We start from the raw sequence: 57,671 nt of genomic DNA, 5'->3' as shown, positions 1-57,671 counted from the left end.
CACTATCTTCTACTAAATCTGTCATTAATACTGCAACTTTTTTAGTCATAAAATAATTGCCTCCTAAATCGTTGTAGTACATATATAACCGAATTTACATACACTTAAACATTAAAACCATAAAAGATAAACCGTCGTGACTGTAATAATCATCGTAATAATCGATAGCGGAACTCCGACTTTAATATAATCGGTAAACTTATATCCCCCTGGCCCGTAGACGATTAAGTTTGTCTGGTAACCAATCGGTGTGATAAAACTACTGCTCGCAGCGATCGTAATCGCAATTACAAATCCAAGATAATGCGTGTTCATCATTTCCGCGACTTCAACAGCAATCGGGAACATAATTACAGCAGCAGCACTATTCGTAATCAGCTCTGTAAATATATTTGTAATCAGATAAAGTGCAGCGAGTAGCGCGAGTACTCCAATTGGTTTAGCGAACATTACGATATGCTCTGCGACAAACGTTGCGAGTCCACTATTCGTAATTGCTTTACCGACTCCAAATGCACTTCCTATTAACAGTATGACGTCAAACTGAATCGACGTCATCGCATCTCTTGGAGATATAATTTTAAACACGAATAGTATAACGACCATAACAAGCATTGCCTTTAACATCGATAAAATACCAGCAACGACTAATCCAATCATAATACCGAGTAATAATAGAACACCAAATCCTTGACGTTTATTTTGCATAAACTTATCTGGGGGTGTTAAGTTACTCACGATATAAAAGTCATCGCTATACTTATTAACATCTAAAAACGATTCGTCCGCAAGTAATAGTAACGTATCCCCTGCTTTTAAGACGATATCTCCAACTTTTGAGTTGATACGTTTATTGTTACGGTGAATCGCGATAACCCCAGCTTGATAACGCGTTTTAAATCGCGATGTTTTTAGTGTCTTATTTAGAAGAATCGAACGGTGTGAAACTACCGCTTCAATCAGTACGGCCCCTTCAGTTTGAAGGTCTTCAAGCGTGAGTTCACTACCTGTTCTTAACTTTAATCCTTTGACGTCCTTTATATCTCCAATCGCGTCTAGCGTCGCACTAAATATAATACGGTCTCCAGCTTGAATATACGAATGGGCGTTCACTTCAGGGAGTGGTCTTTTATCCCTAATAATTTCAATGATATAAATCCCTTTTATCGCATGTTTTGTCACGTCAATAATCGAATGATTACAATACTCAAAGTCTTCACTTATCTCAGCTTCTGCTAAAAATTCTTTTGCCTCACTTTGAATTTTTTCAGTCGCAGTTAAATGCTCTGGCAGTAACTTGTAACCAACTGTCACGATATAAATAAGTCCGAAAATTAAAATCACAATACCGACCGGTGCAAGCTGAAAGAAACTATACCCGTCTTTACCACTAGAGATTAACAACCCGTGGATAATTAAGTTCGTCGACGTACCAATTAACGTGAGCGTACCACCGATAATCGTAATATAAGAGAGCGGGATTAAAAACTTCGACGGACTAAAGCCACGTTTTAACGCCCAGTCTTTAACAATCGGCGTGAGTGCTAATACGATCGGTGTATTATTTAAAAATCCTGACGACACACCGACTGGCGGTAAAAGCTTTAATAATGCGCCTCTTGGCGTCGTTTTATCGCCGAGTAATTTGTAGACGACTCCTTCTATAATGCCGTGCTTTTCAATCGCACTCGCGACGACAAATAATAGTAATATCGTCATTAAACCTTCGTTACTAAAACCGCTAAGTGCGTCTTCAGTCGAAATGACATTCGTCATTAAAAATATTACTAAAAATAAAAATACGACAAAGTCAGCTCGGCTTACTTCAAACAGTAATAACGTAAGCATAACAACGACCATGCCGAGTACAAACAGCATTTCTAATGTCATAGGCATCTTCCTTAAAAAGATTGATTACTTATATGATGCCGTATTTTATAAAAAAATAAACCACTTGATAAGTTTACCAAGTGGTTTAATAACACATATGTTAATTTTTAACGAATTTGTGTTTAATATTCATCAGCACTTCATATACAATCGGTACGACGATTAACGTCAGTAACGTAGACGAAACGAGTCCACCGATTACTGTAATTCCAAGTGCTCTTGAAATTAATATCGATGAATCTCCACCGAAAATAAGTGGAATTAACGCACCAATCGTTGCGAGTGCTGTCATTAGAATTGGACGGACACGTGTAGATGCTGCTTCAAGTAATGCATCTCGCGTTGAAAGTCCTCTTTCTTCCATATGAATGACTCGGTCGATTAATACGATTGCGTTTGTAACTACAATTCCGATCAGCATGAGTAATCCAATGAGTGCTGGTACGGATAACGTCTCACCTGAAATGAGTAATGCGATAATTACCCCAGTAATTGTAAATGGTAGACTAAATAATATTGAGAACGGTGCAATTCCACCGTGGAATGTTAACACGAGAACGACATATACGATAAGAATCGCGGCTAACATCGCAAGTCCAAGTTGCTGAAAGCTTTCTTCAATATCATCGTTCGTTCCACCAACTTCAACTGTAACACCGTCTTCTACTTCTAGTTTATTCACTTCTTGAATGACTTCAGATGTAACAGTACCGACGTCATTTGATAATATTTTACCGCTCACTGTCGCGTACATATCTCCGTTTAAACGTTTAATTGTATCTTGAGTATCTCCAGTTTCAATCGTAGTAAACTCACTATACTTCACGTCTTTACCGAGTGGAGATTTAATCGTATTATTTTTTAAATCGTCTTCTGTCCAGTTCTCTTTTTTATCGTGCTTTAAGATGACTTCTTGTGTTTTACCTACTTCACCGACTTCAGTCACGACTTGTTTCGGTTCGTATTGGTTTAACTCCATCGCGATTTGACCTGCAGTTAACCCGAGTTTCGCTGCCTTTTCTTGGTCAACGACGATACGATACTCTGTATACGAATCACTGACATCGGATTTGACGTTAGATAATTCTTTGTGCTCACTTAAAACAGCTTCTACTTCTTCAGATGCTGCTTTAATTTTATCGAAGTCTGTACCTTTAATTGTTACTTTGACTTCGTTAGACGCACCACCTGTTGCGACATCGATACTCGACCACGTACCTTTATGGTCAAATTGTTCGAGTTTTTCTAACACTTTTGCAGATTCTTCTTCGAAGTTCTCTGTATCAGATTTATACTCGACCATCATCGCCATATCATTCGATGCGACTGGGTTAAATGGATTATCTCCTCCAGCAGAATATTGAATGTTCGTCACGTCACTATTTTTCTTAAGTTCTTGTTCAGCCTCCTCACCATGTTTCACGACTTCTTCGATCGTTTCACCTGGTGACGGTTTATATGTGAGTGCTAAGAACTTATCTTCACCTGTTGAAATAAAGCTCGTTCCAACAAATGGTGTTAACGCTAAACTTCCAACAAAAATGACAACAAGGACGATGCTCGAAATCACTTTGTGTGATAGTGTCCACTCTAAAATCTTTCTATAGCTATCTGCGATACGGTTTTTCTTATGATGTGGTTTGACTTTCACACCTTTTCTAAAGAAGAAATGCGCAAGCATCGGTACAATCGTGATTGCAATTAAAAGTGACGCAAGTAGTGCAAATACGACTGTTAACGCGAACGGTTTAAAGATCTGACCGACTTCACCCGTGATAAATGCAAGTGGTACGAATACGACAATCGTTACAATTGTCGACGACATAATCGGGATAAACATTTGTTTTGTCGCAGCTGTAATCAGTTCACGACCCTGCAACGTTTCATCCTCTTTCGTAAGTCTTCGGTATATGTTTTCTATAACGACGATCGAGTCATCGATGACACGCCCAATTGCGACAGTCATTGCACCGAGTGTCATGATGTTAATCGAAACGTCGAGTTGTTTTAAAATAACAAATGCCATTAAAATCGACATTGGAATCGACACGACAGAAATTAACGTCGACTTAAAGTCTCTTAAGAAGAGTAAAATAACGATTACTGCAAAAGCTGCTCCGAGGAGTGCTTTTTCGAACATCGTTTTAATTGAATCTTCAATCGGCTTTGCTTGGTCCATCATTAAAACTGCGTCGATATCTTTGTTATCTTTTAAAAACGTATCGACTGTTTCTTTAATTTCATTCGCAACTGCAACTGTGTTCGCATCGTTAGATTTTACAACTTGTATCGCAAGCGAGTCTTTACCATTCGTTTTAGAGATAGAATCTCTTTCTGATACCGTATTAATTTCTGCAACGTCTTTTAATTTAACTGTTTTCAGTCCTGCATCTAACGCTTTTTGTTCCATTTCTTTTTGGAATTCTTCACGCTCAGCGTCACTCATTGCAGCAAGTTTCATTTTCGTTTCATCGTCAATTTCAGGTGCTTCAGGTTCTCCAGCTGGTATGTTTAACTCTTTTAACTCCTCTACCGTATTAAAACGACCATCGATTAAAATAGAACGGAGTTCATCGTCAAACGTATATAATCCGAGCGGGAAGTTATCTGACGTTCCTGAAATAAACTGGAGGACATCTTCTTCTTTTAAATCATGCTTTTTTAATGCTGCTTCATCGAAAGAAAGCTCGACTCTTTCGATTTGTTGACCTGAAAATGACGCACTTGATACGCCTTCGACTCCTTCAATTTCAGGTATTAAATCTTCTTCTAAACGCTGTGTTAAATCTTTAAGATCATTGTCTTTTTCGGTAAATGAATAACTGATAATTGGGAATGTATACATCGAAATCGTATCGATACTAGATGACTCCACACCGTCTGGTAAATCTAATTCATCAATCATCGTTTCGACTTCGTCAGTCGCCTTATCCATATCCGTACCGTAATCATAAATCACAGTGATTGCAGACGCATTTTGCAGCGACTGACTTTGAATATCTTCGACACCTTCCATCGATTTTACACGTGACTCTATTTTTTCTGTCACGTCATTTAAAACAGTTTCAGGTGTCGCACCTGGATACGGCGTCGTGATCGTCAGCACTGGTGAGTCAATGTCTGGTAACATTTCCATCTTCATTTTTGAAGCAGAATACACACCACCAAGCGCGATGATAATCGTCATTAATACGATTGCGAGTTTGTTTTTAATCGAGAAATCTACAATTCTTTTTACCACATTTGCACCTCTTTATTTATTTCAATATGTATTTCTAATTGATAAAAAGCCAAGGGGCAACGTTACAATATCCCTTTGGCAAATGTTAGTCTTCATTCGTCGGTATCAATTCACCTTCAACGACTGCTTTAATTGTCGGCTCTAAAAATTCGATGACATCTCTAAACGGTATTTCTACATTAGGTGTTCCCATCGCACCACTTCCGATTTCGTTTTGATCATAGTGGAACTGTACGACGTCTCCTTTAAAGTCAACATTCGAAAACGTCTTTGAAATATCCATCGTTCGATCTTCTAATTTTTTCGCGTCATAATACGGTGCATACGCCGGATTATCACGAATCGCCTGATCTAATCGTTTAAATAACGCCTCTCGTGATGATTGACCGATGTTAAACAAGTTGTCGCTTATAACCGCTTCACCACTCGCGGTATTCACTACAAGTACACCGTGAATCGAGTATTCCGTATCTTTAGAAAGCTTAACAACTCTCGTAATGTTAAACATGTAAATATCGCCTCTAACATCATGTGCGTTAAAAACAATCTTTAACGATGAATCCATATGCTCATCATCTTTAACAATATCTATGAAATCTTCGAACTCCTTATTACGTGCACCTTCGATCTTTTTATCGATACGTTCCACACCAAAATGTGGGTAGTGAATTTCAACGTTATAATCATTCGCAACAAATTTCATATTATCAAAATCTTGATTATTGGAATGTTCTTTATATACAACACCATGCTTTAACTTAATCGGCTCATTCGTAGCCGAACATCCAACGAGAATAAAAGCAAAAATCATGAACAGTGAAAAGAGGCCAAAACGCTTCATATAAATGCCTCCAATGTTGTTTATATTATAATTGTAGCAAAGCCACGATGAAATTAAAAAGAATATCGACTCATGTTTTTAGTAATTGTTTGGTCATTTTTGAATTCACAAATAATATAGTGTAAAATTTTAGTAAATCATCGAAATAAATAAGTGGAAGGTGTTATTTATGATTTACGCTGGTATATTAGCTGGAGGAATTGGATCAAGAATGGGGAATGTTCCTCTCCCAAAACAATTTTTAGATTTAAATGATAAACCAATTATTATCCATACAGTGGAGAAGTTTATTTTAGAAAATGATTTTAATAAAATTATTATTGCAACTCCTGAAAAATGGATCGGACATACAAATGATATTCTCTCTAAACATAATATCAACTCAGATAAAGTAATCGTAATAAAAGGTGGAGAAGATCGTAATGAAACGATTATGAACATCTTAGACTACATCGATGAACATCACGGTACAAATGATGACGATATTATCGTAACTCATGATGCGGTAAGACCATTTTTAACACATCGCATTATTAAAGAAAATATTCAATTAGCAAAAGAATATGGTGCTGTAGACACGGTTATAAGTGCGATTGATACCATAGTGACTTCAACAGATGGTAAAACAATTTCAAGCATCCCTGTCAGAGATCATATGTATCAAGGTCAAACTCCACAATCTTTTAACATAAAGTTATTAAAAGAAAAATACAGTTCACTTTCAGAAGAACAGAAAAACATTTTAACTGATGCTTGTAAAATTATTGTCGAACAAGGTGGAGAAGTTCGCTTAGTAGACGGTGAATTATTTAACATTAAAGTCACAACACCATACGACTTAAAAGTTGCGAATTCAATTATTAAGGGTGGTATAGCAGATGATTAATCAAATTTATCAGTTAGTATCTCCTAGACAGTTTGAAGTAACTTATACAAATAAAGATATTAACTCAAATAAAGTGGTTGTAAGACCAACATATTTATCTATATGTGCTGCAGACCAACGTTATTACACAGGTACACGTGGCGAACAAGCAATGAGAGAAAAGCTACCAATGGCTTTAATTCATGAAGGTGTTGGAGAAGTTGTTTATGATAGTAAGGGGCAATTTAAAGTCGGCACAAAAGTATTAATGGTCCCTAACACTCCAACAGAAGTGGATGAAGTAATTGCAGAAAACTACTTAAAATCTAGCAAGTTCAGATCTAGTGGTTATGACGGTTTTATGCAAGACTATGTCTTTTTAGATCACGATCGTGCTATTGTTTTACCTGACGAAATGGACTTCAGTACTGTTTCTTATTCTGAATTAGTTTCAGTAAGCATACACGCAATCGATCGCTTTAAAAGAAAATCTATTTCAAATACATCAAGTTTCGGAATTTGGGGAGATGGCAACCTTGGTTATATAACTGCCATTTTACTCAGAAAAAAATATCCCGATGCTAAAATTTACGTGTTCGGGAAAACGGAGTATAAGTTAAGCTACTTTTCATTTGTCGACAAGACTTTTTATATAGATGAAATCCCTGAGGATTTAACTTTTGATCATGCATTTGAATGCGTCGGAGGACGTGGTAGTCAAAGCGCAATTGATCAAATCATTGATCATATAAATCCTGAAGGCTCAATAGCATTGTTAGGTGTTAGTGAGCATCCTGTCGAAATAAATACAAGAATGGTATTAGAACGTGGACTTACACTCATCGGTAGTAGTCGTAGTGGTGCAAAAGACTTTCAAGCAGTTGCTGATATTTATCGACAGCATCCAGATATTGTAGATAAACTATCATTATTAAAAGGAAAAGAATTTACAGTTCGCACAATTGATGACGTTACAGCTGCTTTTGAAGCAGATCTATCAACATCATGGGGTAAAACAGTCATGAAATGGGAAATCTAAATTAACGAGGTATAAACATGAAAGAACGCAAGGTTGTAATTGAAAATATTAGATGGGAACGCGTGCAATTCTTTATAGAAGGACGCTTCTTAGATGGAGATTTTTCATCTCCAGAATTCTATTTAAGAAATCTAGATGAATCGAAAGTAATGACTGCCAATGAGGTCAACATCGAGGGGGATAAGTTCTCTGCACGATTTTCTTTATCTAACATAAATAATGGTAATTACTTACCAGAAGATGATTATTTAATAGTCGTTGAAGATGAATATACGTACATTGCTCAAACTTCAGAGACACTTCTAGATGCTTCAAAACTTGAACTGACAAATGACGAACAAGAAACATTAAATGAGATTATAGAATTAGGCGATGAGAATACTATTCATAATTTTGTCTTATCATATTATGGAAAAGAGTTTAAACGAAGTGGAACTTCAAAAAGTACAGTTTATACTGTAACTCCAATGTTATCTACAGAAGTCAACGAGTTCTTACTTTCAATATCTTTTAAACAACCAAAAGAAAAATTGGATTTCTATGAAGCAACAATGAAAAGTATTCGTAGAAATTATAATAAAACATCATTCTCAATCAGGGATTTTATATTCCATCTCATCTTTAACTGGTCAAAATATAGAAACAAAAATAATACAAAAGATGTATTATTTACATCAGACTCAAGAGCAGAAATGTCTGGAAATTTCGAATATATTTTTAGAGAGATGATTCGACAAGATAAAGATAAGGAGTATAATATTCACCAACAATTTAAACGCCATATAACGGATCGAAGAAACTTTTTTGACAAGTTTAAATTCCCCTACCTACTGGGTAAATCTAAATACATCTTTGTGGATGACTTTCATCCAATGATATATAGAGTCAATTTTAGAAAAGATCAGGAAATCATCCAAGTATGGCATGCGGTCGGTACATTTAAAACATTTGGCTATAGTAGAGTTGGTAAATCAGGTGGTAATTTCTTTAATACGCGTTCTCATAGAAACTATACAAAAGTATATGTTTCCGCAGAGAATGATATTCCATATTATGCTGAAGCATTTGGTATTAAAGAATCTAATGTCATTCCAACTGGAGTTCCAAGAACGGACATATTCTTTAATGATAAATATGAGAAAAAAGTAACGAAGGAATTATATTCTATTTACCCACAAATTAAAGATAAACAAGTGATTCTTTTTGCACCTACTTTTAGAGGTAATGGTCATAATTCTGCTTATTATCCGTTCTTTAAAATAGATTTCGCAAAATTAGCGAAATACTGTGAAGAATCAAACTCAGTCGTACTGTTTAAAATGCATCCATTTGTAAGAAACAAACTAAAATTCCCTAAGAAATACAATAAGTATTTCATCGATATATCAAGCTACAGGGAAGTAAATAACATTTTATTTATTACAGACATTTTAATCAGTGATTATTCGTCATTAGTATATGAGTTCTCTTTATTCAAGAAGCCAATGCTGTTTTATGCATATGACTTAGAAGATTACGTTTCTAAAAGAGACTTTTACGAAACTTATACAGACTTCGTACCAGGAAAAATTGTACAAGATTTCGATGAGCTGATTACATCTCTATATAACAAAGATTTCGAGGAAGAAAAAATTACTAACTTTATAAATAAACACTTCAAATATACAGATGGTCGATCAAGTGAGCGTCTTGTTAATGACGTGTTTAATAAAGAAAAGTAATGACACCTCATACCCTAAAGCTATCAAGGAGATCTTATGAAAAAAGTTAGTTTCTGTATTCCTGTATACAATCGAGTAAATAAAATTGACAAATGCATTCTATCATTAATCAACCAGACTGAGCCTGAAGAAAATTATGAAATTATAGTTGTTGATGACTGTTCTACAGATGGAACATTCGAAAAAGTTAAAAGCATTTTTGAAGAAGAAGAATTCAAAAACTATAAGCTGTTAAAACTTGATGAGAACTCTGGTAATGCTAGTATTCCAAGAAACACAGCAGCTGAACACGCTGAAGGAGAATATTTGTTTTTTGTAGATTCTGATGACTTTGTTGCAAAAGAGCTAGTAACTCACCTATATGATTTTGCTAAAACAAACAATTCAGATATCATCTACCCTAAGTATGTGAAAGGCAATGAAGATAACATCAAAGGTAACGTACCGAGATCATTTGCCAAGCATGGATCATTAGGTAATGCAGATATTATCGAGAATAATATGCTAACTGCCTTATCCGTACTTAAAGCTTTTAAAAGATCAGAGTGGGATCGGTTAAATTTAAAATTTGACAAAGATGTCTTGATTGGCGAAGACATGCTCGTGACAGCACGATTTCTTTTTAACACAAAAGTTCATAGTATATTAGCTGATCAGCCTTATTATTATATCGTACATCATACAGATGACCGGTTAACCTCAAGTAAGCAGTCTAAAAACAGGACGTTTGAAAATTATAAAGAAATCTTAAATATAATTTATGATGGTGAACTTGGTGACCAAGAGTTTAAAGATCGTGCTGCTGCTGCTTTTGTAGATAGAATAATGAATTTTGGTATTGGAAACACACTTAATTATTTAATCCATATCCATAAGACAAAAGTCCACAATGACTGGCTAGAACTGTTTGCTGACTTGTTCAATAGCTCTTTCCCAGAAAGGGCCGAAGAATATGTAAACGATCGCTTTTATAACCGATTAAGGGCTTATCGTCAAAAAGATGGTAATGCTGTACTATTAGCGTATAAAGCTGAATTGCAACAATTAAAAATAGATGAATTAGAAAGAAAAATAAATGCATTAACAAAAAAAGATAATTCATTTATAAACCGAAACAAAAAGAGAGTAAAACGTAAATTAAAAAGCGTCGCAAAAAAAGTGTATTATAAAATAAAATAATAAATGCCCTTCTGTATATTTTTAAAAATACAGAAGGGCTCTTTTATTTTACTATGAATTTATTCACTTTCTTTTGTATATTTCGCATTCAACCAAACTTGTTCATTATCAATTATTGCTTTATACCATATATTACGACCGATGAACCACGTTTCAATGACACGTATCTCTGTATCAGTGAGTTTCTTTAAGTCTCCAAATGCAGAGTTTTTCTTACCGCCCCATGGCATGTAGAATGCACTACCTTCACCGTTCAATATGACATGCTTATTATCTTGGTCTATTAAAGAAAATGTATGTGATTGAATGTCTTTTTCTTTCATCCAACCAATGACTCCATCTTCTGCACTTCGTGAAGTCGATAATAAATAATACTTCTCAAATCTATAATTTGCTGATCGGGTAATATAATATACATGATGTTTAAAGTCATTAGATGATTTTACATTCTCTCTACTATTTGGTGCTTCATATACAGATGATTTACCACCTCTAATATGGCCTAATCTACTTTCCATGTGAAGTTCATAATCATCTTTTTCTGTAATGTACTCATCTGTTTGAGAATAGATTACCGTATTACCTATTTCTTGTTTATTATCTGTTGTGGCTGGAGACGATAATATATTATTACGGTATTCATCGCGTTCTTTCTTTGTCATCTTTTGCCATTTTCTTAAATATCTTTCATACATGCCGAGAACTTCATTCGTTTCACCATATGCTTTAACACGACCAAATTCTAACCAAAGTATTTTGTTACAAAATTGCTTCATTTGACCGAGCGAGTGCGAGACGAAAATCATCGTCTTTCCTTGCTCTTTAAACTCTTTCATCTTCTGTAAACTTTTCTCAGCAAATGCCTTATCACCAACTGACAGTGCCTCATCGATAATGAGTACATCAGGATCCACACTTACTGAAATTGCAAAACCAAGTCTAGACCTCATACCACTAGAGTATGACTTTACTGGCTGATCAATAAATTCCCCTAGCTCTGAAAATTCGATTATTTCTGGCTCTAATTCTTTAATTTCCTGTTTACTAAATCCGAGCATTAAACATTTTAACTCAATGTTCTCTCTGCCTGTTAAATTGTTATTGAGTCCTGCAGCAACTGCAATTAAAGCAACATCACCACGGGTATGTACCTCTCCTTTTGTTTCGGGTACAATTCCTGCGATAATATTAGATAATGTTGATTTACCAGATCCATTTGTTCCAATAAATCCAACAACATCACCTTCATATGCTGAAAAACTAACAGAATCTAGCGCATAAAAAGCTTTTCCATATTTTTCTTTATTAAACAAATTTAAAAACTTTTCTTTAGAGTCATTGAACAACGTATATTTTTTTGAAACATCTTTTACTTCTATAACTTTCTCCATATTATCCAACCTCTATAAGTAATCAATAAAATTTCTTCTAAATCTCATGTGAAGCGTTGCACCGATTAATAATAATATTAATATTACTGCCCAGAAGTATAATCCATACTTCCAATGTTCAATAATGTACCACCCTGAACCTAAAAATGCGTAGCGATATCCATCAATGACGTAGATAAGTGGGTTAAATTTTAATATATACATCACTTTCGGGAAATCACTTAACATCGTTAATGGCCACAATACTCCTGAAACATATAAACCCATTCTGAGTGTAGAGTTTAAAAACAGATGCACATCCCTGATAATTGTAGATAACGTCGACATAATTAAGCCAAATGCAAAAGTAAAGACGTATAAACAAAAGATGAAGTATACGATTTGTATTAAATAAATTGAAACATAATATCCATAAATTTGATGGACGATAAGTGCAATAACTAGCATTCCAAAATGTATATATATTTTAGACAAAATAGGAATATTCGGTATAACACTCATTGGGAAGTTCATTTTTGATAACATTCTAAGTCTAGTATATATAGATTTAGATGCTTCTATAGAAGCTTGGTAGAAAAAAATCCACACTAAAAACCCTACAATTAGCCATAGTATAAATGGTGTCTCATTGCCATTTACAATTACAGGTGCACGGTCTCTTAGTGTTCCAAATACGAACCAATAGATTAATATTTGTGTGAGTGGATTTAATAACTCCCAGAACATTCCAAGATAATTGTTTTTATTACTACTTTTTAATTCATATAATGACAATCGTCGTGCTAAGTAGAAATATTCTATTTGTTCTTGTATTAGTTTAATTAAAGATTTCATTTTATTCCCTTTCAATAATTACCGTAAAATACTTTTCATTACACGTTCAGACGCTTTTCCGTCTTCTAATGCGCAAAACTTTTCTCTAAACTCTTGTCGAACGACAGAATAATCTTGTGACTCAATATTCTGTATAGCGTTTATAACTTCATCAGTATTGTACAATAAAGGACCTGGTGCTTTTTGTTCAAAATCAAAATAAAATCCTCTAACTACATCACGGTAACTGTCAATGTCATACGTAAAGAACATCATCGGACGGTTTAAAATTGCATAATCAAAAAACACAGAAGAATAGTCGGTAATTAACATATCCGATACTAAGTATAGATCACGAATATCTTCATAACTTGAAAAATCTAACACGAACCCATTGTATTTTTCTACATCTATATTCTCAGCAATTAAGTAATGCATGCGTAGTAAAATTATATAATCATTGCCTAATTCTTTTTGCATTCGTTCTAAATCTAGTTGGATGTCAAATTTATAACGTCCACGCTCATGATATTCATTATCTCTCCACGTTGGTGCATAAAGAATTACTTTTTTGCCGCGTTTAATTCCAAGTTCGACTTTGAGTTTATGAATATAATCTGGATTATTAAAGTTGACTAAGTAATCATTTCTAGGATATCCCGTCTCTAACATATCTTTATTAAAGTTAAATGCGCGTTTAAATATTTCTGTTGAATATGGATTCGGAGATATTAAATAATCCCATTTACTAGATTCTTTAGTAAAGTTTTTCTTATATCTTTCTGTGTCTGTATCAGCCATAAGTACTTCATCCATATCTAATGCTAGACGCTTTAACGGCGTACCATGCCATGTTTGTAAATACTTTGTAGATCTTGGCTTAGGAATCCATAAAGGTAATCTACTATTTGAAACCCATATATGTGATGTATTCATTGCGATTAACCACTTTAACGAAAACCTCTTAAAATACGGCACACCACTTTCTTCGAATGTTTTTACGTGACGCTTATCTGCACTCCAAATAAGTTCGTATTCGCTATAATGCATTTTCATATATTCATATAATGCACGAGGATTATCACTGAATTGCCTTCCTAAAAAACTTTCGAACATAATTCTCTTTTTATTTTTAGGTAGAATTAGACCTGCAGTAAAAAAGATAAACTTGTATATATTTAACCAAAACGACTTTAAAAATTTCATTTAAATCTACTTTCTTTCTTCATTAATTATAATATATAGACTATATTATACCGAAGTTTTGTCAAAATGCGTAAAGTAATATACTATAACAATCGTATTTTGTACAGTTTTGGTATAGACTGAAAAGATAGAAATAAATATTAAGGTGAAATCCAATGAAAAAGATTATAACATATGGAACTTTTGACTTATTACATGTTGGACATATCAATATTTTAAAACGTGCGAAAGAGATGGGAGATTATCTAGTTGTCGGCTTATCTACAGATAGCTTCAATAGCTTAAAACATAAAGAAGCATATCACTCATATGAAGATCGTAAACTTATTTTAGAAGCGATTAAATATGTCGATGAGGTAATTCCAGAAAATAGTTGGGATCAAAAACGTGATGACGTAAAAAATCACAACATTGACACATTCGTAATGGGTCATGACTGGGAAGGTGAATTCGACTTTTTAAATGATTTATGTGAAGTTGTATACTTACCGAGAACCGAGGGTGTCTCAACAACTAAAATTAAGAAAGATCTGAATCAAAATGATTAAAGAACTTTTTATACGTGTGTACAATTTTTTTGTCTCACGTTTCTTTTTATTGATGCGCGTATTACCTGTTAAAAACTCTGTCGTTATTTTAACTTCTTTTGGCGATAATATCGATTATATTATTCGTCATCCGAAGATGCGTCTTTACGATGAAGTGATTATTTTTTCATCGCGTCAGTATGATTTTAAAACGTTTGATAACGTTAAAGTGTATACACATAGTAGTTTAAGCGTAAAAGAATTATATGAAATTGGTCGTGCAAAAAATATTATTGTCGATAATCATTTCCCTGTAATTGGTGGTATGTCTACATTAAAACCTTATGTTAAAGTATTTCAAACGTGGCATGCGGTTGGTGCTGTAAAGGCGTTTGGGTTAATGGATGAGTCATTTAAACACCGTCCAGACTGTGCAAAAACTCGGTTTAAAAAAACGTATCAAAATGTGGATTATTATGTCGCTGGATCTAAACGTATGGCAGATATTTTTAAACAGACGTTTTCTATTGATGATAAAAAAATCATAAAAGCAGCGATGCCACGTCTTGATTTTTATAGAGAACAGTCGAATATTCAATCGACTCGAGATAATGTTCGAAGTCGCTTAAATTTAGACGACGAAGTTATCGTTGTAACGTATGCGCCGACGTATCGAGAAAATCAGTTTAATATTTCTGATATACCACTCGACATCTCTAAAATGAGTCAACAGTTACCGAGCAATTATAGAATCGCGTTAAGACTACACCCTACTGTTCAGTTAGACACTGATATTAAAGGTGTGATCGATCTCACTGACGGATTTTCGTTAGAAGAAGTGTTAAGTGTGACTGATATTTTAATTACAGACTACTCTTCTGTCGGCTTTGAATTTGCGAACCTTATGCGTCCAGTTATCTATTATCCTTATGATTTAGATGAGTATACGAATACAAAAGGGTTAATAGATGATTATGAATCTCTCGTCACGACAAATATCGCATATAGCACAGATGAAATTCTTGAAATGATTAAAAATGATGACTTCTCTGCGGAAGAAATACGTCAATTTAAAGATCTTTGGAATGATTATAACAACCAAAATAATACAAATACTCTTTTATCAATGTTACAATAAAGGTTATTATATTATTTTGAAGTTCGGAGATTACTATGAAAAAATTCCTTAAAATTATTTTCGTCATACTTTTAGTACTCGGCATTGCTGGGGCCGCTTATGGTGGTTATATATACTATACAGTCAACAAAGGAGTAAACTCTTCATTTTCCGGATTAGAGGATAAGTCGAAACTTCGTGAAGATGGTGAAGAAGTAGATATCGAAGATAGTTTTACAGTACTAATATTAGGAATTGACGAAAACGAAAAACGTGCTAAAAAAGAACAATTAAAAAGAGATGAATTTAGAACGGATACGATGATATTAGCTACGTTTGACCGTGAAGGTAACGTCATTAAAATGATCAACATCCCTCGCGATACGCTAAGTCTAATTAGTGATGAACAAGCATTCGACAAAATCAACCACGCACATGCGCTCGGTGGAATTGAAGGAGCTGTCGATTCAGTGGAAAACTTATTAAACGTTCCTGTTGACTTTTACATTCGTGTAAACTTTGATTCCGTAGTTGATATTGTAAATACACTTGGTGGTGTTGAGTTCGATGTTCCATTTGATATGGAAGAACCAAACCAAGATGACTCAGGTAAAATAAAAGTAAAAAAAGGAAAACGAATGTTAACAGGTGAAGAGGCGCTTGCGGTAGTTAGAAGTCGCCGAGTGGACTCAGACTTTGGTCGTGGAGAACGACAAATGCAAATGATTCAGGCAATTATGAATCGCTCAAAGTCTACAGGAGCAATTACAAAAATAGATGACCTCGTCGACGTCGTTTCAAAAAACGTGACTCATAACTTTACAATGCAAGACATCACAAAACTAGCAAAATATTTTGCAAGTAACGATATTGATTTTGAACAGACAAGAGTTCTCGGTGAAGATTATATTGGATATACTGGTGCGTATTACTACAAACCAAGTGAAGAGCATTTATTTGTATTAAGTCGAACGTTACGAGAGATTCTTGATTTAAAAGCACCAGACGTAAATGACTTCGCAAATATTCGCCTGTCCTACTGGCTAAACCCAACAGTTTTAATCGGTGAGGATATTATTAACAATTATAAACTTGAAGGTGAAGACATACCGTTTTTTGCCGATCCAGCATATAAAAGTAAGTATGGTGACGGCTTTAACATTCCAAAAGAACAATTAGAAAACTATGAAGACAATGAAGGCGACACAGATGTTAGTCAACCTGACGGACAAGACTACACTGAACCAACAGAAGAAGAATATTTAGATGAGTCAAATGATGACGATTATTATTACAATCCAGGGACAAATCCTAGAGATGAATACTTCCCACCTGAGCGTGATGATAGAGAGAATTATGAATAGTGTTATATAATGACTAGGTACTGCCTAGTCATTATTTTTTTAGGAGTGTCTATTATGAATATATATATTACAGATGATAAGAAATACTACGATGATTGCGTGGATATTAGAAATAAAGTATTTGTAGAAGAACAAGGTGTTCCAGCTGATTTAGAATTAGATGAGTACGAAGAAGAAAGCGTTCATATCATTTTACTATTTAACGATGAACCAGCCGGTACAGTACGTTACCGAGTGCTTGATGATTCTACAATTAAAGTCGAAAGAATGGCTGTTTTAAAAGAATATAGAAAGCTCGGATTCGGACATAACTTAATGACGTTCGTTCATATTCATGCGAGACAACAAGGTTACGTATGGGCAAAACTTGGTGCACAAACTCACGCGATTAAATTTTATAACAAACTCGGCTATGAAAATTTTTCCGATGAATATTTAGACGCAAACATCCCACATATCGATATGATTAAACAGTTGTAATAAAAAAACTCTAACAAAAATGTTAGAGTTTTTTTCGTTCCACCGCTTCATATATACGTTCACAGTTATGTTGATCTTGATATTTAATAATGCCACTAATATCTTTTACTTTATTTTCATAGTTATGTTTAATCGAATCTTCGATATAGCTAATCAGAAGTTCTTCTGTTTCCGCGATATCTCCTAAAAATGTTTCATTTACAGGTCGTAATATCCCTCTATTAAAGAATCGATCTTCGTCGAAGTGATAGTATATTACTGGTTTTTTCATCATTGTAAAGTCAAAACTTACACTACTAAAATCTGTAATGAGTAACGCATGTTCAATGAGTAAATCTTGTACAGTACGTTCTCCTAGCGTAATAAATTCAATGTTATCTGTCGCTTCAATATGCTCTTTTGTAAAGAACTGCTGTGCACGATAATGCGGGTAGAAATTTAATTTGACGTTATATTTTTTTAGTACTTCATGAAGGCGTTCGTTTTCGATTAAATTTTTATAACGGTGATAATACTCACTGTTTAAAAATCGTTCGTCAGTGTTAATCCAGTCACGCCACGTCGGCATAAGTAATATGTCTTTCCCTTTTTTGCCAATCGGTAATTGGTCAAATCGTGCAAGACCTGTAACGATGACTTCATCTTCATCGTATCCCATCTCTTCAACGACGACGTCGTACTTCTCACTTGAACTCGATACGATAAATATATCAAACGGATCCTCATAGTATTTTTTATGATATTCAGCTGGTTTTCTACCGAGTACACCGTGCTGTAGAAACACTTTAAAAGTATCACCATAGTTAAAGAATTCTTTCGCTGGTTTGTACGGTAAAATATTTTCAAAATCGTGCGTACATAGTAATACCCCTGCTCTTAAACTAATATCATAGTGTGCTTCACTACCAAAAACGAGTACGTTTTCTTCGTCTTTTATCTTTTCATAATCTTTAGATTCTCCGTCTATCACGTAGTACGCTTCGACTTGTTTGTCTTGTAAATATTTAAACAATGCATATCCATTTTCTTGTGCAGTATCTGTACGTTCTCCGAGTAACCATATATTGTTGTCTCGCGTGACATTCGTGTTGACTGATTTTGGTACAACAAATGTTTCGATTTTTAAATTGTTAAATGGTGTTGTCGTCACGAGTAAATAAACTTCTCGGTCTTTTTCTTGGACAATTTTTAAATCGTAAAAATTATCTTTTTTATAATCTGAATGTTTGTATGGGATTTTTTCCCTTGCGATGATGTCGCCGTCTTCATTTCTCATACCGACGTAAATATCAATCACTGTCTTACCACGACTCATCAAATTGATGATATCTTCAGGTACTACTTTTATTTTAAATTTATCGTCTACTGGATATTCGACAGTTTTTTGACTGATACGATCTTCAAATATAATGACGTTCTCAGCATTAGAGAACGACTCTCTCCCCTTCATAAAACCTTTAAACGTAAAGTCTTTAATAGATGTCATACGTCTTCTTATACGTGGACGAGATACTTTAAAACCTAAGTAGTTGTCTTTTCTTCTATAAAAATGAGTATTGAGATACTCATTGTCATGAAGATGTTTACCGACCATATCATCGGTAATTTTTGCATATCGAATATCAAGTTGATACACGATACCATCATTTATAAAGTTGATTTTTTTATTTGTAAATCCGTCAATCAGCACTCCAATTGGTATATCACATCGTAATTGATCTGTTAAATCGATATCCACCGACGTATCAAGCCTCGGGTTAAAGATACTTAATTTCGGTTGATTGATTAATATATCTTTTTCTAATTGAATATTGACTGTGACGACGTTATCTTTTATTTCACTCACGTAAAATGATTCGAGCACGATCACATGCTCTTTAACTTCAAGCGTTAACTCCGGCTCTGTCTTAAGTGTGTACGAATAATATTCAGTAAAAAGTTCTTGTTCTTTTAATTTGCCTTTTAATAAATAAACATCTTCTTTTTGAGCGATATAAAATACCGCTTCACCGTTTGTAAGTTGTTCTAGCCCCGTTACTTTTAACGTATAATCATCAACTAACGTCGTCGGTATTTCTACGAACTTATGAATATAACTTAAAAAGAGTACAGAATCTTTGTCCACTTTCGTATTAAACGTTAACACTAAAGAATCTTTTAATACGTTCGCGTCATTTACAAGTTGTGTTTCATCAGTAAAGTTTAACGTCATATATCGTTTAGAAATATGTACATCTCTTTTTACTTTAATGTTATATAGTTTATTGTTCACAAAATATTGAGTACGTATTTTAAAATCCTTACTACGTTTAATACGCATCTTCTCGTTAAACGAATATAACTGAACGGATAGATTGTCTGGCTCATCATTAAAATACGCTTCAGACACACGTACTGTAATTAAATCGTCATTATACTCGCATGGAACTGCGTGTTCTATTTCATCGATTAAAACAGTCGCATTATAATTTGAAATCACACGTATATTAATAAACGGGAGGACTTTATAAGTAAATATAAAGTCGCCCCCTCTTCTATTAATACCGATGAGTTCAATTTCTTTTGTAAATCGTTCTCTCACATGTTTAGAGAAATAATTTGTAAATCGACTCATACATATTCACCTTTAACTTTCATCAAAATTATTGACGACACCTAAAATCTCTATGCCACTTTCTTCTAGTCTTGAAGCCAGTTCGTTTGACTGAACGATATGACGTTCCTTATTTTTTACAATCACCGCCGCATCGATTGCTTCTTTTGTTGCATCGACATTCGCCGCGTCATACATTCTCATGCCAGCATCAATAATACAATAATCAAATTTATTTCTTAACGTGCCAATGATATATTTAAATTTACTCGATAAAAAGACTTCGTTGCCAATCGACGTTTGTAGCCCAACATGAATCATAGAAAGTCCATATACTGGTGTGTCATACGTCACTGATAGTATGCTTTTGTCAGTCGCTATCGCATCTGTAATACCGCTTCTTAATTGAACGTGAAATGTGTCGTGAATTGTCGGGTCGTCTAAATTTGCATCTAGATATACGACATTCGCGCCCCTACGTGCTAAAGCGATCGCAACGTTAGTTGCGATTGTCGTAACCCCTTCTTTTTGATATTCAGATGCAAATAATAACACTCGTTGCTTGTTTTGTGTGTAATATTTAATACGGTCTGCGATATTAAAATATTTTAAAGCGACATCACTTTCTGGCTCATTCACTACGATATGTCTTCTATTATCTAACATATATTATCACTCACTTACACTAATATTTTGGTATCGAACCAAGTACCGTATAATCTGATTCCGCTGATTTACGTTTGCCGACACGTGGTTTTTGAAATGTGTCAATTAACGTACCAACAAAATATCCAATAATAAGCCCAACAATAACGTAGATTAATTTAACTTTATGTGACTTGTCTTCTACTACACCGTCATCTGGAGCTGTCACATACTCCACTGTACTCCCTTGTACAAATGTTTCTATTTCATCAGTCGCAATTTGTGCAAGCTGCTCTGTTACAAGTATTGAGTGACGTCTATTGTCTAAACTTACCGAAACTTTTAAAGTATCTGAATCTTCGTTATACGTGACAGTAATCTTCTCTTTTAATTTTTGAACAGGAAGCGTAATGTTCTCTTGTTCTTTTAGTTTTGTAACGACTTTATCAGATTTAATAATCGCCTCATAAATTCCTGGATCTACTGATTCTTCCGTATGCACGTTAAATTCAGCAGTCGCGTTGTACTGATTATCAATAAAAAACAACGTAAATAACGACGCAACTATTCCACCAATTAATATACTCGCTAATAATATAAAATCTTTACTTGATACATTACGTTTTGACATAGAATCTTCCTTAACGTTTAATCATTTTTTAGTAGTGTTTTTATCATAAAACTAAACACTTTAATATTTCTTTTAATGCGTTCTGGTTGTTTAATCATGCGGTACAACCATTCTAAGTTTAATTTAATCCAAATATCTGGCGCACGTTTCACTGCTTTCGCATGGACGTCTAAACTTCCACCAACACCGATGAATAGCCCTTTTTGTGCATTTTTAATATGACGATCGATGAATAATTCTTGCTTTGGTGCACCGAGCGCGACGAATACGATATCTGGTGACTGTTCATAAATCTCATCATGAATTTTTTCATCATCAATATCGATATATCCGTGATGTCTGCCGACAATATTTAAATTCGGATAAGTCGATTGAATTTGTCTTGCCGCCTCTTTATTGACAGACTCTTTTGCACCGAGTAAATACACACTTAAATTTTCGTCATCGGCATATTGCAGTAAATCGACCGTTAAATCAAACCCGGTAATTCGCTCTTTTAGCGGACGTCTTTTTAACTTTGAAAGTAATACAACTCCGATACCATCCGGCGTGACATAATCCGCACGTTTAACGACATGTTGAAATTCGTTATCTTCTTTTGTTTTCATTAAAATTCCTGGGTTTGCTGTTACGACGAACGTCTTTTCTTTTTGCTCAAGACGTCTCTTTAGTTCGTCTACAAACTGTTCATGTGTCGTATTTACAAACGGAATTTCAAGTAAATGTACTACCCTTTTAATCATGTCTTTCACTACTTTCAGTCTTATCTATATCATACATGATTTTTAAACTTTTTTCTTAATTATTCGGGCTCTTTTTTTGTTGTAAAATACGTTCGAGTTGTAGAATCGGAACGTAACCAATCGTAACTTTTCCATCTTGTTCTATATACGTTGGCAATTTATCGACCTCAGTAAATGGAACTTTTCCGCGTTCAAAACGCCCAATAATCGTGTATAACCTATGAATCAGTCGTGTAATATCGTCTAATATACTTTGTGATATTCTAGCGACTTCGATATGGATAAATGGATTTTCTTTTTCTTTTTTAGGATATCGATATTTTTTAATCCAATGAATGTCTTTTTGAGACATTTCATCTTTTGATTTATACTCAATCGCAAAAAATGGGAGTCTATCGTCTTCTTTAAACGCTTCGTCAAATTGTTGTCTAAAACTATAAAACTCTAAATGGTTTTCTTCTTTACGAATGACGTACTGCTCTCCATTTTGTTGGATATAAAAGATCGTACTGTTCGGTACACGGTATGTTTTTTTAATATCGATATATAAATCTGACATTTTAATAAACTGTGTATAGTCTAAATCTAAGTGTGCGATATTTTTATCTTTACTTTCTAAAATTGAGAGTTCTAGCGTTAAATCATCTGACGATAACTTCGCTTTATTTAAAGCATCGAACAACTTATTTAACTTCATTTCATACAATTCGCTATACGAATACTCACCATATGTTAGCTTAGATACTTCATGTGTTAAATATGGTAAATCGTCTGTTAACAACGCAATCAAATCTCTTACTTTTTGATCAAGTGATAATTTATATTTAAAAATTTGTAATTGATGCGTACTATCTTTAACTTTGACTTTAATTTCCATACAATCCCTCTTTTCGCATCATGTCATTAGTTTATATTATACATTGTTTTTTTAGTTTCTGCGCTTAAATATCTTCTTCTAAAATGTCTAAACTTCACGTACCTGTCATATATTTGCGTCGCTTTTACATACTGACTTTCACATTGGTTATATGAAATTTCGACATCTAACGTATCTCCACATATAAACTCAATCGTCGTACCACTTTCACGTTTTATACACCGATATACTTTAGCCAAATTAATAAAATACACGTTCTTATTTTTATTTGAATTTAACGGAAACATAATAAATTGATATTCGAGATCCACACAAATCGGTATCATACGATGGATGTTGAAATTCAATTGAACATGTTTACGTATTGCAGATAGATTCGTCGCATAAAAATATGTTAAATACTCATTTAACCAGTTTTCCGACGATTTCTTATATTGAACGATACCAGAATCTGATACTGCTTGACACATATAAGTTGGATCATAAATCGGTTCTATATATTTAACGTCTCTTGTAAAATATGGTAATCCTTTCATAGGAAGTCCTCTTTCATATAAATTATAGTATTAGAACGAATTATACATCATTTCATGTTTAAATACATTACATTGTTAACTATTATTATAGTTAAGGTTAACTTTTGTTAATTAAGACGCCTGTTTGAACGATTAAAAACCCGGTACATTACACATATCCGGAAATAATTTAAGAATCGATTCTTACAGGAGTCACAATGGAAAAGATTATATCGTATGAACCGATGATTGCTTCAATTATTAACAGGCTGAATATTTTATATGACCGAGATGAGTATATGCAAATTGGCCGATTAGCGGTTTACGAAGCGTTAAACAAGCACGACGAGTCCAAATGTAAAGAATCACAATTTGTCTACACGATGATTTATCAACGTTTAATCGATGAAATTCGAAAAAATGCACGTCGATTAGAGCGATATCAAGTGACAGAAGATGGAGTTCTACATACGATCCCTATCGATTCTATCGATGCGAATTTGTATTTAATCGGTGTAAAAGAAAAACTAACTGAGCGAGAATATGCATGGCTACTTATGACGATTGATGGATATGCACTCGTTGAGATCGCCAAACATTTAGGGGTGAGTTTATCAACAGCAAAAAACATAAGAAAACAAGCGAGAAAAACGTTGTATACACACTTCTATTGAGAAAAATAGTTGAAAATTGTATAATAGTATAATGATTATTTGGAGGGGTTACGATGAGTAAGAACAAAGACGAAGTAGAAATTGTACCAGCAGAAATCGGAGATATTGTTGAGTTCGATGGCATGCTTGGTAAAGTTGAAAAAATCAATGAAAATTCAGTCATCGTCGACATTACAATAAACGAGGACTGGAACGAAAACGAAGATTTTGAAAAGACAGTAGTAAACCATAAACGATATACAATCAAAAAATAATGATTAAGGGACTGGGACATAAGTCTATCCTAAATTAAAAAGCGCACAAGACTCCTTGGGGGAGTAGTGTGCGCTTTTTTATGTTGAATTCAACACATTATTAGTACAAAAAAATAAGACCCTCAGATACAATGTAAGTAACTACACAAACACGAAAAGAGGAATCTTATGTATAAGAATTATAACATGAATCAAATCACACTGCCAATGGATTTAGAAGTACTTATCCCCGAAAATGACATCTCAATAACGATACATAACTTGGTAGAAAGTATCCCAAATACTGTGTTTGAAAACTTTCGTACGAATCAAGGGGCTTCTTCTTATCATCCCAAAATGATGTTAAAAATCTTACTCTGTGCATATAGTCAGTCTATATTTTCTGGACGAAAAATCGAAGCCCTGCTCCACGATAGTATTCGAATGAAATGGTTAGCACAAGAGCACACACCTTCTTACCGAACAATCAATCGTTTTCGTGTACATCCTCAAATGGCTGCATTACTTCAATCTGCTTTTATTCAGTTTAGAGTTCAACTTGAGTCAAATGGTCTCATTGATTCAGACGCAATATTTATAGATGGAACAAAGATTGAAGCCAATGCAAACAAGTATACATTTGTGTTTAGAAAAAATATTGATTGTTATGAATCGCAACTCCTCGAAAAATCAAAAAAGAAATATCATGAACTCGTAGATACAAATATTATTCCTGAAATTGAACGAGAGTCAGACACTCCGCTTACTGCAGAAGAAATCGCAGTTATCCATGCCGAACTGACAGAAGTTGAAACATCCCATACGCAAGACATAAAACGAACAACGGATGTTGTAGCACGAAGAGAAATTCGAAAAAAACGTTCAGAAATTCGACGTTCTAAAAAAGCATTTAAAGATTATCTCGAACGACGATTAGTTTATCAGAAACAGCGCACATTGATCGGTGAACGGAATAGTTATTCGAAGACAGATACAGATGCGACGTTTATGCGTATGAAAGAGGATCACATGCAGAATGGACAACTCAAGGCAGGGTACAATTTACAGATCGCAACAAATCAGCAGTATGTCCTAGGTTACGATATTTTTTGGAACCCAACAGATACGCGAACACTTGATCCGTTTCTTTATACAATGGCACATACATTTGAACATTTACCCCAATACATTGTCGCAGATGCGGGATATGGGAGTGAATCAAACTATGAATGCATCGCTGATAAATATGAGAGACAGGCTTTGATTCCGTACAATACATATCACAGAGAACAAAAACGGAAGTTTAAATCAGATGAGATGCATCCAAATCATTGGCCATACGATGAACTTGATGATTATTATATATGTCCAAATAATCGTCGCTTATATTTAAATCATCATACAACTCAAACAGATAAATATGGTCACCAGAGAGTCTATAAAATTTATGAATCTGAATCATGTGAAGACTGTCCATTAATGACACTGTGTAAAAGTTCTACATCTTCTCGTCCAAAGCAGATTCGAAAAAATATGAACCTAGAGTATTTCAAAGCTCAGGCAAACAAGTTGCTTTCAAGTCCGGAAGGTCGTCGTCGATATGCGCAACGCAAAATCGATGTCGAGACAACTTTTGGAAACTTGAAGGCTAATTTAGGTTTCACACGGATGTCTGTCCGTGGCAAAGACGCTGTGAGAAATGAGTTAGGTATCGCCTTAATGGCGGTAAACTTAAGAAAGCTTACCTGTCAGTCGGCAAATTTTAAAATCAAAACTAAAAAAACAGCCTAGAAATCTTAAACATAAGATTTCTAGGCTGTTTTACCTAAGGAGTGGAATCATTTGTCCCAGCCCCTTTTTTCTTTTTATTCCTATTTCTAACCGACTGTTAAATGCTCTGTCGGATATTTGATTATCGTCTTTTTCTTGCTACCAAAACTTAATAAGAAACTCACAAAACCGACACGGCCAATAAACATCAGTGCGATCAATATAAGCTCACTGCTTGTCTGTAAGTCATTTGTTATCCCCATCGACATCCCGCACGTTCCGAACGCGCTCGATACTTCAAAGATGATAGACATTAAACTATGTTTGTCACCTTCAACAAACGTGATGACGGATATTCCTAAAAATAGTAAAACCATTGACATGACGAACACGACAAATGCGCGTTCAACATCTTGTTTTGCGATCGTCCGTTTAAATATCGTCGGGTATTCTTTACTTCTTGCAAATGCAATTACTGTCAGTAACAAAATCGCAAATGTCGTCGTACGAATCCCCCCACCCGCACTGGATGGTGATGATCCGATAAACATTAACATACTTAAAACAAGCTGTGTGGCTTCGTTTAGTAGCGACGGGTCTTCGATAACGATTCCTGCACTTCTTGACGATACACTCATAAACGAGGCGTTCATCATTTTAGTAATAAATGAATCTTGAAAACGCGGACCATTCCACTCGATGATTAAATAAAACACTGTACCAATTACATAAAGTAACGCATACATCGTCGTCGTCACTTTCGTAAACAAACTAAATCTAAAGTGAGGGTTTTTATGACTAAAGAACTCTTTCACTTCGATTAATACAGGATATCCAATCGCTCCGAGAACGATTTGGAACATTACTGGAACCGTAAGAAAGAAGTTTGTACTATGTCCGATCAACGATTGATGATATAAATCAAATCCAGCGTTTGTCGTCGCAGATACTGATAAAAACGTCCCTTGAAGGAGTGCATCTTTAAACGAACCGGTTAAATAATAAAACACTGACGTATAAATAATTGCACCAATCAGTTCGATTAAAAACAGTAAAGACACGATATTTAAAACGAGCTTTACCCCACCTGCAATTGCGGATTGGTTGTTGTCGACCATGATTGCTGCTCGGTTTCTTAATGTGATCTTTCTACCGAGTAAAATCCATATAAACGTCGACGTCGCCATAATACCAATACCGCCGAGGTTGAGTATGAACATTAAGAGAATAATCCCGTACGTATTAAACGTGTCGACAATATTTACCGTCGTAAGACCCGTAACAGAGATACCTGAAGCTGTGACGAATAACGTATCCATAAATGATATGTATGTACCTTCATTATAGAAAAATGGCAGTTGCATGAGTAACGTAGAAACAATTAACGCGCCTAAATAATATAAGAATATCGAGCGTTGTGGGCTCATACGGTCTAATAAATTAATGATTATTTTCACACAGTATCTCTCCTTTAGACATACTATACGCCTATTAAATCAATCTTTCAATTTAATTTACGATAAAAAAACGAGCATTACTGCTCGTTTAAAATCTTATTATAACTGGACGTCAGTCTCATACTGTCTACCGTCTAAATAATACGTTACAGTAATCGTGTCGCCTGATTTTTTGTTGCCATATAAATATTGTCTAAATTCCATCGCGTTATTGACTTCAGTGTCATCTAATTTCGTAACGACCGCTAATTCTTCTAATCCTGCATGTTCTGCTGGAGAACCTGGTTCAATACTCGATAGAACGACGCCTTGTTTAACATTGCTCGGTAATTTTAAATAGTTACGTTGATCGCTCGTACTAATTAAATATAAGTCGAGCAAGCCAACTCCGATAAAAGGACGATCCACTTCTCCACCAGTTTCTAACTCTGAAACAATTGCTTTAACATCGTTAGATGGAATCGCAAAACCAATACCTTCGACATTCTCTAAACCAATTTTCATCGAGTTAATACCGATTAATTCACCTTTACTATTTACGAGTGCACCACCAGAGTTACCTGGGTTAATAGCTGCATCTGTTTGTAGCACTGCCGCTTCCCAATCGTCTGTGCCGTTCCCGTCAATATCGACTGGTACCCGTCTATCGAGTGCCGATACAATTCCTCTAGATACAGATCCACTAAACATATCACCGAGTGGTGAACCAATTGCGATTGCCTCTTCACCGACGAGTAATTTATCGCTATCTCCAAATTCAATCACATCAGTAATGTTACCTTTTGGCATTCTTAAAACTGCTAAGTCTGTCCAAATATCTGTGCCGAGAATCTCTGCTTCAACACTGTCACCTTCAGAAGTGTTTACTTGAACTTCAGTTGCTTTATCAATGACGTGATTATTTGTAATAACGTAAGCATATTCGTCATCTGTTTTATAAATGACTCCAGACCCAGTTCCCGCTTCAGCGAGTGACGACTCATTACCAAATAAATTCGTTTGGCTTTGTAAGTTAATGACTGATACGACTGCAGGCTTTGCTTTTTCAACAGCGACAATTGTATCCGTAATTAATTTATCTTCGTGCTTACTTTCAATTTCTTGACGAACTTCTGCTGTGTCTTTTGTGTTGTTTACGACTTCATCTGCGTTGTTTGAATCGTTAGATAAAAAGTGATACAACGAAACGACTAAAATCGCACCGATAATACCTGCGAGTAGTCCTGGTAAAAATGATGATTTTTCACGCTTAGTTCTTGGTTTAGGCGCATCTTCTTTTTGTACTTCATGTTCTTCACGGAAATCATCGTGAGATGGTGCTTCTCTTTCATCAACATGCTCGTCTTTGACATCATCTTTTAAATCATCATCATCAATCTTTTCAAATTGAACTGTATCGTGTTCATCTAAAGCGTGCGTACGACGCCTATACTTTTCATCAAAGTTTTCTCTTCTATCATCATCATTACGCATTCATATCACCCTTTACATCTTTTTTCTTACCACCAGCAAACCATCCGATAAGGATAATGATAAGCATGACTGCCCAGAATGTTAATTTCCAAATTGGTGAATGTGGAAATTCCTCTGGTAAAATACCAACTGCTTCATGCGAGAGTGTTAACACTGCTAACTTAACACCAACCCAACCAACGATAGTAAATGCTGCGACTTCTAAACTTGGTCGTTCGGCAAGTAATTTTACGAACCAGTTCGCAAAGAAACGCATAATAATAACTCCAAGTAAACCACCGATTAACATCACTGTATATTGTCCTGCGTTTACTCCGAAGAAGTCTCCACCGACATGTGGTAACGCAAGGGCAATAGCTGCAGCTGCTAAAATCGAATCGATTGCGAACGCAATATCTGCGATTTCTACTTTAAGTACAGTCATCCAAAATCCTGAACCCTTTTTTTCGTTTTTTTCAATTAATGCGTCAATTTCTTCTTCTGATCGACCTCTATGCTTATATATATCTTTTAAATGACTAAACGAAACGTAGAATAAGTATAACGCACCAAGTGCTTGGACAAACCACCATTGTACGAGCCAAACGAGTAATAGTATCGCAATCAATCTAAATATAAATGCACCGAGCAATCCGTAAAATAATGCTTTCTTACAATCTTTTGGCGATAAATGTCTCACCATAACCGCAAGTACAACCGCATTGTCTGCTGCAAGTAAACCTTCTAATACGACAAGTACAATAAGTACCCATGCGTATTCTAATAATATAGCATAATCCATTTCTTCACTCCTTAAATATAAAAAAGACCACAGCAAATAGACACTGTCTAATTACTATGGTCTCACAGAACAATAAATATTGCTTAACACACCGGGCGTTTTGCCGTAATGACGATGTGTTACTAGTAAACTAGTCGTTACTCCCCATATATTATTCATTGACATTATTATACGCGTTTTATTTGATTAAAGTAAACTATATAATTTGATTTCAGGATATTTATCACTAAACCATCTCAGTGCAAAATCATTTTCAAATAGAAATACTTTGTTGTCGTAACGGTCATACACAAGTGTTGAGCGCTGTGTATCCATTTGATCTCTGATATCTTCTTCATTTTCGATCCAACGTGCTTGTTTATTACCGATTGGTTCCATCACGACATCTGTATTATATTCGTTTTTCATACGGTGCTCAAATACTTCGAATTGAAGTTGACCGACTGCGCCGATAATCGGTTGATTCGTATGAATCGTCTTATAATACTGTATTGCACCTTCTTGAACGAGTTGCTCGATACCTTTGTAGAAGTGCTTTTGTTTCATCACGTTTTTAGCAGAGACTTTCATAAATAACTCTGGCGTAAACTGTGGTAACTCTTTAAATTCGATATGCTTGTCAGATGTTAGCGTATCACCGATTTGGTAGTTTCCTGTATCGTATAACCCGATAATATCTCCAGCATACGCAACGTCTACAGTTTCTGTGTCATCCGCCATAAACATCGTCGCACGCGTGACCTTTTGTTTTTTACCTGTACGTTGTAACTTCACTTCCATGCCGCGGTTAAATTGACCGGATACGATACGTAAAAATGCGAGTCTATCTCTATGTTTTGGATCCATGTTCGCTTGAATTTTAAAGATAAATCCTGAAAATTCTTCTTCTGTCGGATCGATTACTTCACCTGATTTTGTTTCAAGTGGTTCTGGGCTCGGTGCAAAGTCAACAAACGTGTCTAAAAATTCTTCAACCCCAAAGTTAGATAATGCTGAACCGAAAAATACAGGTGTTAAATCTCCTGTTGCGATTTTTTCTTCATCGAATGCGTCCCCTGCTTCTTCGACGAGCATAAACTCTTCAATCGACTCTTGGAAGGCAGAGTCTTTTTCGATGTCGTGAGACTTTTCTAATTCGTAATCGTCGTTTAACTTCAACATCGTCTCTTCACGGTACGGATTAATTTCTTTCGTACGTCGGTTTATAATCCCGAAGAAACTTGGTCCCATACCAATTGGCCACGTCATCGGATACGTTTCAATATCTAACGTTTCTTCGATTTCTTCTAAAAGCTCAAACGGATCTTTCCCGACTCGGTCAAGTTTATTGATAAATGTAAACACTGGAATCCCACGCATTTTTGCTACTTTAAAGAGTTTTAACGTCTGAGGTTCGATCCCTTCTGCTGCGTCGATGACCATAACAGCACTGTCAACGGCCATTAGTGTACGATACGTGTCTTCTGAGAAGTCTTCGTGTCCAGGTGTATCTAAAATATTTACTTTATATCCGTCAAAATCAAACTGCATGACAGAACTCGTTACTGAGATTCCACGCTCTTGTTCGACTTTCATCCAGTCTGATGTTGCGAATTTACCTGTCTTTCTACCTTTAACGACACCCGCTTCACGAATCGCACCACCGAATAGTAATAGCTTCTCAGTTAGCGTCGTTTTCCCGGCATCCGGGTGCGAAATAATCGCAAATGTTTTTCTTTTATTGATTTCTTCTTTAAGTCCCATACAATCTCCTTAATTCAATTCTATCTATTATTAGTTTTCATATCCTGGAAAGTTATATTTTTTATACGCAAAATTTAATGCAATCAAATCATCGCGATGCGGTTCTTTAATATGATTTTCCATAATTTGATACGGCTCGCGCCCTTTTCCTGCAAGGAACACAGTATCTCCAGGTTCAGCATAATCTATAGCGATTTTTATCGCTTGTTCACGGTCGATTTCTGTCGTGTAATTATCGTGTGTCATCCCTTTTTCGACGATATCAATTAACATGTTTTTATCGTCATTACCCGGATTATCAACAGTGATTACGACATAATCTGACAGACTCGCAATACGACCCATCTCTTCGGCTTTTGAATAATCTCTTTCACCAGTCATTCCATACACTGTAATCAATTTACCATCGTTAAACGGACGAATTGTTTGAATGACTTTTTCTAACGCATCTGGCGTATGTGCAAAGTCGATGATTAAATGAATCGGTAATTCATTGTCTAACACTTCTAAACGACCAGATACAGCTTTCATCTGTTTAATTGCTTCAATCACATCATTTAAATCGTACCCTTGTAACCATTCACTTATAATCGCACATATTAAATTTTCAATATTGTAATCTCCAACAAATGGTGATTCTACATAAAACTCACCGTCTGGCGTGTGTAACGTAAACGTCGTACCTTCTAGACTTCCTTTAATATTTGTCGGATAAAAATCTGCACTTTCATCTAATCCATATGAAATCACTTCATAAGGTGTCATCGTAGCATATTCTTTTGACCACGGATCAGAATTGTTTAATATGACGTATTTTGTCTTTTTTAAATCTTGACCGAGTTGAGAAAAGAGTAGCCCTTTAGTGAACCCGTAGTTTTCCATCGTTTCATGAAAATCCAAATGATCTTGTGTTAAATTCGTAAATATCACAATATCAAAATCCACACCAAACGTACGCCCAAGCTTTAGTGCGTGACTCGACACTTCCATCGTAAATACTTCAGTTTCTTTTTTTACCGCTTCATTAAAATTTTTATGCAAACGAGTCGTCTCAGGTGTCGTATTTAACGATGGATACGTATCTTCATTAATCATAAATCCATTCGTTCCTAAATATGCACTTTTTTTATTCATACTCATACTTAAGTTATGAATCATCGTTGAAACAGTCGTCTTACCATTCGTCCCAGTGACACCGACCATCGTCATACTTTCATGCGGGAAGTCATATAAGTATTCTGCAAAAAGCGCAGACACTTTTACTGGGTCTTTCACTTTTAATAACCCAACGCCTTCAGGTAATTCCCTATTTCGGTCTGATAATATCATCTTACTGCCTTTTTCAATCGCTTGATCGATATAATCAAAACCGTCTGTCGTTGCACCTTTTAACGCGACAAATATCGTTCCTTCAGATACTTCTCTAGAGTCGATTGTAATATCGAATACATCTTCCGGTAACGTCCCATATATTTCTTTTATTTTTAGTAATGAAATTAGTTGTTCAGTTTTCATGTTCTCACCTCTAACGGTTTGATTTAATTATACATTAATGAAAATAAAATACGCCCCTAGAGGCGTATTTATTCTGCACGTTTTTGTTGTCGTCTTTCACGTCTTCTTATAAGTACGATACTAATCTCATACAACACAATCATTGGCGTTAAAGTTATTAAATGTGTAAATACGTCTGGAGGCATAATAATCGCCGTTAAAACTAATAGTCCAAAATAGACGTATTTTCTTATAGCGACCATCATTTCTGCATTTAATAATCCAATATAATTTAAAAATAGTATGACAACAGGCAGTTGGAATATTAACCCAAACGGAATGGTCGTCATCAGTAAAAATCTCATATATTCATCTGCAGTAACAATTACTTCAAAGTTCTTTTCTCCGAGTGAAATTAAAAAGAAATAACTGACCGGGTGAACGACAAAGTATCCAAATAGTAAACCTGCTATAAATAAAATTAACATTCCTGGTAACGAACTTTTAATAAACATCGTCTCTTTTTCGACGAGTCCTGGTTTCATAAAGCCCCATAAGAACCAACAAATAAACGGTATTGATAACCCAATACTAATCGCACCAGCTGTCTGTAAGTAAAAACGAATAACCTCAAAAGGTCCTAATACGACAATATTCGCACCCTTTGACACGTATGGAAACCACCAACCGACCGTCGCAAAAATCACAATAAAGCATAAAACGACAGTGATTGCTGATTTAATAACGACCGATCTTAAATCGAGAATATGGTCCATTAAAGGCGCCATATTATCTTCTTGAGTTAGCTTTTTACGCTTTCGTCTCACTTGTACTTCTTTATATTCATCATTGTTAGACATAAATATGTACCACCTAATCCAATCAACGAATTTTTAAAAATAACGCATTAAATCATCTATCTATTATAGTACACATTGTGTTGATATAAAAGATTATAAACGTGGTTGTAGCTGATTGAAGCGGTTTTATTTTCTAACCTGCGTATAGTTGATCCAAAACAGCGTAATCGTTAAATAGATGAATTACCTTTTTACGCAAAAACGATTTGTGTTAAACGGACCTCTGTTTATTTCACGCAAACGGCGTAATTGTCAAATAGATGAACTACTCTTTTACGCAAAAGCGATTTGCGTTAAATTAAACGTGCTAACGGCACCTCTGATACATTTCCGACCTGTCTTTCAGATGAAAAAACTCGTAAATTTTGATTTGCGTAAAATTAATTGCATAGTCGTTTACGCAATTGCGTGTTGCGTTAAATTGTATCTCTATTCGTTGACGATAAAGAAAAAAGACTGTAGAAAACATCTACAGTCTCATATAAATTAATTTACTTCTCTAAACGTTTTTTATCTTTATGATACTTAATAACACCTTCTGCACAGCGGTATGCTAATGCACCGACTGTTCCTGTTGGGTTGTAACCAGAGTTATGTGCAAAGTTTCCTGCTCCAACTACGAATAGGTTATCTCTGTCCCAGTGTTGTAACCAGTTGTTAACAACTGAAGTCTCAGGGTCGTCTCCCATCGTAGTACCACCCGTGTTGTGTGTTGTTTGATAAGGTACGATATCGTAATCTCCTAGGTCTGGGTCCATGTCGATATGTTTAGCACCCATTTTCTCTAAGATTTCAACACTACGCTCTGCTAGGTATTTGTTACGATTACGGTCCATATCTGTAAAGTTATAAGTTAACTTAACGAGCGGCACACCGAATACATCTTTATAATTCTCATCAAGATCTAAGTAGTTATCTTTATGTGGGCTAGTTGCGCATTGACCACCAACATAGAATGAACGTGTGAATTGTTTAATTGACTCGTCTTTAAATTCTGCACCCCATGAAGGCGTACCACTTTTAGTAGGGTTCGTTAAAATAGGACGGACACCTGACTGAATTACCGTAATACTTCCGCCATGTAAGAAATCTACATCTTCATGGTCAAAGTTATCACCGTTATAGTCATCCATTGACATACCTAACGCTCCTGCGCCCATGAATGTGTTGAACTGTTCATCAAAGAATCCAGTTGCTCCACCTGAAGTTTGGTAACAATAGTTACGTCCTAACGTACCTTTTTCAGTTTTCGGATCGTACTGTTCACCGATGTCAGATACCGCAAGTAATTTGTAGTTGTTAAATATATAACTTGTTAATACGACGATATCCGCAGGTTGAATGAATTCTTCTTTCGTAAGTGTGTCAACGTATTTAACACCCGTAACTTTTGATTTATCTTTGTCATCTGTTAAAACTTCTACAACGTTACAATGTGTACGTAATTCAAAGTTATCGTGACGACGTGCTGTTTTTAACACAGTTACTTCTGGTGTTGCTTTCGCGTCGTATTCACACGCGAAGCGTTCACAGAACGCACAATATTGACATGGATTCATTTTTTCACCATCTGGGTTTTCATACGCTGCTGACATATTTGCAGATGGTAAAAAGTGAGGATGATAACCCATATCCTTCGTCGCGTCTTCAAAAATTTTCATGATTTTAGTTTTAATCATTGGACCGTTCGGATAGTCTTTACTTCTTTTACCTTCGAAGTGGTTCACTGTTCCACCGATACCAGCTGTTTGTTCAAATTGTGTAAAGTATGGTTCTAACTCGTCATACGTAATACCCCAGTCCCTAAAACGGTATCCGTCTTTTTCTTGAAGTCTGTCTTCACCGTATCTCTCTTTCGTTTTAGATGCGATCTCAAAGTCATATGGTAAAAATCTGTATACCCAACCATTCCAGTGTGTTCCTGCACCACCGACGTTGTCACCGAGTAAGAATGATCCTTGTTGACGCATTGGTAATGCTTTTTGATCTGGACTGTTTCTAAATGTAACAGTTTCTTTAGAAGTGTCTTGCATTAATTCATAACGAATCGCATATTTTAATTCGTCGTGTACGTGTTGATAATCTGCTGTACCTCTTTCTTTACCTCTTTCAAGGCTGAGTACTTTTAATCCTGCTTTTGCTGCCTCTGCTGCAACAATGCCCCCTGTCCAGCCGGCTCCGACTGTGAGTACATCTACTTTTTCTAGTTCTTTCGCCATTTAATAATTCTCCTTTTAACCAAAGTTTGGTAATGGTTCAATGTCCATAAATTCATCTGATTCAATTACGTCTAAGTATGAGTGCTGGTGGCCTGGGAATTGTTTCATTTTCCAGCCTTCCATGTTTCTGTTACCGTGGTAAATTGGATCACAGTATGCACCTTCTAGAGTTGCTGAACGTAGCATCGTAAAGAAGTAACTTGAAGTTGCTGTTGATTTTGGTACACCAAAGTCAACTTTACCTTCTTGGAAGTCTTTTAGAATTTCATCTTGTTTCTTTTCATCGAGTTGAGAAAAGCTTTCGTCGTGACGACTTTTTGCTTCTTCTTGAAGTTTTTTAACACCGAGTCTGAAGTATTCTGCACGGTTTAAGTGTGACTGATACCCTTGAGTTGGAAGTCCTTCGTGGAAAGGTCCTTGCATATATTCTTTTGAGTTAAAGCCGTATGCTCCAGCGAGTTGTCCGTCTAAGAAGTAAGCTGCACCGAGCCCTTTAGCTCCTGGTCCAACGTCAGTTTCTGGGAAGATTCTTTCCATTGCTGCTTCAATCGTTGCAAAGTCTGCATCGTTTTCAAAGAAAACACGACCTTTGTCTGGTACGTTGAACATACCTCCGTCACCATTACCATCGTGACCACCGTGGCTATCTCCACCGCCTTGATCACTAGAATCTTTTGAACTGTCACTTGATTTACCATCGAGGTTAAATCCGATTAAACCTCCAAGTAAACTACCACCGATAATACCACCAGTAGCTACTCCCGTTGTTTTTAGGAAATCACGTCTTGAGAATTGTTTCTCATCCGCCATAATCCTCACTCCTTAATAATTTTCATCTGCAAAAACAGAATAGATAACTATAATTGTACACCTTTTAAAGAAGATATAAATAGGTTTTGACAATTTTATGTCAAAATTGTGAAATAATTTTTGAATTGTCTTTATAAATTGTGAAAAATTGTCTATAATTAAAGTATTAAAAGGATATTGAAAGGGAGACACCACACAATGAAGTTTTTTGAAGCATTAAGATGGCCAAATGATCACATGGATCTGCGTTATGAGACAGATAAGTATACGAACTTACCAGTCGTTACTCGCGTTTACGATACTGATAGAGCAAACGATGCTGACGTAGGTTTTGTTACACGTGAGTTTGCGTCAAGAATTAAACAAGCACAAGATCAAATCGAGTCAAATCGTATTATGATGCTCGTGTTATACATTGCTGCAGTATTGCTTCCTGCACTTGTATTAACTGTCGTCAAAGGGACGATTTTACCAGCTGGATTTGCTATTGTATATGCATTCGTTGTAATTTTCGTTGTTGAAATGTTCAACCAAGTAACGATTAACAGAATGTTAAAAGAAGTTGATGATGGGGCTGGAAAAAGCGGTCGTCGTAAATAATTAAAAGGCTTCAAATCTTAACGATTTGAAGCCTTTTTTATTTAAAATGACCATAAATATTTTGTTGAGTACCAGATGACACATATCCAATATTTAACTTTAACCAATAGTGTCCGTCTTTATAAGTTACTGAGTTAAATGCTAAGTTATCTTTTGGCTTAGCTGATGAGATAATTTTTCCATTTAAACTTGGTGTGCCCCTAATATTCATATTGTATTTCGGGATAAATATCCCGTTAAAATATCGATCTTTTCTTAAATCAATATCGTATGCACTAATACCATTGCATACAAAATCTTTTTCTTTTAAATACCCATATCGCTGAAACTGAATGTGAAGATGGCTTGCCATCGGTACGTTTAAATTGTTTGTATCTCCTTGATATCCAATTGTTTCACCGTACTTCACATGTTGACCGATTGTCACGATTAAATTTCTCTTTAAATGGCCGTATATTACTTGGTAACCAAGTGCTTTGTTTGCAATTACGACTGTTCCACCAAAATTTCCGTAATTACTCGTCCCTTGTACGACGACCCCGCTCATCACTGCAGGAATCGCTGCACCGTCATGTTTTGCAAAATCATACGCTCTGTGAAACCCTCCACAATACGCGTCATAATTAAATCTATTCACTGTGTAATTTCTAAACCCAAACGGTGTCATCGTATGCGGATTACTCGTCATTTTAAAGTTGTTCTTAATCAAAATATCTATTGGATTCAAAAAAATCCCCTCCTTACTCTATATATCGAGTACAGGAGAGGATTTAGCTATTTAATATTTTTGTTTTGGTACTTTAACGTCACTAATTAACGTTTGACTTAAATCACGTCTATAACGCCAAATGTTTTGAACAATCGACTTAATAACAGCGTATGTCGGAATCGCAATTAAAATTCCTAAGAATCCTGCGATATTTCCTGCTGCAAGTACAATTGTAATAACTGTTAAAGGATGTAACGCAAGTTGCTGACCCATAACGTTTGGCGTAATGATATTCGACTCGATTTGCTGCGCTGCAAGTGTGATGAGTGATACCCAAATGAACATAATTGGATCTTGAATGAGCGCTAAAATCGCTGCTGGTAAAAATGCGACCCATGGTCCAACGAACGGTACGACGTTCATAAATAGCGCAAACACCGCGAGTAATAGTGCGTAATCTAAACCGATAATCTGATAACCGATAAATAAAATAATACATAATATAAACGACACGAGCATTTGTCCTTGTATAAATGCACGGAGTGTTTTATCGATATCTTTAATCGTATCGAGTAAAAATAATTTAAAACGACCTGTAAATGGACGTGTAATTGTCGGTACAAATTTTTCGTGATCTTTTAACATAAAGATAAAGAAAAATGGTACTAAAATAAGTGAAATCACAATCGATACTGTACTCATTATAATTTTAAATGCATTCGCTACGACGCTACTAAACATCGTAGACCCTGTTTCAAATACTTGATTCGTTATTTCATCTAAATTTACTTCAAACGGTAAACGGTCCCTTTGAGTAATTACTGTGTTCATGAAGCTTTGAATTTCACGTTGAATGAGCGGTCCACGTGTAATTAAGTTTTGAACTTGTTCAGTAATTACCGGAATAACCGAAATTGATAACACTGCAATAACGATCACAATAATTAAAAATACAGAAGTCATCGATAGCCAGCGTGGTGCGCTATGGCGTTCTAGGTATTCTTGAATTGGAATCGTAATGTAAAATAAGACGCCAGCAAGTAGTACAGGTACGAAAATTGTCGCAATGATTTGGAAAAACGGTACAAATATATACTGTACTTTCACTGTCATGTATATAATGATGAGCGTCATAATCAGCGCTACACCACTTTGAAACCAAATCTTATTCAGCATAGACGTGTCTCCTTTCGAAACTTGTTTTTATTATATCATTGAATGCAAGAATTAGTTGAAAGAATTATCCTGATTAACTGCAATATTTTGTAAATACGTTACACTATATATAAAAAGGAGATAACAATGGATTTTACAACAGGCATTCATAACAATGAAATACATTCCAATATTTTAAACGAAACGATTATGTTCGAGTACTATATACCAAAAGATTTTGACGATAATCGTAAATATCATGTCTATTATACGTTTGACTCACAAGACTTTTTTAAATACGGTCAAATCAATCGTATTTACGAACGACTTTTTAAAGATGGTGAGATAGAAGCTGCGATTATCGTCGGAATCCCATACCCGAGTGTCGAGTGGCGTAACCATCACTTCCAACCAGAAGGTGAACATACAGACGAATTTATGGAATTTATAGCTAAAGAATTTGTTCCGTTTGTCGACGATACGTTTCCTACAATTCAAAATCGCGACAGTAGAGCTTTAATGGGTGAAAGCTTAGCGGGTAGTTTCAGTATAAAACTCGCAATTAATTATCCGGAAACTTTTAGAAACGTTCTCGCTTTTAGTCCCGAGGTTACTGATGAATTTTATAATGAAATTATCGAAAGAGAAGGCACTGAAAACATTCATCTTTACCATACAATCGGACTTGAAGAGCAAGATTTCATAACAATTACAGGCAGACAAGCGAACTTCTTAGATCCAAACCGCGAATTAAACGAAGTGCTCTTTTCAATTCCAGAACGATACGAGTATAAAGAGCTAGACGGTGGCCATATATGGAAGACGTGGAAACCAGAAATTGAACACGCACTTAGATTCTTTTATGGAGTGTAAAGATAAAAAAGCTAAGACCAGATGGTCTTAGCTTAATTTTTATGCCATTGCGTGATATCCTGAGTCGACGTGTAATACTTCTCCTGTAATTCCTGATGCTAAATCTGATAATAAGAACATTACAGCATTACCAACTTCTAATTGGTCGACGTTTCTCTTTAATGGTGCACGTTCTTCGATTTCTTTTAAAATCGTTTTGAACTCGCCAATTCCTGATGAACTTAACGTACGAATTGGACCAGCTGATACCGCGTTTACACGGTATCCATCTTCACCAAGGTCAAGTGCTAAGTATTTAACACTTGCTTCTAATGCCGCTTTCGCAACACCCATAACGTTATAGTTTGGAAGTGCACGCTCTCCACCTAAGTAAGTCATCGTTACGATTGACCCACCTGGGTTTAAGATTTTCTTCGCTTCTTTTGAAACGATCGCAAGAGAATATGCTGAAATGTCTAATGCAAGTTGGAATCCTGCACGTGATGTTTCAGAGTATCCACCTTTTAACTCGTCTTTATTCGCAAATGCAATTGCGTGTAACACACCATCAATTCCACCTGTGTGTTCACCGATTTCTTTAAATGCACGCTCAACGTCTTCGTCTGACGTAACGTCACAGTTTACCATGAAGTCATGGTCGCCTTCGAGTTCACCTTTTAACTTTTCGATTTGATCTTTAAAACGGTCGTTTAACGTCGTGAATACGATATTCGCTCCCGCTTTGTCTAATGCACGCGCTGCTCCCCAAGCAATTGAACGTTGGTTCGCAACACCCATTACTACATATGTTTTACCTTTTAAATCCATGAGAATCCCCCATTCTTATTAGTACCTACTACTAATTTTAAATTGATTCTCAAAAAAATGCAACGAAAATCTATAGTAAAGCACTCATTAATGCATTTGCGAGTGAGAAATAGATCATTAAACTAATAATATCGTTCGATGTTGTAATAAACGGACCACTTGCTACTGCAGGGTCAATTCCAAACTTTGACATCCCCATCGGTATAAATGTTCCAGACAACGTCGCAAATGTCATCGCTACAAATAATGAAATACTTACAATAATTCCGACGACAGGTTGTCCGAATAGAATCGTAATGATAATGAATAGTAATACCGCGCAAGTGAACCCTGTCATCATACCTGTAAGAATATCTTTAATCGCAAGTTTTAATAGGCTCACACGTTTAATTTCACCTGTAGCAAGTCCACGGACAGCGACCGCTAAACTTTGCGTCCCAGCATTCCCTGACATTCCACCGATAATCGGTATAAACGCTCCGAGTAACGCTACTTTTTCAAGCGTTTCTTCAAACGTAGATAACATCGTCGCGGTAATCATACCCATAAGCGTTAAACCAATGAGCCATGGAAGTCTCTTTTTAGCTGCTGTAAATGATGAATCGTCAAGTGGTGACCCTTCATCACTCATACCGGCAAGTCTATAGTAGTCTTCCTCTGCTTCTTCTTGGATAACGTCCATGATATCGTCGGCAGTAATGATACCGACTAAGTGTTCTTGATAATCTAGAACTGGTACTGCTAAGAAGTCATAGTCTCTCATCATGTACGCAACTTGTTCTTGGTCGTCTGCGACATTTACCGAGATGACACGTTCTTTCATAATATCGCCAATATATTCGTCTTCATCCGCAATTATTAAATCTCTAAGCGAAATAATACCGACGAGTTTGTTGTTAATATCAGTGACAAATAAGTAGTAGATCGTCTCGCTATCTGGAGCTACTTTCCTTAAGTGCACCATCGCCTCATGGACAGTCATTTCACTGTCGATTGAGACGAACTCCGTCGTCATGATACCTCCCGCAGTATCATCTTCGTAGTTCATTAATATACGAATTTCTTCGCGGTCTTCTTTTTTCATTAGTGCTAAGAAGCTCATCATGACTTCTTTTGGTAAGAAGTTCATAATGTCCGCTGCGTTGTCGTACTGCATTGCACCGAGTACTTGTGCAGCGTATCTCGCGTCCATACTTGTTAAAATCTCTTCCATTTCCTCATTCGAAATAGATAGCGTGTCAAAGAAATCCGCCACTTCTTTTGGACTGAGTAAATGATATAATTTTTCTCTATCTTCATCATTTAATAGACTGAAGAACTCACCTTGTTCGTATTCGTGGAGTTTTAAAAACTCTTCTCGAAACGGCTCATAAGATTCTTGTTCTAACAGCATAATCAAGTTATCATATGCTGCTTTTATCTCTATATCTTCCACATGTTTTGTGTAGTCTTTTTCTTCTGTTTCAACTGACATCTTACTCACCTCTCACTTGATATAAACGACTCTCTGACTCGATGCCAAAATGGAAAATGTCTAAAACGGGCAAATTTTATCGTTTCCTCTGCCACTTGATATTCAATTGAACGAATACCATTTTTCTGAAAATGTAGGTGATCGATTGTCAGTAAATGCGTATCTGCTTTATTTGGATACACGTTTAACGTGTGATGGCTCGGTAAAATAATCGATGAACCAATCGTTCTAAATACTCGGTTGTTAATCGATGCGATTTCTGTAAGTTGAATCGATCGAAATGACGGGTGAATTAACGCACCACCCAGTGACTTGTTGTATGCTGTAGAACCAGACGGTGTGGACACACAAATACCGTCTCCTCTAAACTTTTCAAAATGTTTCCCACCGATACCAACATCCACCGCAAGCGTCGACCCTTGTACCATTTTTAATGTCGTCTCATTTAACGCGAGATGACGTTCTTCACCGTCATCTGTATTTACTGTAACAGCGACTAATGGGAATTCTGTTTCAACAAATTTCCCACGGTCTATTAAGTCTATTAACAGGTCCGCTTCTTCTGGATGAAAGTCTGCGTAAAATCCAAGGTTTCCAGTATGGACACCGACAAACATCGTTTCTTTTAATAAATGTTGATACATATGAAACGCACCGAGTAACGTTCCATCGCCACCGACGGAGATAATAATTTCCGGATGTATATTATCTTCTTCCATACCGCGTTTTTTCATCCCTTGAATTAAATACTCGCGTGTATACTTTGACTTTTCGTCGTTTTTTGAGATAACTGTAAATCGCATAATTATCTCCTCCTCGTTTAGATGTTGCGCTTCTTAGAAAAGAACTTCTGTGCCTCTTGAACTTCCTCACGTATTAATGACATTTCTTGGTCGAGCTGATACGCGGCGTCCGCTGCATTTTGAAGTCTTTCTTTAATTTCTACTGGGTACTCACCTTTATATTTGTAGTTCAGCGAGTGTTCAATCGTCGCCCAAAAGTTCATAGAAAGTGTACGGATTTGAATTTCAGCTAATATATTTACCGTACCGTCTACTGTTGAAACTGGGTATTCTATAATGATGTGATACGAACGATATCCACTTTCTTTCGTATGTTTAATATAATCACGCTCTTCGATAATTCTCATATCTTCTCGCTTATCGATTAAGTCTCTAATAATCATAATATCATCGACGAACTGGCACATAATACGGACACCAGCGATGTCGTACATATCTTTTCTAAGTTCGTCATAAGAGATATTATTTTTACTCGCCTTCTCAATAATACTTTGTACTGGCTTTACTCTTGCAGTAACAAATTCTATTGGAGACGAACGGTTCGTTAATTTATATTCTTGTCGAATACCTTTTAACTTAATTTTAAGTTCATCGATGGCTTGTCGATACGGAGATAAAAATACGCTCCACTCATCCATATTTTAAGCCCCCTTTTAAATTGCAAAAGTTTCTACAATTTTACCTTCAAACTCTTTGCCATAATTACTATTATCTTTAATATTGTCGAGTAACACATCTAATTCCGTGAAAAACTCTTTAAGCTCTACTTGATCGTTTACAGTGACAGTTTTGTTATAGTATCTCGCTAACATTTCCCACGTTTCGGATACGAAATGTGTGCGGATGTACTCTTCACCATCATCTAATATGTAAATAATCGTAAAGTTATCAGAGTCTACAATCATTTGCTCTGTACTTATGAGTGTTTTATTCGTCAAATCATTTTCAACATAACATTTTAATGTATCGTCTTCATATTTAATTTCATTAATATATATATCCATTACTTTCACCTCTACCGGTACTTATTCTACCACACTTGTACCCTTTCGACGTACTTAATGTGTAATGCTTTACTTAATCTTATGAAATCGCAATAATAATGAATAGGAGGTCATTATGCAAGAGACTGAAATTGAATTTAAAAACTTATTAACTAAAGATGAATTTGAAAATATAGAACATGCGTTATTTAAAGATGTTGAAGCTGTCTCTCAGACGAATTACTACGTCGATACGGACCGTTTCGATTTAAGAAGTAATCACTTAATGCTACGTATTCGAAAGCGTGAAGATATGAATATGTTGACGCTAAAAGTTCCGATGGATGAACACGTGACTGAAGAGTTTCACAACCCTCTTTATGAAGATATACATATCGGAGATATTGTAAATAAAGATATGCTCAGTCGTCCGATGTTTTTAATTATACGTAGTCATTTAATTAACCGAACATTACGTGTCGTAGGCAAATTAACGACACTTCGTAAAGAAATAGATTATAATGGTGGAACACTCGTTTTAGATTACAGTACATATTTAGGTCATGAAGATTACGAAATCGAATTTGAAGTAGATGACGTGTCGAAAGAGACAATCTTCAATGAGCTATTACATACGTTTAACATTACTAAAAAAGATACGCCTGTTAAAGTTGAACGTTTTTATAATGCATTAGAGTCGAATTAAGGAGAAATAGATGGTTACAGTATATAAGCAACTTGGTGAAGAGACAATCGAAGCGTTAGTCGATCGTTTTTATGATTATGTTGATAAAGACCCACGCATGCGTTTTTTATTTCCAGATGATTTAACTGAAACGCGCTACAAACAAAAACTCTTTCAAATCCAATTTCTCGGTGGTCCAAATAAGTATAATGAAACATTTGGTCATCCTATGTTAAAAATGAGACATATGCCGTTTCCTATCACAACAAAGGAAAGAGATGCTTGGCTCGACAATATGTCTAAGGCAATGAATGACTTAAACATTCCAGATGATGTTAAAATTCAAGTATTAAGACGTTATGAAATTACAGCAAACGCGATGGTTAACAGTCGCTGATTCATTATTATTTAGAGGTGACAGATTTTGAAACATTCAAATGTAATTTCACTATTCCTCGAACCAGTAGAACATCAAATTGAAATATATTATTTCTTTGATCCGTTCCATAAAGATGCTTTAAAAATGGAAGCAATCGTAAACAAGCTACTACTCGAGTATGGTGATTATGTTCGTATCAATAAAATACTTGCTCCCTCATTAAGAGTACTGACAAAATGTCAGGCACAGTCGACTTCAAAGATTGACAATATCGCTCTTGCGTACAAAGCAGCAGAAGTGCAAGGAAGAAATAGAGCACGTAAGTTTATGCGTTATTTATTTAACAGAATTTCACCGACGAATTCTGTGTGCACAAAAGAACATATTATCGATAGCGCAACGCTCGCAAACCTTGATATTCATTCATTTATGGATGAGATGGAATCTGAAAACTTACACACGTTATTAAATCGTGATCTTGCATTATATCGTGAACTGGATATCAATCTACTACCAACATTTGTATTTTTTAGCGGTGACATTGAGTCCGAAGGTCTTAAAATTGAAGGTGTTAACGAATATTTCATTTACGCATACGTCATCCATGAATTACTAGAAATCGATATACAAAAGAAAGCATTGCCTCATATTTATGAATATATTAAAAAGAACGAACTCGTCAGCATCGATGAGTTAAAGATAATCTATGATTGGCAAGATTCTGTATTACTAAAAGAATTAAAACAACTACAATTGTCACAGTATATCAGCTCTGTCACACACGGAGATGAAATCTATTTTGAAGCAGTCGGCAACCATGTATAAATGGTTGCTTTTTTTATATATAAAAATATGAGAGTCACGAGTGACTCTCATATTTAGTTTATATCATTATTTATTTTTAATGAGTTGTTCGAATTGATCTAACTTCTCTTCAAAGAATTTCATCGCTTTTTCAATTGGTTCACGCGTTGTCATATCGACACCCGCATTTTTTAAGATTTCAATTGGATAGTTTGATGAACCTTTTTTCAGGAATTCGTTAATGTAGCGATCGCTATCTTCTTTTGTACCGTTTAATACGATTTCAGATAACGTCGCAGCTGCTGAATAACCTGTTGCATATTGATAGACGTAGTAATTCATATAGAAGTGTGGAATTCTTGCCCACTCTTTACTTATTAAATCGTCATATGATACTGCGTCACCGTAGTATTTCTTGTTTAAATCACCATACACTTCGTTTAATTTGTCCGCTGTTAACGGCTCGCCGCTTTCTTTTAACGTATGAATCTTATGTTCGAATTCAGCAAACATCGTTTGACGGAATACCGTTCCTCTGAATCCTTCAAGTTGCTCATTTAATAGATATAATTTCTTTTTATCGTCATCTAAATTTTTATATAGATAATCTGCAAGTAATGCCTCGTTAAATGTAGAAGCCACTTCTGCGACGAAAATTGAATACCCTGATTGGTTCGCTGTTTGGTTTTTACGGCTGTAGTAGCTGTGTACTGAATGCCCAAACTCATGTGCTAACGTAAACATGTTATCAACGTTATCTTGCCAGTTCATTAAAATATATGGATTTGTACCATATGTTCCAGAAGAATACGCACCAGAACGTTTACCTTTGTTTTCGTAAATATCTACCCAGCGGTTGTTAAATCCTTCTCTTAAAATGTCTTGATACTCTTCACCGAGTGGTGCCATTCCTTCGATGACGTGATTTTTTGCTTCTTCGTATGTGACTTTAAAGTCTTCGTCGACGAGCGGTGTATAAATATCATACATCGTTAACTCATCTAAACCTAACATCTCTTTACGTAACTCAGTATATCTGTGTAGTAAATGAAGGTTATCATTAACTACGTCAACAAGTTGGTCATATACTTCTTCAGGAATGTGGTTGTTTGATAACGCTTGATCACGGCTTGACTTGTAGCCACGTGCTTCAGCAGTGAACACATGACTATCGACTTCACCAGAAAGTGTTTGAGCTAACGTATTTTCATATTCTCCATACTTCTTGTATAGAGTTTCATATGCTGATTTTCTAAGCGTTCTATCGCTTGATTTAAGTAAATCAATATACGTCCCTTGAGTTAATACGTGTGAATTTCCGTCAGAGTCTACTGCATTATCAAACGATAAATCTGCGTTATTAAAAATCGCATATGTCAATCCTGGGTTGTTTAATACGAGACCTGCTTGAGCGAGTAACTTTTCTTCTTTATCGCTTAATACGTGTGCACGTTGTTTGTTAATCTTTTCTAGGTCGAACTTAAATTCTTTTAATTTATCTTCTTCAGCATAGCTGTTTAACGTCTCTTCATCGATTTGCATAAGTGCTGGAGTTAAGAAGCTCCATGCTGAAGCAAATTTTGTATATAAAGACATTGCACGAGATTCCATGCTTTGGTATTTACTGTTAGATGTATCCTGGTCATGTTTTAAATGTGAATACACATATACTTGTGATAAAGTAACGCCTAAATCTCTTTCAGCTTCAAGCACTTCTAGTAAGTCGTCAGAACTTTGAATGCCTTTTTCTCTGAACGTATCCGCTTCAGAAAGACGATCCTCTACTTCTTTATATGCTTCCTCCCATTTTTCATCTGATTCAAAAATTGATGTTAAATCCCACGTATCTTCTACGCGTTGATCTTCACGTTTTAATAATTCTCCCATAATGTACCTCCAAATTTGTAATCACTTACATTTTCTCAATATTTAGACTTTGATGCAACTAATTTTGTTCGCAATTCGAAATATTTCTTTAAATTCTTTTAATAATCGATTCGCGATATCATATTCACTCATCCCATTCACTTTTCGTATACTTAGAGATTTTACAAATTGATTAAAGTCATAATTTTTATTAATTGCAGCATGGTACAAAAAGAGCTTCCATTCAAGTGGATTATTATTAATAAATCTCTCGGATGGTGTCATGTAGTATAGAAATTTTGGTAAATGATTTGTATTAAGGGATAAATGATATAAAAGTGAAATCGTCGGGTTTAAATAACTACGTTTATTTCTTTCTTTTTGAATTTCAGATAATAGATCATCATTACTTCTCGTTTCAATCGAAAATAAAGGACAATAATGATTAAATATTTCTGCGTATCTAATCGTTTCGATTTTAAAGAGCCACTTGTTTTGTTCAATATTTTTAAGTAATACATAGCGTTTTACAGTGAGTTGATCGTTAACTGTATATAATACGAAATCTTTCATCACTGCATAGTGAAACTGTGTTAAGTACAGAAGATTCCCTCTTAGAATTAAGTCCTCTTCTTTTAATAACCACGTGACGTCAATTCCTTCTTTTTTATATCCTTTTGTTCGATTTAATATAATCGTCGGAGAAACTTTTGATAGTTGAATTTCAACTGCGTGATTATCATCGATAAGTAAATCTGGTATTTGTTGGATACGTTCTAAATAGTATTCCATTTTCACGTTAAAAATTTGTCCAAATTTAAAGTATAAGTCGTGTTTTAATTTTAGATGAAGTTCAGATTCACGGTTATATAAATGGCGCTCACACATATGAATGCTGATGTGTGAAAAGTGCTCTTTTTTAATATCACCACGTTTACTTCGCTATTACATACCGGACAGTAATATTTTTCATTTCGTTTGGCGTCTTTTGCATCGATTTCATTTCCGAATTTATCAATTGCGATTAACATAAAAACACCCCTTTTTCTATATATGCTAGAAAAAGGGGCTTTGTCTTTTTTTATTTTTTAATTTCGAATTGTTTTCTTAATTGACGTCTTACGTTGTATGCCATAATTGTCTTTCCGTATTCGATTAAAACTGCTTCGTTTCTATCTGAGCGTTCACCATACTCAAGTAAATTGAGTTTCATTTTCTCTGCATACGGATGGCCCTCATTTGTGAAGTACACTAAATAATAGAACGAATTATTATATGATAAAAGTAAATCGTCATATAGCGTTTCATCTTCTTCTTGACGATAGCTATAATCAATTAATGTATCGATATCATCAAATTTAACGATAAACGGTCGCGTATAATCACGCTCCATTTCTTCTTGTAACATTTCTTTTAATTTCTCGAATTCTTCTACATCCATTGATTCTTGCGTTTCTAAAAAGTCTTCAATTAAATCATCTTTATCTTTTTTATTATCTATATCATCATCGTCGTTGAACGTTTCATCGAGTAATTGTTGTAACTCCAGATCATCATGTTTACTTGAAAGTCCAAATCCATTTTTGTTTTCTGACTGGGATTTTGACACGATTACTTCGATTCCTCGGTCAAATGCATGAACTTGAATCCATAACGGGCCATCACTCATGAATTCTTTTGTATGTTCGTCACTAACTTCGTTCATGAGTTTCCAGAAAAATTCTTCACCACGTTTACGATCCATCCATAACTCTTCTCGACTAAAACCTCGATTTTCAATATCATTATAAGAAATATAGAATTTCAACGTCTCATCGTCAATTCTTTCAAATCTCATGCACTCACCCCTCACTTTTAATAGTAACGTTCATTATACGAGTTTTGCAACAAAAATGCCAATTTAAAAACTCAAATAAAAAAGCTTGTAACTTTTCAGTTACAAGCTATTAGTTTATATAATTATTCAGCCATACGTTTTGCTTCTTCTAAATGTAATGTACGAACTTTTCTTGGTAAGAAGCGTCTAATTTCATCTTCATTATAACCGACTTGTAGTCGTTTATGGTCGATAATGATTGGACGTCTTAACATACCAGGATTATCCATAATTAAAGTATACAGTTCATTCATTGGTAAACTGTCGATATCTACATTTAATTTTTGGAATGTCTTAGAACGTGTTGAGATGATTTCATCTGTTCCGTCTTCAGTCATTCTTAAAATTTCTTTAACTTCATCAAGCGTTAATGCTTCTGAAAAAATATTTCTTTCAGTGTATGGAATGTTATTGTCTTCTAACCATGCTTTAGCTTTGCGACAAGACGTACAACTCGGTGATGTAAATAATGTAACCATAATTTTCACACTCCAATATTTTCTATTATAGTAAAAACAGACATTTTTTAATTAATTAAACATCTTATTCCCCTGATGATTATATTATAAACCCTGAACATTAAAATAACATGAAAATTTCTTAAAAAGTTTGAAAAAAATGTTAAATTATGCTAGAAAAATCGACATTTGATAGAAACTATAAACAGTATTAAAATAAAGATAATACATTTTTCGGAGGCAAACCATATGAAAACATTATTTTCTGGTATTCAACCAAGTGGTATACCAACAATTGGTAACTATATCGGAGCGATTACCCAGTTCGTCGAAATGCAAGAAGAGTATGAGTCATATTTTTGTATCGTCGACCAACACGCGATTACTGTACCACAAGATCGATTAGAATTACGTAAAAATACTAAACTACTCGCTGCAATTTATCTTGCAGCTGGATTAGATCCTAACAAGGCCGTGCTTTTTATACAATCTGAAGTTCCAACTCATACACAAGCGACGTGGATTTTCCAAACGTTATCGTATATGGGTGAATTAGAACGTATGACACAATTTAAAGATAAAGCACGTAAACAATCTCAAAAAGAAGGTATTCCAGTCGGATTATTTACTTATCCAACATTAATGGTATCAGATATTTTACTATACAATGCAGACGTAGTACCAGTTGGTGATGACCAAGCGCAACACTTAGAGTTAACGCGCACACTCGCTGAGCGTTTCAACTTCCGTTATAAAGAAATCTTTACGATTCCTGAAACACGACTTCCAAAATTTGGTGGGCGTATTATGAGCTTACAAGATCCAACGAGCAAGATGAGCAAAAGTGATGCAAATCAAAAAGCGTTTATTTCTCTAATGGACGATCCAAATGCCGCTGCAAAAAAAATCCGTAGCGCAGTGACGGATTCTGACATGGTTGTAAAATATGATAAAGAAAATAAACCAGGAATTTCTAACCTACTCGTCATTTATTCGAGTTTTACAGATTATACGATTGAAGAAATCGAAGCGAAGTACGAAGGTAAGACATACGGTGATTTTAAAAAGGACTTAGGTGAAATCGTTAAAGTATTCTTAACTGATTTCCAAGAAAAAGTAAATCATTACTTAATCTCTGAAGAACTCGACGAAATTTTAGATGAAGGCCGTGATCGTGCATTTAAGAAGACAATAAAAACGTTAACTAAAATGGAAAATGCCGTCGGACTCGGACGAAAAAGAAAATAAGCACAAAAATAAAACGGGGAATATTTCCCCGTTTTATTTTATTCTAATTCATGTTTGATAATTGATTTTACTGTATTAAGTTCTTTTTCAACATCTTGAGCTGGTTTTGCTGTAAATAGACTTACAACAACAGTTACGATTAAGTTAACGATGAAACCTGGTAAAATTTCATATAAGTTCCAGAAATCTGAACCCGTCTCACCCATTGGTGAAATAACTGTAATCCAAAGAATAACCGTCACTGATGCTGCGATCATACCTGATAATGCACCTGTTCTTGTTAAACCTTTCCAGTAAAGTGAGAGGATTACGATTGGACCAAATGCTGCACCGAATCCTGCCCATGCGTTACCTACTAAGTCTAGGATTGTAGCATTCGGACTCCATGCAATAACCATCGCTACTGCTGCAACGAGTAGTACTGAAACACGCCCTACCATAACAAATTCTTTTTGACGATTTTCAGCATTTTCTTTACCACGAATTAACTTATAGAAGTCTTCTGTTAACGCACTAGACGTTACAATTAATTGTGACGCAATCGTACTCATAATCGCTGCTAAAATTGCTGCGAGTAAGAACCCACCAATTAATGGGTGGAATAATAATTGCCCCATTAAAATGAAGATTGTTTCTGGGTCTTCGAGTACTAATCCATTACTATTTACGAACGTAATTCCTGTTAAACCAACGAGTACCGCACCGAGTAGGCTGATTGCCATCCAACCAATACCAAAGCGACGTGCGGTTCTTAATTTTTTAACGTTTTGAACAGACATAAATCGAACGATGATATGTGGTTGTCCGAAGTAACCTAGACCCCATGCAATAAATGAAATAATACCGATAACTGTCGTACCTTTAAACCAATCTAAGTTTGTCGGTTTAATTTCTGCTGCTTGGCTTAAAGTATCAAAGCCTGATAATTGAAGCATCGCCACAATCGGTACCATTACCATCGCAATTAACATAATAACACCTTGAAAGAAGTCTGTGAGTGATACTGCTAGATATCCACCAAAGAATGTGTAAACGATGATGATTACACCAATTAAGATTAAACCGAAGTGGTATGACGTACCAAATGCACTTTCAAATAAACGTCCACCTGCAACGAGTCCTGAGTTTACATATAATGTAAAGAATACAACGATAATCAGACCTGAAATAATCTTAATTAAGTTTGTGTTATCACTTAAACGGTTATTTAAAAATTCAGGAATCGTAATCGAATCATTTGCGATTTCAGTATACACACGTAATCTCGGTGCAACGACGAAGTAGTTCACATAAGCACCCACTGTTAAACCAATCGCAAGCCATGCTGCTGAAAGACCAACTGAGTATACCTCACCCGGTAGCCCCATGATCATCCAACCACTCATATCTGCTGCTCCTGCGGATAGTGCGGTTACATATGGTCCAATGTTACGACCACCTAGCATATACTCGTTTAAGTCTCCAGTAGATCTTTTGTAACTGTACCAACCAATGAATAATAATATTAAGAAGTAAAGTACAATCATAACGTACGTTTGCCAATCTAAAGTGACAGCATCACGTACACGTGTAGCTCCTAATAATAGCACTAATAGCGCCTCCTTTTACAATATAAGTTTAGTATACAAAATCATAAAAGCGTTTTACATAGTATTTAAAGCGTTTTTATATAAATAATTCTTTTTTATTGTTTTAATACATGTTTATTTAGTATAAAAAAATACACGCGATATCAATTTAGATATCGCATGTATTAAAATTTTGCCTATATATTATTCTGTGTATTTTTTTAACACGAGTGTCGCGTTATGACCACCGAATCCTAGACTATTTGTAACCGCATATTCGATGTCTAATTCTTCTTGTCCATCTTTAACATAGTCTAAATCAAGTTTAGGATCTTGATTTGTTAAGTTAATCGTCGGATGGATTTTGCCTTCTTGAATACTTTTCGCAGTAATAATCGCTTCCATAGCACCAGTTGCACCGAGTAAGTGACCAGTCATTGATTTTGTTGAGTTGATTTTTAAATTGTATGCATGATCGCCAAACACTGTTTTAATCGCAAGTGTTTCAAACTCATCGTTGTATGGTGTTGATGTACCGTGTGCGTTAATATATTGAACTTGTTCTGGTTGAATACCAGCATCGTTTAACGCCGCTTGAATCGCACGTGCACCACCTTCACCTTCAGGTGCTGGTGCTGTAATATGATGCGCATCTCCTGTTGAGCCGTAACCGACGACTTCAGCATAAATTTTTGCTCCGCGTGCTTTCGCATGCTCTAACTCTTCTAAAATAACGATCCCTGCACCTTCACCCATTACAAAACCTGAACGGTCCTCTGAAAATGGAACAGAAGCATAGTTCGGATCGTTCGACTTACTTAACGCACGGTTCGCTTGGAATCCAGCAACACCCATATGTGTAATTGGCGATTCTGTTCCACCTGAAATCATGACGTCAGCATCGCCTCTTGCAACGATTCTAAACGCGTCCCCAATCGAGTTCGTACCTGTTGCACATGCAGTTACAGTTGCACCATTAGGTCCTTTTGCGTTATGGCGAATCGATACTTGACCAGCTGCCATATCTGGAATCATCATTGGTACAAATAATGGGCTCACTCGTTTTGGTCCACGATCAAATAATACTCTTAACCCGTCCTCTAATGCTTGAATACCACCGATACCTGACCCAATCCATACTCCTGTACGTTCTGAAATTTCGTCGATATTTAATCCAGAATCTTTAACCGCTTCATCTGAAGCAGCAACAGCATATTGCGTAAAACGGTCCATACGACGTGCCTCTTTACGGCCAAAATATTCTTCACCGTCAAAGTCTTTTAGCTCACCAGCAACGTGTACATCATAATCACTCGTATCAATTCTCGTAATTTCACCAATTCCGTTTACACCGTTTAATGCGTTTTCCCACATCTCATCGACAGTATTTCCAATTGGTGTTAATGCTCCCATACCTGTAATTACAACTCTTCTTTCGTTCATTTATATTCCTCCTATTATTTTCCCCAAGTCATACAGACAGCGCCCCATGTTAAGCCGCCGCCGAACCCAACTAAGACGATATTATCTCCATCTTTTATTTTATTATGTTTGACTTCATGTTCAATGCTAATTGGAATTGAAGCCGCAGACGTGTTTCCATATAATTGAATCGTTTCACTCATTTTTTCTCTCGGTAAGTTCATTCTCTTTCTAGCCGATTCCATAATACGAATATTCGCTTGGTGCGGGATGAGCATATCGATATCCTCACTTGTCATATCCGCTTTTTCTGTAACAGATACGCTGAGTTCTCCCATAATTCTTACTGCGAACTTAAATACTTCTCTTCCGTTCATTTTAATGTATTTCGTATCTTTATCGTCATATAGCCACTTACCACCGTCACCGTTACTACCAAGTTCAAACGATTTGATACCGTATCCCTCGCTGACTTCACCAACGATAGCTGCACTCGCACCATCTCCAAAAAGTATCGCCGTAGATTGATCGTCAAAATCGATCTTTTTTGATAACTTATCTGCACCGATGACAAGCACCTTTTTATAAGTCCCTGCTTTTATGTAATTATAAGCAGTCGCTAACCCATATATAAATCCTGTACAAGCCGCTGCTTGGTCAAATGATGGTACATGATTTAACTCAAGTTTACTTTGAACGATATTCGCGACTGTGGGAAAGTGATGGTCTGGTGTTGAAGTAGCAACGATAATCATATCGATGTCATCTTTTGTTACTCCAGAGTTCTCCATCGCTCTTTTAGCTGCTATTACTGCCATGTCACTCGTATCAATATTATCTTCAGCAAAGCGTCTTTCTTTTATACCCGTCATTTCAGTAATCCATTCATCTGACGTATCTAATATCTTTTCAAAGTCGTGATTGGTCATTACTTTTTCTGGTAAATAACTTCCCATACCGATGATCCCTACATTCGTCATCTCGCCACACCTCACCTTTTTATTACTAGGTACTAATTTAGCACATTTTTTTGTTTTAATCAAACAAAAAAAGCTTAAGTACTCATGTACTTAAGCTTTAGTGAGTAGCGAATTACTCTTCATCTACACCGACTTTGTATAATTGGAAGTCAGGGTTGTATTCGTACTCTTCAGTCCAGTTTTTAACACGTTTGTTAACTGGTACTACGTACGCACGGTAAAGAGTTGGGAATACTGGAATTTCTTCAGCCATTAACTCTTGCCACTCATTGTATACTTCTTTTCTGTATTCAATATCAAGTGCTTCTTGTGAGTTACCTTTTTTAAGTAATTCATCGTTTTTCTCAGAAGCGTAACGTGGGTAGTTGAATGCAGCTTTTCTTCCGTATAATCCTGAAGGGTCAACGTCAGAACCTACACCCCATGCACCTTGGTAGATGTCAATGTCTTTGTCATCGTTTTTAAGCATGTCGTAGAATGTGTTGAATTCGATTAAACGACCGTTAGTTTTTTCTACGTTAAGTCCAATTTCTTTCCAAGATTGGATGTAGTAGTTTGCTAATGGTTCAGCAATGTCTCCACCTGACATAGAAGCGAAGTTGATTTGTAGTTTTTCACCGTCTGGTGTTTCAACGAATCCGTCTCCGTCTGTGTCTTCATATCCAGCGTCAGCTAAGATTTGTTTTGCTTTTTCTGGATCGTATTTAGGAGTTTCTAAGTCTTCTTTATACCAGTCTTTGTGGTAAGGAGTGATTAATGAGTTCGCTCCCCAACGTAGACCTTTATAGAACTTATTACCGACAGCATCGTTGTCAACTGCGTGCCACATTGCGCGACGTAATTCTTTGTCACCCATTTTCATTTCGTCTGGCTTGTAGTTAACTTCGTTTTTGTCTGCATCCCACTCACCAAGTTTGAAACCAATGTAAGTGTATGCTCCGTCAATTTGACCTAACCATTCAACATTATCCATTTCAGCAACGTCTGGATATTGGTCAGTTGGGAATGATAACGCTACGTCGATATCACCTTTTTGAACCGCATCAGCTACAGAAGATGAAGGAATAACTTTGATTTCGATTCCGTCCATTCCTGGTTCACCTTGCCAGTAATCTTCGTTTTTCTCAAGGATAATCGCTTCACCTGAAGTGATTGATTTAATTTTATATGGTCCAATACCAATTGGGTTTTGACGTGTTTGATCTGCTGCTGCCATATCTTTAACTTCTACACCTTCGTAGTACTTTTCAGGGAATAAGTATGCCCAGAAACCACCAGCCGTTAATGATGGTGCAAGTTCTTTGTATGTAAATACAGCTGTTTTATCGTCTACAACTTCGATACCAGAGATTTCATCAGCTTCACCAGCTTGATACTCTTCGTATCCTTCAATTAATGTAAATCCATCGCTTGATCCGCGAACACCGTCGTAGTCAGGGTGACCGATTACTTCGTATGATGCAACATAGTCTTGGATAGTAACTGGTGTACCATCGTGCCATTTAGCATCTGCTTGTAATTTGAACGTTACTGTGTTGTCTTCTTCGTTTAACTCAAATCCGATTAATCCGTCTTGAGTGTACTGGAAGTCAGCATCCATTCTGAATACACCTTCATCGAAGTATCCAATCATAGTAGCATCTGGCGCACCTTGGTAGAACGCCCAGTTTAGTGTACCTTCAAATGGAGTATCTGAAGTGTAACCAACTTTTAACGTACCTGAACCAGAAGGTTCACCTGTGTTTGAAACCGTTTTGCTGAAGTCTTCGTAATTATAGACTCCTTCTTC

General features: G+C 35.7%; 52 protein-coding genes and 1 pseudogene (2 of these 53 only partly in view). 17 read left to right on the top strand and 36 right to left on the bottom strand.

Translation table 11 applies throughout. From position 1 onward, the window contains the following. From CJ229_RS08715 to CJ229_RS08700, 4 genes are all read right to left on the bottom strand, one after another. Nucleotides 1-49 carry the start of a type 1 glutamine amidotransferase domain-containing protein gene (locus CJ229_RS08715; protein ID WP_068127980.1) on the bottom strand. It extends 464 nt beyond the left edge of the window, so the window shows 49 of its 513 coding nt (coding positions 1-49); it begins with the start codon at nt 47-49; the stop codon falls past the left edge of the window. 62 nt (nt 50-111) lie between these two features. Then, nucleotides 112-1,890, bottom strand: a complete 1,779-nt coding sequence (locus tag CJ229_RS08710; RefSeq protein WP_068127977.1) for an SLC13 family permease — start codon at nt 1,888-1,890, stop codon at nt 112-114. Between the two features lie 100 nt (nt 1,891-1,990). Next, entirely contained in the window at nt 1,991-5,131 is a 3,141-nt protein-coding gene (locus tag CJ229_RS08705; RefSeq protein ID WP_102167232.1) for an efflux RND transporter permease subunit, read from the bottom strand. A gap of 85 nt (nt 5,132-5,216) precedes the next feature. Further along, the gene (locus CJ229_RS08700) at nt 5,217-5,972 is read right to left on the bottom strand and encodes an RsiV family protein (RefSeq protein ID WP_102167231.1); all 756 of its coding nucleotides are present in this window, start codon (nt 5,970-5,972) and stop codon (nt 5,217-5,219) included. Between the two features lie 169 nt (nt 5,973-6,141). On the opposite strand from CJ229_RS08700, the gene CJ229_RS08695 reads away from it, so the two are divergent. The 4 genes from CJ229_RS08695 to CJ229_RS08680 are packed head-to-tail and all read left to right on the top strand — an operon-like array spanning nt 6,142 to nt 10,776. Continuing rightward, nucleotides 6,142-6,858, top strand: coding sequence for a D-ribitol-5-phosphate cytidylyltransferase (locus CJ229_RS08695; protein WP_068127968.1), 717 nt, complete (start codon nt 6,142-6,144; stop codon nt 6,856-6,858). After that, nucleotides 6,851-7,876 carry a ribitol-5-phosphate dehydrogenase gene (locus CJ229_RS08690; protein WP_102167230.1) on the top strand — a complete coding sequence of 342 codons (1,026 nt, stop codon included), beginning with the start codon at nt 6,851-6,853 and terminating at the stop codon, nt 7,874-7,876. The genes CJ229_RS08695 and CJ229_RS08690 overlap by 8 nt, the downstream gene beginning before the upstream one ends. A gap of 17 nt (nt 7,877-7,893) precedes the next feature. After that, nucleotides 7,894-9,597: a CDP-glycerol glycerophosphotransferase family protein gene (locus CJ229_RS08685; RefSeq protein ID WP_070709542.1), complete on the top strand. Its 1,704-nt coding sequence runs from the start codon at nt 7,894-7,896 to the stop codon at nt 9,595-9,597. Nucleotides 9,598-9,633: 36 nt separating this feature from the next. Then, nucleotides 9,634-10,776, top strand: a complete 1,143-nt coding sequence (locus CJ229_RS08680; protein ID WP_068127960.1) for a glycosyltransferase family 2 protein — start codon at nt 9,634-9,636, stop codon at nt 10,774-10,776. A 59-nt stretch (nt 10,777-10,835) separates the two neighbouring features. On the opposite strand, the gene tagH is transcribed toward CJ229_RS08680, so the two are convergent. From tagH to CJ229_RS08665, 3 genes and pseudogenes are all read right to left on the bottom strand, one after another. Further along, nucleotides 10,836-12,167, bottom strand: a complete 1,332-nt coding sequence (tagH, locus tag CJ229_RS08675; RefSeq protein WP_070623324.1) for a teichoic acids export ABC transporter ATP-binding subunit TagH — start codon at nt 12,165-12,167, stop codon at nt 10,836-10,838. A 12-nt stretch (nt 12,168-12,179) separates the two neighbouring features. Then, a complete protein-coding gene (locus CJ229_RS08670) occupies nt 12,180-13,001 on the bottom strand; it encodes an ABC transporter permease (RefSeq protein ID WP_102167229.1) in 822 nt (273 codons plus the stop codon). Nucleotides 13,002-13,019: 18 nt separating this feature from the next. Continuing rightward, nucleotides 13,020-14,153: pseudogene (locus CJ229_RS08665) on the bottom strand (CDP-glycerol glycerophosphotransferase family protein); the annotation flags it as partial. A 188-nt stretch (nt 14,154-14,341) separates the two neighbouring features. Here CJ229_RS08665 and tagD point away from each other — a divergent pair. Genes tagD through CJ229_RS08645 form a run of 4 tightly spaced genes read left to right on the top strand, consistent with a single transcriptional unit; the run spans nt 14,342 to nt 17,674 of the window. Next, complete coding sequence (gene tagD, locus CJ229_RS08660) at nt 14,342-14,734, top strand: glycerol-3-phosphate cytidylyltransferase (RefSeq protein ID WP_102167227.1); 393 nt, start codon at nt 14,342-14,344, stop codon at nt 14,732-14,734. After that, on the top strand, nt 14,727-15,851 hold the full coding sequence (locus CJ229_RS08655; RefSeq protein WP_102167226.1) for a CDP-glycerol glycerophosphotransferase family protein: 1,125 nt from the start codon (nt 14,727-14,729) through the stop codon (nt 15,849-15,851). The genes tagD and CJ229_RS08655 overlap by 8 nt, the downstream gene beginning before the upstream one ends. Nucleotides 15,852-15,886: 35 nt before the next feature. Continuing rightward, nucleotides 15,887-17,194 (top strand): LCP family protein, encoded by a 1,308-nt coding sequence (locus tag CJ229_RS08650; RefSeq protein WP_317846576.1) that lies wholly within the window; start codon nt 15,887-15,889, stop codon nt 17,192-17,194. A gap of 54 nt (nt 17,195-17,248) precedes the next feature. Then, on the top strand, nt 17,249-17,674 hold the full coding sequence (locus CJ229_RS08645; protein ID WP_102167224.1) for a GNAT family N-acetyltransferase: 426 nt from the start codon (nt 17,249-17,251) through the stop codon (nt 17,672-17,674). Between the two features lie 22 nt (nt 17,675-17,696). Here CJ229_RS08645 and CJ229_RS08640 read toward each other — a convergent pair whose 3' ends face one another. Genes CJ229_RS08640 through CJ229_RS08615 form a run of 6 tightly spaced genes read right to left on the bottom strand, consistent with a single transcriptional unit; the run spans nt 17,697 to nt 23,699 of the window. Beyond that, nucleotides 17,697-20,288: a CDP-glycerol glycerophosphotransferase family protein gene (locus CJ229_RS08640; protein ID WP_102167223.1), complete on the bottom strand. Its 2,592-nt coding sequence runs from the start codon at nt 20,286-20,288 to the stop codon at nt 17,697-17,699. A 12-nt stretch (nt 20,289-20,300) separates the two neighbouring features. Then, nucleotides 20,301-20,933 (bottom strand): tyrosine-protein kinase family protein, encoded by a 633-nt coding sequence (locus CJ229_RS08635; RefSeq protein ID WP_070623302.1) that lies wholly within the window; start codon nt 20,931-20,933, stop codon nt 20,301-20,303. A gap of 19 nt (nt 20,934-20,952) precedes the next feature. Then, on the bottom strand, nt 20,953-21,543 hold the full coding sequence (locus CJ229_RS08630; RefSeq protein ID WP_102167222.1) for a YveK family protein: 591 nt from the start codon (nt 21,541-21,543) through the stop codon (nt 20,953-20,955). Nucleotides 21,544-21,560: 17 nt separating this feature from the next. After that, entirely contained in the window at nt 21,561-22,286 is a 726-nt protein-coding gene (locus tag CJ229_RS08625; RefSeq protein WP_257993682.1) for a WecB/TagA/CpsF family glycosyltransferase, read from the bottom strand. 55 nt (nt 22,287-22,341) lie between these two features. Further along, nucleotides 22,342-23,163, bottom strand: a complete 822-nt coding sequence (locus tag CJ229_RS08620) for a hypothetical protein (protein ID WP_068127922.1) — start codon at nt 23,161-23,163, stop codon at nt 22,342-22,344. 26 nt (nt 23,164-23,189) lie between these two features. Then, nucleotides 23,190-23,699: a competence protein ComK gene (locus tag CJ229_RS08615; protein WP_102167220.1), complete on the bottom strand. Its 510-nt coding sequence runs from the start codon at nt 23,697-23,699 to the stop codon at nt 23,190-23,192. A gap of 197 nt (nt 23,700-23,896) precedes the next feature. On the opposite strand from CJ229_RS08615, the gene CJ229_RS08610 reads away from it, so the two are divergent. The 3 genes from CJ229_RS08610 to CJ229_RS08600 all read left to right on the top strand — a co-directional run bounded on the left by CJ229_RS08610 (nt 23,897) and on the right by CJ229_RS08600 (nt 26,376). After that, complete coding sequence (locus tag CJ229_RS08610) at nt 23,897-24,352, top strand: sigma-70 family RNA polymerase sigma factor (protein WP_070623287.1); 456 nt, start codon at nt 23,897-23,899, stop codon at nt 24,350-24,352. 80 nt (nt 24,353-24,432) lie between these two features. Further along, on the top strand, nt 24,433-24,606 hold the full coding sequence (locus CJ229_RS08605; RefSeq protein ID WP_102167279.1) for a DUF2187 family protein: 174 nt from the start codon (nt 24,433-24,435) through the stop codon (nt 24,604-24,606). Between the two features lie 168 nt (nt 24,607-24,774). Then, on the top strand, nt 24,775-26,376 hold the full coding sequence (locus tag CJ229_RS08600) for an IS1182 family transposase (protein ID WP_317846575.1): 1,602 nt from the start codon (nt 24,775-24,777) through the stop codon (nt 26,374-26,376). Between the two features lie 86 nt (nt 26,377-26,462). Here CJ229_RS08600 and CJ229_RS08595 read toward each other — a convergent pair whose 3' ends face one another. The 8 genes from CJ229_RS08595 to CJ229_RS08560 form a co-directional block, all read right to left on the bottom strand. After that, nucleotides 26,463-27,812, bottom strand: coding sequence for a TrkH family potassium uptake protein (locus CJ229_RS08595; RefSeq protein ID WP_257993681.1), 1,350 nt, complete (start codon nt 27,810-27,812; stop codon nt 26,463-26,465). Nucleotides 27,813-27,911: 99 nt separating this feature from the next. After that, nucleotides 27,912-29,285, bottom strand: coding sequence for a S1C family serine protease (locus CJ229_RS08590; RefSeq protein WP_102167218.1), 1,374 nt, complete (start codon nt 29,283-29,285; stop codon nt 27,912-27,914). Then, nucleotides 29,278-30,066, bottom strand: a complete 789-nt coding sequence (locus tag CJ229_RS08585; protein WP_317846574.1) for a TerC family protein — start codon at nt 30,064-30,066, stop codon at nt 29,278-29,280. Before CJ229_RS08585 ends, CJ229_RS08590 begins: the two co-directional genes overlap by 8 nt. A 186-nt stretch (nt 30,067-30,252) precedes the next feature. Then, nucleotides 30,253-31,809 carry a peptide chain release factor 3 gene (locus tag CJ229_RS08580; RefSeq protein WP_070457479.1) on the bottom strand — a complete coding sequence of 519 codons (1,557 nt, stop codon included), beginning with the start codon at nt 31,807-31,809 and terminating at the stop codon, nt 30,253-30,255. A gap of 30 nt (nt 31,810-31,839) precedes the next feature. After that, nucleotides 31,840-33,324 carry a UDP-N-acetylmuramoyl-L-alanyl-D-glutamate--2,6-diaminopimelate ligase gene (locus CJ229_RS08575; RefSeq protein ID WP_102167216.1) on the bottom strand — a complete coding sequence of 495 codons (1,485 nt, stop codon included), beginning with the start codon at nt 33,322-33,324 and terminating at the stop codon, nt 31,840-31,842. A 68-nt stretch (nt 33,325-33,392) separates the two neighbouring features. Beyond that, nucleotides 33,393-34,163 carry a twin-arginine translocase subunit TatC gene (gene tatC, locus CJ229_RS08570; RefSeq protein WP_070623276.1) on the bottom strand — a complete coding sequence of 257 codons (771 nt, stop codon included), beginning with the start codon at nt 34,161-34,163 and terminating at the stop codon, nt 33,393-33,395. A gap of 491 nt (nt 34,164-34,654) precedes the next feature. After that, nucleotides 34,655-36,382, bottom strand: coding sequence for a GMC family oxidoreductase (locus CJ229_RS08565; protein ID WP_102167215.1), 1,728 nt, complete (start codon nt 36,380-36,382; stop codon nt 34,655-34,657). 15 nt (nt 36,383-36,397) lie between these two features. Beyond that, entirely contained in the window at nt 36,398-37,192 is a 795-nt protein-coding gene (locus CJ229_RS08560) for a gluconate 2-dehydrogenase subunit 3 family protein (protein ID WP_102167214.1), read from the bottom strand. Between the two features lie 198 nt (nt 37,193-37,390). Here CJ229_RS08560 and CJ229_RS08555 point away from each other — a divergent pair, with 198 nt between their 5' ends. After that, the gene (locus CJ229_RS08555; protein WP_102167213.1) at nt 37,391-37,792 is read left to right on the top strand and encodes a hypothetical protein; all 402 of its coding nucleotides are present in this window, start codon (nt 37,391-37,393) and stop codon (nt 37,790-37,792) included. A gap of 37 nt (nt 37,793-37,829) precedes the next feature. Here CJ229_RS08555 and CJ229_RS08550 read toward each other — a convergent pair whose 3' ends face one another. Further along, nucleotides 37,830-38,519 carry a M23 family metallopeptidase gene (locus tag CJ229_RS08550; RefSeq protein ID WP_102167212.1) on the bottom strand — a complete coding sequence of 230 codons (690 nt, stop codon included), beginning with the start codon at nt 38,517-38,519 and terminating at the stop codon, nt 37,830-37,832. Nucleotides 38,520-38,570: 51 nt separating this feature from the next. Beyond that, on the bottom strand, nt 38,571-39,677 hold the full coding sequence (locus CJ229_RS08545) for an AI-2E family transporter (protein ID WP_070623263.1): 1,107 nt from the start codon (nt 39,675-39,677) through the stop codon (nt 38,571-38,573). A gap of 126 nt (nt 39,678-39,803) precedes the next feature. Between CJ229_RS08545 and CJ229_RS08540 the strand changes: the two genes are divergently transcribed. After that, the gene (locus CJ229_RS08540) at nt 39,804-40,529 is read left to right on the top strand and encodes an alpha/beta hydrolase (protein WP_102167211.1); all 726 of its coding nucleotides are present in this window, start codon (nt 39,804-39,806) and stop codon (nt 40,527-40,529) included. Between the two features lie 39 nt (nt 40,530-40,568). On the opposite strand, the gene fabI is transcribed toward CJ229_RS08540, so the two are convergent. From fabI to CJ229_RS08515, 5 genes are all read right to left on the bottom strand, one after another. Further along, a complete protein-coding gene (fabI, locus tag CJ229_RS08535) occupies nt 40,569-41,336 on the bottom strand; it encodes an enoyl-ACP reductase FabI (protein ID WP_040929324.1) in 768 nt (255 codons plus the stop codon). A 70-nt stretch (nt 41,337-41,406) separates the two neighbouring features. Further along, nucleotides 41,407-42,810 (bottom strand): magnesium transporter, encoded by a 1,404-nt coding sequence (mgtE, locus tag CJ229_RS08530; RefSeq protein ID WP_102167210.1) that lies wholly within the window; start codon nt 42,808-42,810, stop codon nt 41,407-41,409. A 5-nt stretch (nt 42,811-42,815) separates the two neighbouring features. Continuing rightward, nucleotides 42,816-43,613, bottom strand: coding sequence for an NAD kinase (locus CJ229_RS08525; protein ID WP_068127875.1), 798 nt, complete (start codon nt 43,611-43,613; stop codon nt 42,816-42,818). Between the two features lie 17 nt (nt 43,614-43,630). After that, a complete protein-coding gene (locus CJ229_RS08520; RefSeq protein WP_068127871.1) occupies nt 43,631-44,251 on the bottom strand; it encodes a GTP diphosphokinase in 621 nt (206 codons plus the stop codon). Between the two features lie 15 nt (nt 44,252-44,266). Further along, nucleotides 44,267-44,617: a UPF0738 family protein gene (locus CJ229_RS08515; RefSeq protein WP_070457456.1), complete on the bottom strand. Its 351-nt coding sequence runs from the start codon at nt 44,615-44,617 to the stop codon at nt 44,267-44,269. 115 nt (nt 44,618-44,732) lie between these two features. Here CJ229_RS08515 and CJ229_RS08510 point away from each other — a divergent pair, with 115 nt between their 5' ends. The 3 genes from CJ229_RS08510 to CJ229_RS08500 are packed head-to-tail and all read left to right on the top strand — an operon-like array spanning nt 44,733 to nt 46,485. Further along, the gene (locus CJ229_RS08510; protein ID WP_102167209.1) at nt 44,733-45,302 is read left to right on the top strand and encodes a CYTH domain-containing protein; all 570 of its coding nucleotides are present in this window, start codon (nt 44,733-44,735) and stop codon (nt 45,300-45,302) included. 10 nt (nt 45,303-45,312) lie between these two features. Then, nucleotides 45,313-45,678, top strand: a complete 366-nt coding sequence (locus CJ229_RS08505; RefSeq protein WP_102167208.1) for a globin domain-containing protein — start codon at nt 45,313-45,315, stop codon at nt 45,676-45,678. Between the two features lie 27 nt (nt 45,679-45,705). Continuing rightward, nucleotides 45,706-46,485 carry a DsbA family protein gene (locus tag CJ229_RS08500; protein ID WP_083302074.1) on the top strand — a complete coding sequence of 260 codons (780 nt, stop codon included), beginning with the start codon at nt 45,706-45,708 and terminating at the stop codon, nt 46,483-46,485. Between the two features lie 66 nt (nt 46,486-46,551). On the opposite strand, the gene pepF is transcribed toward CJ229_RS08500, so the two are convergent. The 4 genes from pepF to spxA all read right to left on the bottom strand — a co-directional run bounded on the left by pepF (nt 46,552) and on the right by spxA (nt 50,685). Beyond that, a complete protein-coding gene (pepF, locus tag CJ229_RS08495; protein WP_317846573.1) occupies nt 46,552-48,351 on the bottom strand; it encodes an oligoendopeptidase F in 1,800 nt (599 codons plus the stop codon). A 42-nt stretch (nt 48,352-48,393) separates the two neighbouring features. Further along, entirely contained in the window at nt 48,394-49,254 is an 861-nt protein-coding gene (locus CJ229_RS08490) for a competence protein CoiA family protein (RefSeq protein ID WP_102167207.1), read from the bottom strand. A 157-nt stretch (nt 49,255-49,411) separates the two neighbouring features. Beyond that, complete coding sequence (locus CJ229_RS08485; protein WP_102167206.1) at nt 49,412-50,167, bottom strand: adaptor protein MecA; 756 nt, start codon at nt 50,165-50,167, stop codon at nt 49,412-49,414. A 122-nt stretch (nt 50,168-50,289) separates the two neighbouring features. Next, the gene (spxA, locus tag CJ229_RS08480; protein ID WP_068127847.1) at nt 50,290-50,685 is read right to left on the bottom strand and encodes a transcriptional regulator SpxA; all 396 of its coding nucleotides are present in this window, start codon (nt 50,683-50,685) and stop codon (nt 50,290-50,292) included. A 228-nt stretch (nt 50,686-50,913) separates the two neighbouring features. Between spxA and trpS the strand changes: the two genes are divergently transcribed. Continuing rightward, on the top strand, nt 50,914-51,912 hold the full coding sequence (gene trpS / locus CJ229_RS08475; RefSeq protein WP_102167205.1) for a tryptophan--tRNA ligase: 999 nt from the start codon (nt 50,914-50,916) through the stop codon (nt 51,910-51,912). A 38-nt stretch (nt 51,913-51,950) separates the two neighbouring features. On the opposite strand, the gene putP is transcribed toward trpS, so the two are convergent. The 4 genes from putP to CJ229_RS08455 form a co-directional block, all read right to left on the bottom strand. Continuing rightward, nucleotides 51,951-53,501, bottom strand: a complete 1,551-nt coding sequence (gene putP / locus CJ229_RS08470) for a sodium/proline symporter PutP (protein WP_068127841.1) — start codon at nt 53,499-53,501, stop codon at nt 51,951-51,953. Between the two features lie 183 nt (nt 53,502-53,684). Next, nucleotides 53,685-54,923 carry a beta-ketoacyl-ACP synthase II gene (fabF, locus tag CJ229_RS08465; RefSeq protein ID WP_068127837.1) on the bottom strand — a complete coding sequence of 413 codons (1,239 nt, stop codon included), beginning with the start codon at nt 54,921-54,923 and terminating at the stop codon, nt 53,685-53,687. A gap of 14 nt (nt 54,924-54,937) precedes the next feature. Beyond that, a complete protein-coding gene (locus tag CJ229_RS08460) occupies nt 54,938-55,882 on the bottom strand; it encodes a beta-ketoacyl-ACP synthase III (protein WP_317846572.1) in 945 nt (314 codons plus the stop codon). A gap of 112 nt (nt 55,883-55,994) precedes the next feature. Then, nucleotides 55,995-57,671, bottom strand: the 3' portion of a protein-coding gene (locus CJ229_RS08455) for an oligopeptide ABC transporter substrate-binding protein (protein WP_102167203.1). The gene runs 156 nt beyond the window's last position; only the last 1,677 of its 1,833 coding nucleotides appear in the window; its start codon lies beyond the right edge, outside the window; it ends in the stop codon at nt 55,995-55,997.

Source organism: Nosocomiicoccus massiliensis, from assembly GCF_002871345.2.
GTDB lineage: Bacteria > Bacillota > Bacilli > Staphylococcales > Salinicoccaceae > Nosocomiicoccus > Nosocomiicoccus ampullae_A.
This window is presented reverse-complemented; position numbering and strand designations above follow the sequence as displayed.

Bases quoted from the DNA above. Each gene is read 5' to 3' on its own strand.
- CJ229_RS08710 (WP_068127977.1), bottom strand. From the start codon at position 1,890: ATGACATTAGAAATGCTGTTTGTACTCGGCATGGTCGTTGTTATGCTT.
- CJ229_RS08700 (WP_102167231.1), bottom strand. From the start codon at position 5,972: ATGAAGCGTTTTGGCCTCTTTTCACTGTTCATGATTTTTGCTTTTATT.
- CJ229_RS08695 (WP_068127968.1), top strand. From the start codon at position 6,142: ATGATTTACGCTGGTATATTAGCTGGAGGAATTGGATCAAGAATGGGG.
- CJ229_RS08690 (WP_102167230.1), top strand. From the start codon at position 6,851: ATGATTAATCAAATTTATCAGTTAGTATCTCCTAGACAGTTTGAAGTA.
- CJ229_RS08685 (WP_070709542.1), top strand. From the start codon at position 7,894: ATGAAAGAACGCAAGGTTGTAATTGAAAATATTAGATGGGAACGCGTG.
- CJ229_RS08680 (WP_068127960.1), top strand. From the start codon at position 9,634: ATGAAAAAAGTTAGTTTCTGTATTCCTGTATACAATCGAGTAAATAAA.
- tagH (WP_070623324.1), bottom strand. From the start codon at position 12,167: ATGGAGAAAGTTATAGAAGTAAAAGATGTTTCAAAAAAATATACGTTG.
- CJ229_RS08670 (WP_102167229.1), bottom strand. From the start codon at position 13,001: ATGAAATCTTTAATTAAACTAATACAAGAACAAATAGAATATTTCTAC.
- tagD (WP_102167227.1), top strand. From the start codon at position 14,342: ATGAAAAAGATTATAACATATGGAACTTTTGACTTATTACATGTTGGA.
- CJ229_RS08655 (WP_102167226.1), top strand. From the start codon at position 14,727: ATGATTAAAGAACTTTTTATACGTGTGTACAATTTTTTTGTCTCACGT.
- CJ229_RS08650 (WP_317846576.1), top strand. From the start codon at position 15,887: ATGAAAAAATTCCTTAAAATTATTTTCGTCATACTTTTAGTACTCGGC.
- CJ229_RS08645 (WP_102167224.1), top strand. From the start codon at position 17,249: ATGAATATATATATTACAGATGATAAGAAATACTACGATGATTGCGTG.
- CJ229_RS08640 (WP_102167223.1), bottom strand. From the start codon at position 20,288: ATGAGTCGATTTACAAATTATTTCTCTAAACATGTGAGAGAACGATTT.
- CJ229_RS08635 (WP_070623302.1), bottom strand. From the start codon at position 20,933: ATGTTAGATAATAGAAGACATATCGTAGTGAATGAGCCAGAAAGTGAT.
- CJ229_RS08630 (WP_102167222.1), bottom strand. From the start codon at position 21,543: ATGTCAAAACGTAATGTATCAAGTAAAGATTTTATATTATTAGCGAGT.
- CJ229_RS08625 (WP_257993682.1), bottom strand. From the start codon at position 22,286: ATGATTAAAAGGGTAGTACATTTACTTGAAATTCCGTTTGTAAATACG.
- CJ229_RS08620 (WP_068127922.1), bottom strand. From the start codon at position 23,163: ATGGAAATTAAAGTCAAAGTTAAAGATAGTACGCATCAATTACAAATT.
- CJ229_RS08615 (WP_102167220.1), bottom strand. From the start codon at position 23,699: ATGAAAGGATTACCATATTTTACAAGAGACGTTAAATATATAGAACCG.
- CJ229_RS08610 (WP_070623287.1), top strand. From the start codon at position 23,897: ATGGAAAAGATTATATCGTATGAACCGATGATTGCTTCAATTATTAAC.
- CJ229_RS08600 (WP_317846575.1), top strand. From the start codon at position 24,775: ATGTATAAGAATTATAACATGAATCAAATCACACTGCCAATGGATTTA.
- CJ229_RS08590 (WP_102167218.1), bottom strand. From the start codon at position 29,285: ATGCGTAATGATGATGATAGAAGAGAAAACTTTGATGAAAAGTATAGG.
- CJ229_RS08585 (WP_317846574.1), bottom strand. From the start codon at position 30,066: ATGGATTATGCTATATTATTAGAATACGCATGGGTACTTATTGTACTT.
- CJ229_RS08580 (WP_070457479.1), bottom strand. From the start codon at position 31,809: ATGGGACTTAAAGAAGAAATCAATAAAAGAAAAACATTTGCGATTATT.
- CJ229_RS08575 (WP_102167216.1), bottom strand. From the start codon at position 33,324: ATGAAAACTGAACAACTAATTTCATTACTAAAAATAAAAGAAATATAT.
- tatC (WP_070623276.1), bottom strand. From the start codon at position 34,163: ATGTCTAACAATGATGAATATAAAGAAGTACAAGTGAGACGAAAGCGT.
- CJ229_RS08565 (WP_102167215.1), bottom strand. From the start codon at position 36,382: ATGGCGAAAGAACTAGAAAAAGTAGATGTACTCACAGTCGGAGCCGGC.
- CJ229_RS08560 (WP_102167214.1), bottom strand. From the start codon at position 37,192: ATGGCGGATGAGAAACAATTCTCAAGACGTGATTTCCTAAAAACAACG.
- CJ229_RS08555 (WP_102167213.1), top strand. From the start codon at position 37,391: ATGAAGTTTTTTGAAGCATTAAGATGGCCAAATGATCACATGGATCTG.
- CJ229_RS08545 (WP_070623263.1), bottom strand. From the start codon at position 39,677: ATGCTGAATAAGATTTGGTTTCAAAGTGGTGTAGCGCTGATTATGACG.
- CJ229_RS08540 (WP_102167211.1), top strand. From the start codon at position 39,804: ATGGATTTTACAACAGGCATTCATAACAATGAAATACATTCCAATATT.
- fabI (WP_040929324.1), bottom strand. From the start codon at position 41,336: ATGGATTTAAAAGGTAAAACATATGTAGTAATGGGTGTTGCGAACCAA.
- mgtE (WP_102167210.1), bottom strand. From the start codon at position 42,810: ATGTCAGTTGAAACAGAAGAAAAAGACTACACAAAACATGTGGAAGAT.
- CJ229_RS08525 (WP_068127875.1), bottom strand. From the start codon at position 43,613: ATGCGATTTACAGTTATCTCAAAAAACGACGAAAAGTCAAAGTATACA.
- CJ229_RS08520 (WP_068127871.1), bottom strand. From the start codon at position 44,251: ATGGATGAGTGGAGCGTATTTTTATCTCCGTATCGACAAGCCATCGAT.
- CJ229_RS08515 (WP_070457456.1), bottom strand. From the start codon at position 44,617: ATGGATATATATATTAATGAAATTAAATATGAAGACGATACATTAAAA.
- CJ229_RS08510 (WP_102167209.1), top strand. From the start codon at position 44,733: ATGCAAGAGACTGAAATTGAATTTAAAAACTTATTAACTAAAGATGAA.
- CJ229_RS08505 (WP_102167208.1), top strand. From the start codon at position 45,313: ATGGTTACAGTATATAAGCAACTTGGTGAAGAGACAATCGAAGCGTTA.
- pepF (WP_317846573.1), bottom strand. From the start codon at position 48,351: ATGGGAGAATTATTAAAACGTGAAGATCAACGCGTAGAAGATACGTGG.
- CJ229_RS08485 (WP_102167206.1), bottom strand. From the start codon at position 50,167: ATGAGATTTGAAAGAATTGACGATGAGACGTTGAAATTCTATATTTCT.
- spxA (WP_068127847.1), bottom strand. From the start codon at position 50,685: ATGGTTACATTATTTACATCACCGAGTTGTACGTCTTGTCGCAAAGCT.
- trpS (WP_102167205.1), top strand. From the start codon at position 50,914: ATGAAAACATTATTTTCTGGTATTCAACCAAGTGGTATACCAACAATT.
- fabF (WP_068127837.1), bottom strand. From the start codon at position 54,923: ATGAACGAAAGAAGAGTTGTAATTACAGGTATGGGAGCATTAACACCA.
- CJ229_RS08460 (WP_317846572.1), bottom strand. From the start codon at position 55,882: ATGACGAATGTAGGGATCATCGGTATGGGAAGTTATTTACCAGAAAAA.